Source organism: Paenibacillus sp. NPDC056579 (assembly GCF_042793215.1).
In the GTDB taxonomy this organism is placed as follows: Bacteria; Bacillota; Bacilli; order Paenibacillales; family NBRC-103111; genus Paenibacillus_S.
Genome location: NZ_JBHTVD010000005.1, coordinates 403,104 through 460,774 on the forward strand (window position 1 = coordinate 403,104; position 57,671 = coordinate 460,774).

Consider the following 57,671-nt stretch of genomic DNA (forward strand, 5'->3'; position numbering starts at 1 on the left):
TGCCGAGGAGCGAAACTCTCGGCTGTAAGCAGGAAATACCACGTTACAGGGTGGAAGTAACGCGCAGGAGCACGCTGTAACGCGGTTTTTCCGCGTTACAGCAGAAAAGGCATGTCTCCACGCTGACCGCCCATCTCACCGCCTCGCCCCTATTCTTCGGCCCAAAGTGGACAAGCAGGCTGGAGAATGAGACAATCAGAGCAACATTCACGTAAGGGGAATACGCAATGGATCAGCATGAAGAAGCAGCAGCGCCTGCTTATGTATATACTTACGCTTGCCACGAAGACGAGCTCCCGCTATGCAGACTGGAGCATCGCCTATTGTTCGGCTGCGATCCGGGAGACGCAGGCTATGTCGTAAGCCGGCGCGAGGTGGATCCGAGCCGCAGCCCTTTCACGAAGCTGCGGCTGGCCGTGCTGTACGACACGGACAGCCTGGAGCAGATGGCGCAGTCGGTCGAGACGCTGTCGCTAGGGTCGGCGACCTTCAAGGTCGTCTACGTCGAAACCGGCGGAACGGTCGACTATGACAGGCAGCGAGCCGTCGAACGCTTGCTCGGCTCTCATATTCGCGGCAAAGCGGAGATGCGCCAGCCGCAGCGGACGTTCGGCATCGCCCATATCGAGGGGCGATGGCTGTTTGGGGAATGCAGCCGCAACGAGGCGGTGTGGCTGCGCCATAACGAGAAGCCGCAGCAGTACTCTACGGCTTTGAGCACCCGCGTTGCCCGGGCCGTTGCGAATATCGCCGTTCCCGAGCCCGCGGGAACACGGGCGATCGATCCGTGCTGCGGCATCGGAACGGTCGTGCTGGAGGCCCTATCGATGGGGATCGACATCGTAGGCAACGACATCAATCCGCTCGCCGTTCGCGGAGCAAGGGTGAACTTGGCTCATTACGGCCATCCCAATGTCGTGTCGTTGGGAGATATTCGCCGGATCGAGGGGCACTACGACGTGGCTATCGTCGATTTGCCGTATAATTTATGCTCGGTCCTAACGACCGGAGAGCAGTTGGAGATGCTGGCCAGCGCGCGCAGGCTGGCCGGTAGAGCGGTCATCATCGCAACCGATATGATAGATGAGGCGATTGAACAGGCCGGGTTTGTCATTGCCGATCGCTGCGAAGTCAGGAAAGGGAGATTTGTTCGACATATTTTCGTTTGTGCTTGACAACATGAACGAGCCACAAAGCCGCCCGGAGCATTTCTTCCGGAGCGGCTTATTTTGCATGGAGATAAGCTTGCCAAAGCATGTCTACCAATCGCTGCTCATATACTTGTACCAGCCCCAATATAAAAAGTCATATTGATATTAAGCGATTTGCCGCTTAGGTTGGGTAAGTATGCGTTGGGAAAGGGGAGATCATTATGGCAAGCTTGCTCCGTTGGTACAATGTACTGTCGTTTGCGGCTGTTTTGGTAGTGAATGCGCTCGCTCAAATCAAGCCTCTTAAAGGATTGACGACCGGAGAAATATCCGCCCTGTTTCCGGTCCAAATAACCCCCGCGCCGTATGCTTTCTCGATTTGGGGGCTCATCTATGCTCTGCTGATCGGATTTGTCATCGTCCAACTTCTGCCCGCCAAGTCAGAGAAGAATGAAGTTCGAGCCATAGGACCGTGGTTCGTGGCAAGCTGCTTTTTTAACATCAGCTGGCTGTTATTGTGGCAAAGTCTGTCTATTGCTTCTTCCATGTTTTCCATGCTCGGCCTGCTGATAGCGCTGATAGGGATTTACTCGAATACGCGGCACGCCGGTTGGTCGTCGGACGCGGCAGTCCGCTGGCTTGTTCAGGTGCCGTTCAGTCTGTACATTGGCTGGATTTCCGTTGCTGCCCTGGTAAACCTCGCGGTAGTGTTATATGCAAACGATTGGAACGGATTCGGTCTGCCCGAAACGTTGTGGACCGTGATTCTCATCTTAGCAGCCTCTTTAGTCAGCTTATGGATAGGCTATCGTTACCGCGACCCATTCTATATGCTGGTGACCGTTTGGGCACTCGTGGCGATAGGGATAGCCAATCCGGGGACGCCTCCGATAGTATTCATCTCTTGGGGGGCTGCCGGAATGCTGTTTCTGTATGCGCTGCTTCTGCTGTATTCAGGAGAACTGCTCCGGCTGCAGCGTCAATCCAACCCAACATAGCAGAGGCGACTATCGTTTCCTTGCCTCGCTCCATCCTCGCTTTCGAAAAGACGCTCCAATATAAAAATCCGCTCATTAAGCTCAGAAATATCGTTGAATCTCCAAAAAGCAACAACAAGCTGACCGCGCAGCGAAACCCTTCGCCTGCCGGTCATTTTTTTACTACGCCCGAATTTATTAAGAATCCGAAGCCGTCAGATGCTGGATTCGAATTAGTAATACAATCCGCCATGCTTTCGAATCGAGTTGCTAAAGCAAAATTTTCAAGATCAATCAGGCTGTAATACGCCGATAGACCTGTTTTTCTCACTTTTCTTGGTTGCCCTGCAAGGAAAGGCGTTGTAAATTAGTGGAATAGACCGAATTAGCTGCTGTTCATTAATCAGGTTTGGAGTGGTTATCATGCCGGACTGGTCGTACCAAACGATATTTCGCCCCTTGCTGTTCAGTCTGCCGTCCGAAATAGCCAGAGATTTTACGCTGAATGCGATGGGTTCTTTAAGCAAAATACCGGGCGGCAGCTTTGTTATCCGCACGCTCGGACATATGGAGGCTTCGCCGCTGCTGGAAAGCGAGCTGGCAGGCATACGTCTGCGTTATCCCGTCGGGTTGTCCGGCAGCCTCGATCCGAACGGAGTCGCCCACCGGGCCATAGCCCAGTTCGGAATCGGTTTTATTGAGATCGGCCCGGTTACCGTTGAGGAGATCGAACGCAGAGGGCAGATTGTAAGAGATGCAGCGAACGAAGAAATTCTGTACCCCGATGCTTACGCCAATCCGGGACTGGATGCTACCGTTCAGCGGATGAAGCGCAAGCAGGGGCACAGGCTGCCGCTTATGCTGCGAATTCGAAGCATGCCTGACAGCACTTCCGAAGAAGCGCTTCTGGAGCAAAAGCGTATGCTGGAGGCGTTGGAGCCATATGCAGCGGGATTTTATATTGACGTGCTGGAGGAGCGATGGGGGCTCGACGAGACGGTTCAGCTCCTGGAAGCCGTCGTTCAGACGGCGAAGGAGATGAAATCCGGTGAGGGCGGCGGCGCCAAGCCGTTATTTTTATATATTCCGCTCGATTACCCTTTGCCCAAGCTCGAGCGTTTGCTGGATCGGCTGCGAATGGAAGCGTGGGCCGGCATGGTGGCGGGGGAAGCCATCCGTACCGAGGAGGGATCGGCGATAGGGCGCTCCGGCAAGCAAGCGAGCGCCGACAAGCTGCGCTTGATCCGCGGGATGTGCGGACCCGAAGTGAAGCTGATCGCTTGCGGCGGTATCCACGAGCCTCGGGATGCGCTGGATTTGCTGCAAGCCGGCGCTTCCTATGTCCAGCTGCACAGCGGACTGGTATATTCCGGCCCGGGGCTCCCCAAACGAATCAATGAAGCCATCGTATACGAGCTGATCCGCAATGAGGCTGCACCTGCTCCCAAATCGTTTTGGACTCATTGGGGCTGGATGTGCTTGCTTGGCATCGGCATGATGATCGGAGGGATTATTGCCTGGCTGATCGCTGCGACTACCGTAGTGCTGCCTTACGACACACAGTTTCTCGGAATGGCAAAGGCATCCCTCTCACAGGCTAATCCGTTATTGCTCGGCTTCATGTCTCACGACAGGGTGACATTGGCGGGCACGATGATCTCGATCGGCATCCTGTATTTTCAGTTTGCGTATCACGGCCTTCGCCACGGGCTGCATTGGGCGAAGAGCGCACTCCTGATGTCGTGTATCGTAGGCTTCAGCAGCTTTTTTCTGTATTTGGGCTACGGGTATTTCGATCCGCTGCATGCATTGGCTGCCGCTATCCTTCTCCCGATGTTTATTTTGTCGATGAGAGGAAACGAGGATTTGCCACCGAGGGATCGGCCGAATACAGCCAACGACCGGCACTGGCGCCGCGCCCAATGGGGGCAGCTCATGATGGTCATGCTCGGATTTTCGCTGGCTGTCGGGGGTCTGGTCATAGCCTTTGTAGGTGTGACCCGCGTGTTCGTTCCGCAGGATTTGCAATATTTGTGCGCGACCCCTCAAATGCTGGCGGACATCAACGACCGGTTGATTCCGCTAATAGCGCATGACCGCGCCGGGTTCGGCGGAGCGCTGTTTTCCAATGCTGTCGCCTTGCTGGCAGCCGCCCTATGGGGAATTAACAAAGGTCAGCGCTGGCTGTGGTGGACGTTCCTGATCGGAGGCTTTCCCGGCTTCCTGGCAGGCTTCAGCATTCATTGGGCGATCGGCTACACAAGCTTCATCCATCTGCTCCCCGCTTATTTCGCTTTCGGCTTCTATGCTGCCGGACTCCTTCTTCTGTATCCCTATATGATGGCTAAAGAGGAGGTGCAAGGGGGCTCTGTCGACAAAGAATGAGCCTTGCCCCTGCCCCTGCCGACCAGGCTGTTGATAAAATCGATATTCCCGAAAAATGCTAAAAGGGGATAGGTGAGCGATCTCCTGGAGGAGCGTAAGCAACCGCCTTTGTTCTCGGGAAATCACCGCTAAAAACTAGATTATAAAGTTTCCCGAGAACAACAGCGGCCGGAGGGAGATACCCCACAGGGGTACCCGTGCCGCTTTTAAGTTCTAAGGGTTTCTCAACAAGCTCATCCGCTGTCTAACGACGGTCGGATTTTTTTTACCACAAAAGAACTTTTAGATTCCGAGGCCATCGGATGCAAAATTCTATTTGGCGATAAAACCTGCCATACTTACGAAGCGGGTTTTGCTAAAGCAAAACTTTGAGGTCGCTCATCTTTGAAATGCATCGGTATAGGTTTTCTCATGAGAACAGGGAGCTCCCGTTAAAGACTTTTTAATGAGCTGCAGACTCAGAGTAATTGGACGCTGAATCATAAAAAGGAAATTCATTACATAACGTGGAAAATAGTGAAGGAACATCATTTTGCCAAATAAGACGTGAGGTATCCTATGGTAGATATTACGGAAACGTATGTAGATTCGTTGGCCTTAAACAGCGCCGCCATCAAAAACGGCCGTGATCTGGTGAAAAAAAACAGCTTTCCCAAGCTGTGCTTGTCAGACGACCGAACGTTGGTCTTCGGCGAGTGCAAAGGAAGCGGGAAGGAGCCTTACCGGTGTTCTGCGGATTATATAAAGCCGGAAAGCCCGGTGTTCCGCTGCTCCTGCCCGAGCCGCCAATTTCCGTGCAAGCATATTTTGGGCCTGTTGTATGCGTACGCCGCAGGGGCTCCGTTTCAGACGGAGGATGTCCCTGAAGAGATTGCGGACAAGCGGGAGAAAGTGCAAAAGCGGGAAGACAAGAAGCAGGAGAGTCTCGCGGAGGGCCAGACGGAGCCGGCTGCCAAGCGGAAAACGAACAAGTCCGCCCTGGTCAAAAAAATCGCCGCCCAGCTGGACGGGCTGCAGCTGCTGAACAAGCTGGTCCGCGATATCGTCCAGACGGGCTTGGCCGGCGTCGATGCGAAGGCGCTCCGTACATTGGAGGAGCAGGCGAAGCAGCTGGGAAATTATTACTTGCCCGGGGCACAGGCCTCTTTCCGTGAACTTCTGCAGCTTCTCGGACAGGGAAATCAACGGGAACAGGACTATACGGAAGCGATGGACCGGCTGACGTATTTGCACATGCTTGCCAAAAAAAGCACCGAGTATTTGACGGCCCGCAAGGAGAACCCGGATTTGCCGATGGCAACGGACAGCGCTATCGAAGAGCTGCTCGGCCATGCATGGCAGCTGGCGGAGCTCAAGGAAGCCGGTCTAGTGCTGGCTGATGCGGAGCTGCTGCAGCTTGGCTTTCATTCTTACACGGACGAAGTGCGCGGAGAGTATGTAGATGAGGGCTGGTGGATTCATCTGCAGACGGGAGCCATCTATTCGTCCCGCCATTACCGGCCGTTCCGGGCGGCGAAGCATATCAAGGAAGAGGATTCTATGGCTGCCGTCGTGCAAGCGAAGGAGTGCTTTGTATATCCGGGAGATGTGAACCCGCGGATCCGTTGGGAGTCGGTGTCATTCCGTGAGCCGCAGCGTGGAGATTGGGACATCGCACGCTCGCATTCGCATCGATCTTATGCCGAGGCCGTGAAAATGGTCAAGAACCAGATCAAAAATCCTTTGAGCGATAAGCATCCGGTTGTTTTGCTGCATGCTGCACGCCTGTTCCGGGCAGGGGATACGTATGCGATAGCGGACGAAGCGGGCAAAACGATCGCGCTCAGCGACCTAGAGCATATCGGGCACCCGGGAACACAGCTGCTTCCCCTGCTTAAGGATGAGCATAGGGAAGGTCAAGCGGTACTGGTCATGTTCGGGCACGATCTGGACACGGGCCGATTGCATGCGCAGCCGCTCGGAATAGTTACAGATAATAACGGGCTTGTCCGTTTGATCTAGGTAAAGGAGAGACGCTTCATGAGTATACAGGTTTTGAACGAATTACATAGCGAGGTGCGGCGTTTGTTCATTGCCGGCAGCACGCTGGCCCAAGGTGACAGCAGACTTAAGAAGCTGCTGCCGCAGCTGCAAAAGCTTGGGGAGAGCGCTCCCGTGTTCCGCAAAGTCGCCCAATCGGTTGAGCAGCTCGTAGAGTCCGGCGGAGATGAGGCTTCCGTGAAGCTGCTCGAGCTTGGGACGCTGCTTCACTCCATCCTTTATACGCAGGGTCAAACCGATGCAAGCGGGGCGCCGGAGCCGCTCGAAGCCGCCAACACCAATTGTTATACAGGGGTTTCCTACCGTAAGCTGACAGCCGCCATCGATGCGTTGACGCAAAAAGGTCCCGGACGCCTGGAGATCATACGCCAGTCGTACGAAGAGGGTGTTTTTAAGGACATTAGAACGATGATCCCTGCGGTAGTTGCGCTGGATGAAACCTATCCGGAAATTGCCGATTATATGATGGAAACCGTGATCCCCTCTCTAGGAGAGCAAGTGCTGACGATTCTGAAGAGCCAGTTCCAGCCGGGCGGAGGGAAAGGCGCAGTCAGACGGCTGCAGCAAATTCACCGGATTGCGGGGATGAAGGAGAGGGAGCTTTACTTGAGCTGTTTAACCGAAGGTTCCCTTGAGGTTCGGGCTGCAGCTATTGAATTGCTTGGCGCGTATGACGAATGCGAGCCGATCCTTTTGGAGCAGTCGCTCGACAAAAAGAAGGAAATCCGGATTGCGGCTTACAATGCGTTGGCTGAACTGGCAAGCGCGAAGGCGGTGGAGCGGCTCTTTCAAGCTTTTACCGGCAAAGACCGCGACAATGTAATTGATCCGATCCGGTGCTGCAAGGCTGAATCGTTGACCGGGCTCGTGCTGGATTTTGCGGACGGGAAGTTCCGGGACTTCGTAGACCGGGCTGCCACGGAAGAGACGGTGCCATCGCTGGATGCAGCCGCCCAATGTCTGGACGGAAAGCGGGCTTTGGAAGTGTCCGCATTTTGGATGAAGCTGTTGTCCACTCCTTTGTTCATCGTTAAGGAGACCGACAGCCTTCAGCATTATGCGGCCCGTCAGCTTTTGGAGATGGAGCAGCCGGAGACGGACGAATTTCTGTTATCGTTGTACGATCAATGGAACCGGAAATTCATTTCGTACAGCTTTCATGCCGCCGTTCGTATGCTTCCTCCGGAAGCCGTGTATGACCGGTTCGCAATCCAATTTCAGAACAAGCAGCAGTCATCGGCCCGCGAGCTGATCCATACAATGACGGAATTGACGGAACCGCGCAGAGGTTACTGGAATCCGGCTGTTGTGCCTGAGGAAGAGCACGGAGCGGAGGGTCAGACGGCACAGGAAATCGTATGGGATGAGCGGTGGGTCCATCTGTTCGTTGGGATTAACGAAGAGGAGCTCGTATGCCGGTTGGCCCAACACGAAGAAGACAGTGTCATAAAGTATCTGGTGAAAAAATGGGAAGTGGCGCCACAGCAGATGAAACCGCGGACGGTTTCGATTTTGCGGACGCTGCATCGTCTCAGTTACGAGCAGGCACCTGAACTGATTATGCAATCCTTTGAGAAAGCGGCTTTAAAACATATGTATTATTTGGATCGGGAGCAGCAATATCTTCTGGCTGTGCTTCCGGGCTTCTACTCGGAACGGGTGGAGCAATTGGCCGAACGAATGGCTTATGACAGCGTGAAGCGGCAAGTGCAGGACATTGCAGACTTGCTGAAGAGCAAAGGGAATAACGGCACGATAGAGGACAACAAAGGAGCGGGATGGATCGAATGGATCAAAAGCAGAATGTATTGAGGCTTCCGGCAGAGCGCCTATACCGGGAGGAACTGGAAGCATTGCAGCAAAAAGATAAAGACTCGAGGCCTTCGGGATGGATGCTTTCTCCGCGGGCGGTTCTAACCTTCATTACCGGTGGAAAAGCGGGCAAGGTTGACATTACGCCGAAATATATCGGCAATCGCCGGATCGTAGAGATCGCGATAGCGACATTGCTGACGGATCGTGCGCTGCTGTTAATCGGGGAGCCTGGCACGGCGAAATCGTGGCTGTCGGAAAATTTGACCGCCGCCATTCACGGCGATTCGGGGAAGACCATCCAGGGCACGGCCGGTACCAGCGAAGAGCAGATTCGCTACTCCTGGAATTATGCGATGCTGCTGGCTCATGGCCCGAACGACGACGCTTTGATCAAAAGCCCGATTTACCGGGCTATGGAGTGCGGAGGCATCGCCCGATTTGAGGAAATATCCCGGTGCGCTTCAGAGGTGCAGGATGCGCTTATCTCCATTTTGTCGGAGAAAACCATCTCAATTCCGGAGCTCGGAAAAGAGCTGTCGGCTGCCAAGGGCTTCTCGATTATCGCCACGGCTAACACCAGGGACAGAGGGGTTAACGACATGTCAGCGGCTTTGAAGCGGCGCTTTAATATATTGGTGCTGCCTTCTCCTTCGGATTTGGAGACCGAGGTGGAGATTGTCCGCAAGCGGGTGCAGGAAATCGCGGCAAGCTACGAGTTGAAAGCGTCGGCGCCGGAAGAAGAAGCCGTCCGCAAGGTGGTCGCGATCTTTCGCGAGCTGAGAAACGGCATGACGCTCGACAGCAAGGAAAAGGTGAAGCCGCCGAGCGGTGTCATTTCGACGGCCGAGGCGATTTCACTTCTGACGAACAGCATGGCTCTGGCCGCCAGCTTCGGAACCGGACAGGTGCGGGACGAGGATATTGCAGCAGGTTTGCAGGGTGCGATCGTAAAGGATGAAGAGAAGGACCGGATCGTATGGAAGCAGTATTTGGATAATGTCATGAAGAAGCGGGGATCGGAATGGCGAAGCCTATACAACGCATGCAGAGAGATGAACGATTGAGCGGCGGAAGCGGTCAGGTTCACATCTTTGGCATCCGCCATTTGTCGCCGGCGGGTGCGTTCGAGCTGAGAAGCTATTTGGACGAGATACGGCCTGACATCGTATTGGTAGAAGGGCCGTCCGACGCTACGGAATGGATCGGTCAGCTGACTTCGCGGGGCGTGGTGCCTCCCGTAGCTCTCTTGGCTTATACCGAGGAGCTGCCCGTCCAGACGCTGGTGTTTCCTCTAGCATCGTATTCGCCGGAATATCAGGCGTTCGTGTGGGCGGCCGAGCATGGCGCGCGCGCAGCCTTTATCGATCTGCCTTCGGACGCGGCCGTTATGCTGCACGGATTGCGGACTGCCGAAAGCAAGGACGGCGAGCAGCCTCTCGAGGACAAGGCAGCACGAGCGGACGGGCGGCGGGCCTATTACGGGAAGCAGCGCCTGATTTACGATAAGCTCGCGGAGCTCTCCGGCGAGCCCGATTACGAAGCGTATTGGGAGAGGCATTTCGAACACAATACGTATCCGGGGGCGTATCGAGAGGCGATTAAGGAGTATTCGCTTCAGCAGCGGACGATGCTGGAGCAGGAGGAGTGGGCGTTCGATCCGCAGGAGGCCGCATATAACGCGATTCGCGAAGCTTACATGAGGCGGAGCATCGCCCAAGCGATCGCATCGGGCTGCCCGCCGGAGCGTATCGTTGTCGTGACCGGGGCGCATCACGTTTCCGCCCTGGATCTGTCGCTTCCCGCCATGTCGGATCAAGAGCTGAGGGGGCTGCCGAGACGTTCCACCAAGCTGACTCTGATGCCTTACTCGTATTATAAGCTGTCCTCGCACTCCGGCTACGGGGCCGGGAATGCCGCACCCGCTTATTTCGAGCTGCTGTGGCAATGTCTTCATCAAGGAGACTTGACGAAGCTGCCGTCGCTTTACTTATCTGCCGTTGCGGCTCACATGCGCAAGGAAGGAACGTTCCGTTCGACCGCATCGGTCATTGAAGGAGTTAGGCTTGCCGAGTCGCTTGCCTCGCTGCATGGAGGGAGCCTGCCGACGAATAAAGATTTGCGCGATGCGGCGATCGTTTGCCTCGGCTTCGGCGAGCTGTCCGCCGTAGCGGAGGCGCTGGCCAGAACCGATATAGGCACCGCTATCGGATCGCTTCCTGAAGGCGTCAGCCAGACGCCGATACAAGACGATTTGAACCGCCAGCTCAAACGGTTGAAGCTGGACAAATACAAGACGGCGGTGGCGGCCGATCTGGAGCTGGATTTGCGGGAAAACCGCAGGGTGAAGTCGGCGGAAGCGGCATTTCTGGATTTGCACCGCTCCACCTTCCTGCACCGGCTTGAGCTGCTCGAAATCGGCTTTGCCCGCAAAAAGAGGATCTGGCAGGATGCGGCAACCTGGGCGGAGCATTGGGTGCTGCAGTGGAGCCCGGAAGCGGAAATTCAAGCGGTGGAAACCGTAATGAAGGGCGAAACGATCGAGCTTGCGGCAGCCTTCGCGATCAAGGAGCTGCTGGAGCATTGCGCGGACATCCGCGAGGCATCGCGGATCATAAGGCTGGCCTGCGAATGCGGGCTGCCCGAGGCGATGGAGCAGGCACGCCAAGAGCTGCAGCGGCTGTCGGTAGAAGCCGGCAGCACCGCGCATCTGGCTGATGCGGCAGGCGAGCTGTCCGTGCTTATGCGCTACGGCGATTTGCGCAAAGCGGACACGTCCGCGCTGCTGCCTCTTCTGCAGCAGCTGTTTCTTCGCGCAGCGCTGCTGCTCGTCGACGCTGCTGCCTGCAGCGATGAAGCTGCAGGCGAGCTTGTGGCCGCAATGAGCAAGCTCAACTCCATTGCCCAGGATCACTTCGAGCAGGTCGACGACGAGCTGTGGCTGCGCCAGCTTCAAGCGCTGGCCTCGCGCGACGACCGCAATGCGAAGCTGTCCGGCTTTGCCTTCGCCTTGTTAATGGAACGCAATCAGGTTGCAAATGATCAGATAGCCCGGGAAGTGTCGCGCAGACTGTCCCCCGGCATTCCGGCGGAGCTCGGAGCAGGCTGGTTCGAGGGAATGTCCATGCGCAACCGGTACGCGCTGCTGTCGCGGGCCGCTTTGTGGGAGCAGCTCGACCTGTATATCCGCTCGCTGGAGGATGCCGATTTCCACCGTTCGCTGGTCTTTTTGCGCAGAGCGTTCGGTTCGTTCCAGGCCGGTGAAAAGGCGCTTGTCGCCGAGACGCTGGGAGACACGTGGGGAATCGGAGGCCAGGAGGCCGGGGAGCTGCTGCAGCAGCCGTTAAGCGAAGAAGAAAGAGGGAAATTGGATGAACTTAACGACTTTGATTTTGGAGACTTGTAGGCGATGACGACAGCAGAGCAGCAGGAACTAAACGAACGCCGTCAAAAGTTGAAACGATGGAGGCTCATCTTGGGGGAGGCGGCGGAAGAAAAGCTGAACGGCTTTTCTCCGGAAGGAGCGGGCGCCTTGCTCGACGAGGAAGCGAGAATCATGGACGAGGCGCTGGCTGCCATATACGACGAAACCGGTAACGGAGCTGCTTCTGCATCGGCCGATCCCGGAGCTTCTAAGGCGGCGCGAAAAGCCGGACTTGGCGCTTCATCCCCCAAGCTTGCCAAATGGCTGGGAGATATCCGCACCTTTTTTCCTCCGGATGTCGTATCGGTTATTCAGGCCGACGCCATTGAGCGCAAAGGCTTGAAACAGCTGCTGTTCGAGCCGGAGATGCTGGAGCAGGTGAAGCCGGATATTCACATGGTGGCGACTCTGATGGCGCTGCGAGGCAAAATTCCCGAGAAAACGAAGGAAACCGCAAGGCAGCTGGTTAAGGCGGTCGTAGACGAGATCATGAAGCGAATGGAAAACGATATCCGCAAGGCGGTGACCGGGGCTTTGAACCGTAGACAGCATTCCCCGCTGCCGTCGTTATCCGGCATGGACTGGAAACGGACGATTGCCAAAAATCTCAAGCATTACGATACAGAGAACAGGCGCCTTATTCCCGAACGGTTTTACTTTTTTGACCGGGCCCGGCGCAGCAAGGAATGGACGGTCATCCTCGATATCGATCAAAGCGGCTCCATGGCGGATTCCGTTATTTACGCTTCGGTTATCGGCTCGGTGCTGGCCAGTCTTCCCGCGCTGGAGACGAGAGTGGTCGTGTTCGATACGGAAGTGGTCGATTTAAGCGAGCAGTGCGCACAGGACCCGGTCGATATGCTGTTCGGCATTCAGCTTGGAGGCGGCACGGATATTAACAAATCGGTCGCCTATTGCGAACCGTTCATTACAGAGCCGCAGAAGACGCTGTTCATCCTTATTTCCGACCTGTACGAAGGCGGCAATGTATCGGCTTTCCTCCGGCGGATGGACGAAATGAAAGCCTCCGGCGTAAAGGCGATGTGCTTGCTGGCGCTGTCGGACCGCGGCGTCCCGTCCTACGATGAGGCCAACGCGAAGAAGCTCGCCCAAATGGGAATCCCTTGCTTCGGCTGCTCGCCCGACCGGCTTCCCGAGTTAATTGAGGGCGCGTTGAAGGGAATGGACCTTGCAACATTATCGGAGAAAGTAGGCACAGCTAAAGGTCATCTGTAGGATTTCAATAGAAAAAATTAATATAATCAATAAATATTTTTTATTTATTCATTGACAAAGATTACCTGGCACGTATATCATAACCATATCTTGAATGTGAAAAGGAGGCTGATGAAGATGATCCGACTTAACCGCACGAGATTGACACAACTGCATACCCATATGGAATCTTCCATTGGCCTCTACGGGCCTGGTGCAACATGATCTTATGCGGATTCCGGCTTGTTCGGTCAGCAGTATCGTGATGGTGACGTTATCGTCAGTGGATCGCGATCGCTATCGTGAACGTGTACATGAACACGCCGGGATCCTTTTACAGACAGCAATGCATACAAAAAACCGTGGGCTATTGTGGAGCGCCAGCGGTTTTTTTGTGTTTTTCATCAAGTGTTTCGGAAGTTTTTCAGCAAAGTAATGATTGGATAGAGAGGATACGAAGGAATATGGAAAAAGAACTAATGAAAGATCAAGGATCCGCAGCCGAAGCGTATTATCGCAAGGTGCAGCTTCCGGCCGGCGATTTGCATGTCTATGCGAGCGGAGAGCTGTTCGCCGGGCTGGACTATAAAGTGTTCGAGATGGCCAATAACAATTTGCAAATACCGGATTCGAAGTATATGAGCTATACCCCGGATGTCCACGTAGGAGTTGGAACCTGCATCGGCACGACAGCGATTTGGAGCGCAGACAGCGGATACGTCTCTCCGTCGATTGTAGGGAGCGATATCGGGTGCGGAATGAGGGTGCATTTGACGAACCTGCACAAGGACGATTTGCGTGAGGTGAAGCTTCGGCGCAAGCTGGTCAAGGCGATCGAACGCCACTTGCCGGTTGAGGAGCATGCCCGGGGGCATTTCTCGGATATCCGGCTGGAGCATATTATCCGCAAAGGGCTGTACGGCCTGCCCAAAAAATACGTGCCGGACGGCTACACGCCCCGTAAGGCAACCTCGCTGACCCGTGTGGAATGCGGTAAGTTCGGCTTCGACGAGCAATACCTGGACCGTTTGCCGGAAATGGTATGGCACCGCTCGCACCGGCAGCTGGGGACGCTTGGCAACGGGAATCATTTTGCCGAGATCCAAGCTATTGAAATCGATGAAGAGCATCGGGATATCGCCGAGCAATGGGGTTTGACCGACGGCCAGGTGGTCGTCATGATTCATTCCGGATCGCGTGCGTGGGGCGGAGCCGTCAACCAGTATTGCAGCAGCGAAATGGTCAAAACGATGAGCCGCACCGGGCTCGGCACGGCCGATCCGAAGCTGTTGTTCGCACCGCTTGATAGCGACTGCGCGCAAACTTACGTGAATTTGATGTACTCTGCGTTGAACTATGCGGTTGTGAATCGTCACCTGATCGCTTACGGGATAAGGGAGGCCGGCAAGGAAGTGTTCGGATCGAAGTTTGAGATGACCACGCTGTATGATTTGATGCACAATTATGCATGGGCGGAAAAGCATGACGGCCAATCGCTGTTCGTCCATCGCAAAGGCGCGACCCGAGCACTGCCGGCGGGACACCCGGATAATCCCGACATGTATGCCGGGACAGGACATCCCGCGCTGATCCCGGGTTCTATGGGCACCTCCTCCTACATTATGGTCGGCAAGCCGGGCGGTAAAAACAACTACTACTCCATCTGTCACGGAGCCGGCCGTATTCGTTCGCGCAGCGCCACCAAGCGTTTGGTTACGTTGGATCAGTTCGAAGCTTCGCTGAGAATCGGCACGGAGGAAGAGGTCGTCGTCAATCAGCGGATGCTCGAATCTCTCATTGATGAGTCGCCTCAGGCGTATAAAGATGTCGATCAAATTATCGAGAGCGTCGTTGGAGCCGGATTGGCGGGTGTCGTGGCGAAATGCAAGCCTTTGGCTGCGGTAAAAGGAGTTTAACACTAGGTGAATAATAGGAATGAGAATATGTTTTTGAATACGAATACGGGTATGGAATCAAATACGAATAGGGATAGGAATGTGAAAATGAATTGGAATAGGAATATGAAAATGAATTGGAATAGGAACGTGGCAGTGAATGAGGAAATGAGAGGTACGGCGGTCAACCCGGGCAGTATCAGCAAATTAGACGGCGGGTGGAAAGCGGCCCTTACCGATACGCAGGCTCGGCAGGTTTATCCTATGATCCGCTTAAAGGAAAGCGCGTCTAATGAATGGCAGCAATACTTTGATGCCGCTCTTGTTATAGAATGCATCCAAAATACGCTGATGGAGGCTTACGGGACGGAATTTCAAATGTATGTCCAGGAGGATTACGGCAATGAGCTGTGGGAAAGGCTCGAAGAGGACATCCGATCCGGCAGCAGTGAGGTTGAGCATACAGCGACCATTTACGATCGAGTGGAGTCCAAATCGTTTGCTTACGACGGCGACCTGCCGGAGGAAGCGGGCTACCGGATTTATCCATCCGTTCGCAACAATTTGTTCGTGTACCCTGCTTATCGCGTTGCTTTGGCGAGAGTGCCCGTGTTTCGGATGAACGGCATCTTTAACGAGGATTATATATTCGCTGCGGATGACTCGTGCATGGACCGGTTTCTGCAGTATATTTTGAGAAGCCAAAGGGAGAACGACAGGCGGCATGTTTCGGTTTTTACCGATAACCGCAATGGACTGGAGCGGCACCGCGAGCCCGTCACGCGCACTGTCAGCAGAGATGAGGTCATAATGAACGAAGCGCTGAAGGAGGAGATTTACCGGTCGATTGACGAGTTCTTTTCGCGGGACCGGCATTTTTTCGAGACGTACCGGATTCCTTACAAGCGCGGCATTTTGTTGTACGGCAAGCCAGGTAACGGGAAGACGACTTTGGTCAAATCGATCGCGGGGAGCGTCGATGCGCCTGTCGCCTATTGGCAAATTACCGAGCATACGTGCAGCTATACGATTCAGGAAGCATTTGAAGCTGCCGTGAAAATGTCTCCTATGGTGCTGGTCATTGAGGATATCGACTCCATGCCGGAGCAGGCGAGATCGTTTTTCTTGAATACCTTGGATGGCGCTACGTCCAAAGAAGGCGTGTTCCTGATCGGGACGACGAACTATCCCGACAAAATCGATCCGGCGTTGATGAACCGGGCGGGACGCTTCGATCGCGCCTACGAAATCAAGCTGCCGGATTTGGCGCTGCGTCGCAAGTATTTGCGGCTAAAACAACTGCCGCTTGTCGTGGGGGAAGAAGCGGCAGCCGCGGCAGCCGAGCTGACGGAAGGCTTCACGTTTGCGCAGCTGAACGAGCTGTACGTGTCCGCTGCGATGCAGAAGCATTACGATACCGAGGTGCACCTGGAGCAGCTGGTGCGATCGATGAAGTCCGAGCTGAACAAAGGGCGGACGCAGCAATGGCACTCGGAACCGTCCGAGTCGAGAGTAGGGTTTGTGGTTGGGTAAAGTGAGTCCCTGATGTGATGCGGGTTTACCGTGTCACATCGGGTTTTTATGGATCGGGTATCGGCTAGAGATTCTCATTAAATGTGGAGATTTGGATGAATGTGAAGGAATAGGGAGATGTCCAGTCTTGTGGTTATTGACTCACTCAGCGGCTTAATTGATTACATCATCGAAAATGAATTGGAACAGGATGATATTAAGCGCATTGTAGCGGCACCTGAGGATGATTTTCTGGTTATGCACTTCGGTTTAGCTTTGTTAATAAGACATAACTTTGTGTTAACAGACAATGATAAGGTTCCGCATTTAATCGAACAATACTATGACTATAAAGACTATAAAAATAAGGATAAAGATAGACTTCATGGTGGCATTATTTTGTTGCATCCAGATGATATTTCTTACGATATCAGCGTCCTTATACGAAAAAAGCTGCTTCACGGCTAGAAAGTGTAGTAAGTGTATTTTAAAGAGAAAAAGCCTCGATGTGTTGTGGATTTTCAGAGCACATTGGGGCTTTTTTACGTGTTGTGATGCACTTGCGGGTGGGGTTGCTGTAACGCGGAAAAACCGCGTTACAAGGCAAGCTGCCTGCGCGAAGAGGCACTGTAACGCTGAAAATCTGCGTTACAGAAATCCCGCGTCGCGTCAGAGTCTTGCTCGAGCAGCTGTAACGCGGAAAAACCGCGTTACAAGGCAAGCCGCCGGCGCAAAGCGTCTCTGTAACGCTGAAAATCCGTCCCGCGCCACGGCCTGCCGTCTATTCCAGCCGGAAGCCGCGGCCTTCCAAGAACGGCCGAATATGCCCGCGTCCCGGCTTGGCATATTTGTCTGCAATTCCTTTGGACCAGGTAGTAAGCGTCTTGCCATTCGTTCGCTCTTTATAGTACTCATGCATTGTGTCATCGTACTGCTGAGTGCCTTGCGTTACCTTCTCTTTGTCATACGCATCGGAGTGGTACACGGCATGACGGGGTAGACGCGGACGGGAGGAAGGCTCCTGATCGGGGACCCCGACGCACATGCCGAATACCGGATAAGTCAGCTGCGGCAGCTGGAGCAGAACGCTGACATCTTGCGGGTTGTTGCGGATACCGCCGATGTAACAAATCCCGTATCCCAGCGATTCGGCTGCGACGGCAGCATTTTGTGCGGCTAATGTCGCATCGACGGTGGCAACGAGAAAGCTTTCCGTGTTTTGGTGGAACGTTTCTCCGTGGAGTTCGGTAGCTTCCTTAAGGCGGTGAAGATCGGCGCAAAATACAAGAAATAGGCCGCATTGCTCGATATAGGCCTGATTGCCTGCAAGTCGTGCCAGCTCTTGCTTCTTTGCCGGATCGGTAAGGCCGATAATGGTATAAGCTTGTACATTGCTGGATGTCGATGCCATTTGTGAGGATTCGATAATGGCGTCAATGTGCTCTTCCGGCAGAGCGATAGGTTGATATTTGCGGATGGAGCGATGCTTGCGGAGAACCTCGATAGTTGGATTCATGACTATTCATCCTCTCTTTAATTATGTAAAAAAGCCCCCATGCTGGTAAGTTAGGGGGTCTCCGACGGTTCGGTTGATTCCATTATTCTACCACATAGAAATGCTAATCACACCTGCACGGCAGGCGTGTACATGTCTATTGGCGATAAACCTTACAACTAAAGCGCGGTCGCGCTTCCTCGGCTCACATCGATAATAGGTTTATCACCACTCAGCATGCTAATCACACCTGCATGGCAGGTGTGTACATGTCTATTGGCGATAAACCTTACAACTGAAACGCGGTCGCACTACACCGATATAGGTTTATCACCACTCAGCGACGCCAAACATATCCCCGCGGCCTTCATTTTTCGAACCGTCGTTTCCTCACCTAAACCCCAAATATTGTATACCAAACAAATTTCAGTATCAGATGTTGACAATGATAATGAGAACCATTATCATTAGAGCATGAAGTGAGAATAATTATCAATTATGAGCGAATACATAAGGAGGAGCACTTTTAATGCCACTCGTCATTTGCCTGCTGCTGCCAGCGTTGTTTATCTCTGTAGTGCTTGCCGGCTGCTATCTCTGGGGAATGCGCGATTACTATTCGTTTATGAAGCTAAAGCCCTGGAAGCGCAAAGAAATTTAAGATAGAAATCAAATTCGGATTGATCCATATAACCATAACTAAAACTAAGGGATACCGAAAGGAGACAAGCCTATGGCTTCAATATTAGTAGTAGGTGCAGATCATTTGGGAAATATGCCGGAGCAGCTTGCTCATATCGGTTTTGATGAAGTAATGCATATGTCGGGACGCAAATGCCAGATGGTCCGCAAGGGCATACCGGATAAGGTGGATGCGGTTCTCGTATTAACGGACTACATTAATCATAATTTGACGAAGGTGATCAAACAGCAAGCGAAGGAACAGGAGCTGCCGATTTATTATGCCAAAAGATCCTGGTGCTCGGTTCAAAAAGCCCTCTGTTCATGCGAGCACGTATGTGAAATGATGAAAAACAAGCAATAGCCAGCCGAGTCTCGTTCATAGTTCAAGGTCAGGCACTGGCTGTTCCTGCTCTTCTTCCTCGATAGTAAAAAAAGCCCAAGCAGAACTGCTTCTGCATGGACTTGAATCAATCTATCCCGCTTATGGAATAACAGGCTTCGGCGCGGTCAGGTTAGCGCGCGAGCTGTTCTTGGAAGCGCCTAGCGTTTTGTCGGCCGCTTCAGCGTAAGCTTTATCCTTGTATACGACAGCCGCTTCGCGTAAATAAGAGGCGAAGCCGGATTCGTTCTCCGCTTTGATCTGTTGACGTTCCCACGGTTTACCGTTAAAGTACGGTACCAAATATTCATAGGCCTGATGGACGCTTTTGCCGTCCGCCGTTTTATAATTCCAACCATCGAACCCGACCTTGCTGCCGTACAGAGCCAGCATGGAGAACGCCTCCAGGTTGAACACAGGATAGTGGAAGGAACGGGTTCTGCTCATTTCCAGCGGCATACTGCCGTCTTTTTCAATTTGCGCAGCGATCCGCTTCGGCAACTGCTCTTTGATGTAGGACGCCGCGGCATCCTTTTCCCCGATAAATAGAGTCAATCCGGCGAATATCGCGTCGTACCATGTGCCGTGATTGTTTTTGGCCGCCTTTTCCTCCAAAGCGAGCTTGTTTTCCTTCAACCATTTGACATACTGCGCGACCCAGCTCTTGTAAGCTTTCATGTCATTATCTGACCAAACGGGAGAACCGTCCAGCAAAGCCGCTGCATTGGAAGTCGTCAAAAAATGCCTGGAATCGAGCACGCCTTCTTTACGCCCGTCGGTTCGTCCGGGAACGCTTTGCCCGAAATTCATATTCGGGTTCATTTTCGTGTCCGCATCCAGAAACCAAGTCCGCAGCAGCCTGGCCGCTCTCTCGCCATAGGGCTCGTGTCCGGTCACATAATAGGCCAAGGCCAGCGTCTCTACGGCGGAGGCCATATTGCCGAAGCTTGTAGCGTCATACTTGTCGGTCGAGCGCTCGGGATTCGTTTGGCCGTCCTTTTGGATATAGGGCTTGCCGTCCGGCTTGTTGGGATCCGGCCACCAATAAGGCGCCATACTCATATAATCGTGCTTGTCTCCGCTTGGCGGCGTGCTTTTTTTGTTGACCACGGAGAAAGGTCCGACCTTTAAGGCGGCATCGGCTTCTTTGCGAAGCTGTGCCACCGCGTTCGCGAGCTCCCCGGCATTGCCGGAGCTCACTTTATTTCGGACCTCCTGCAGCACGCTTGCGTTCATAATCAAGGTGTCCGGCTGCCGGCTATCCTTCTGGACCGTCCCCTTCGTACTTGCTGCAGGTGCTGGTGCAGGCGTGCCGGCCGCCGTCGCAGGCGAGGGCTGAGGAGGGGCTGTCGTGCTTGCGCTTTGCTGCGGCGAGCAGCCTGAGAGTGCCGTTGTGGTCAGGGTAATCCCTGACATAATGGTGATAAGCAGCTTGCGCCTCATGAGGCACGCTCCATTCCTTCTGGTTTTCCTCGAAGTACTCCGATAGAAGTTTTTTCTCATCCATTATAAGAAAACGGCCGGGAAAAGGAATATCGGAAATCCACATTTATTTGCGGTATGTTCAGGTGAACTTTGGAAAAGGAAGCAACTAGACGAAAAGAGTTCATATTGAGTAGAAAAATAACTATGTATGCGGTTAAAACGCCATGTTTAGGATTTGTCAAAAAACATTACATGATATTATTATTTCTCTCATAAACGTTAGTTATGTGTTATATAAACTAACACAAAGCTAAACTACCTACATGGGAGGAACCTACATATGACACTCAAATCCAGCTCCGCAATGCTTAAAATGTTCTTGGCTTCAGGAATGCTGTTCACCGCCCTGCTATCACCGGTCGCTTTGCCGCCGACGTCAACAGCCATAGCGGCGGAAGCGGAAGCTTCCGTTCCTGCTAAGCTTCCAAAAGTAAAAGTAATCGGAACCGGGGGGACGATTTCCGGGCAATCGGTGGATGAAACCAGCTTTCAGAACTACAAGGCCGGTACGCTGTTGATTCAGGATATGGTCAACGCTTTGCCGAACAAGGACAAAATCGCTGAAGTGACGACGGAGCAATTCGGTAACTCGGGCTCCTCGGCTTACAGCATGCAGGATTTGTTCAATCTTTCGCTGCAAGTCGACGAAGCGCTGAAGGAACAGGACGGGGTTGTCGTAACGACAGGAACGGATACGATGGAGGAGATCGCCTACTTCCTCGATCTGACGGTACAAAGTCCGAAGCCGGTCGTCGTAACGGGCTCCATGAGACCGTGGACGGTTATCGGCAGCGATGCGCAGGCAAATCTGTATAATGCCATTAAGCTTGCGGGAAGCGGGAAGACGAAATATTTCGGAACGGTTCTAATGCTGAACGATACGATTCACGCAGCGAGAGAAGTAACCAAATCCAACGATTACCGTACGGATACGTTCGAGTCGCCGCAAGTCGGTATGCTTGGCTATATTGATGAGAGCAACATCCGCATCTACCGCGCTCCGGCCAGAAGCTTGCGTCCTGCAGGGGAATGGGCTACGCCGTTTGACTTAACCCGTATCAAGAAAGAGGATTTGCCTAAAGTTGAGATTGCTTTCTCGTACCAAGGCGCGGGTGGTGAGGCGATCGACGGATTTGTGGCCGGCGGAGCCGAAGGGATTGTAACGGCAGGTACGGGAGCGGGCGGCATTTCCAAAGCGATGTCCGATGCCCGCAAGAAGGCGATTGATGAGAAAGGCGTGATCTTCGTAACGACCACGCGTACGGGGTCCGGCAGCATTTACTCCAGCTCCAAAGGCATCATCGCAGGGGATAACTTGAATCCTCAGCACGCCCGTATTATGCTGCTGGTCAGCCTGGCCTTCTCCAAAGACTATGATACGATCAAAGGCTGGTTTGAAACCTACGGCGCTCCGCAGGTCGATTTCACCGGCAAATAAAATAAAAAAAAGAAGATCGCTGTGACTGCTTGAGGCAGTCCAGCCGATCTTCTTTTTTTTGCTGCGTTCTTATGATACATGCCTGAAAGAGCAAGCATGAACGAAGGACAAGGGTGCTGCAGCGTCAGCCGTTATTATTGATGGAGCGTTCCGCCCGAACGAAAGCGATGAAGCGCTTGGCTTCCTCCGGTGTAAGCTTCATTCCGTCCACGGTCAATGTAAATTTTTCCATAATTTTCTCATTGGATAGCTCCAGAGAATCGACGAATTCCCGTACGTCTTCATCCAGTACGCTTTCAGGATCGTCCGTTCTGCCGATAAGATAATCGATAGAGACGTTAAATAAATTGGCGATACTTACGATCGTCTCGTAGTCCGGTTCTCTTCGATTATTCTCATAATGCGACAGCGACGCGCGGGTAATACCGAGTTTGTTAGAAAGCCCTTCCTGTGTCAGGGAATGTTTTTCTCGAAGTGCTGCAATCCGCTCCCCGTATTTCATAATTCATTTACCTCCAGTAATTACGAGCTTAATTAATATTTTTTCAAAGCCTGCCAAGGAGTAGCAAGTTTGTGAAAGGACCCTATATCCTATTGACATTGATACAATTTGTATCGTATTTTAATGATAGGTTAAATGACAAATTGTGGTTGTAAGAACGGTTACCGAATCTAAATTGGCTGCAAAATGGCGGTTAACCTTGAATGAATCGCGATTCTTCAATAGAACGTTGATGGAAGCGACCTGAAGGCAATGCCATAAGACTTGATCGCAGGTTTATAATAAACGATTTCTCATTACAAAATGTATCGTAAGTTTATTTTACCCAAAAAAACGTAGGTTGGGAAGATGCCATGTGAACGAAAAAGAAAATGCAAACCGGCAATTTCATTTGCGCCGGCTATTAGCTTCTATGGAATGCAGGATTTCTATTAGCCGGATAGGAGACAAGCCGGTACGAACCAAGTATGCGCTTGTGCAAATAACGGACTTGCAGTCGCGAAAGATTCAGTTTATGAGCTCGTTGAAGCTGCCGGCCGATCCGCGAATTACGTATACATTCGAGCTGCTGATGGATGGTATTCATATTTTATGTACGGGGAGTGATCTGCAAAGAACCGGCCAAACGGCTCCGTATCAGTACAGTATCGAGCATGATTTGGGGGCGCATGAGCGTGCGGTGTTGTTCTCAAGAATCAACCAAAGGATGGAATCTAGCTACCCCTTAATGACGAAAGCCATAGAAAGCTATTCTTCTTCCTATGTCTATGACCATTGTACCCCTTCCCATTATTTTCAAACATCTTGGGCGTAAATACTGTTGATTTAAGAGAATGGATCCAACCGATGTACGGATGAAGATGGTAAAAAGAGGAGTGCTGTTCATGATCATTAACAATCCGGATCAAGGAAAAATTCAACTGGACATTCAAAAAATCATAGTACAATTAAAGCTCGATCAAAATAACTACGCAAGCCATGGCGACGCCGCCCTCCGCTCCGCAAACATATCCGCTAAATCTTCCGATAAATAATTTGCCAATACCGTCTGTCGCCAAAATAGTCCGAATGAAGCATGACCTCCTGCTTAGTTTTGAAGCCGGGGGAGTGATACATTTAGTATCAGTTCCCCGGTATGGCCCACTGCATTTTACAAGTAATGCATCGTAACCTCGCTTCGCACAAGAAACCGCATATTGATGCCGGTTTGGCCAATGCCCTTGGAAATGTAAAAGGTGCCGTTATCGGTCGTATGAAGGCCCCGGTAAATTCCCATGGCGGGCAGCTTGCCCATATACCGGAACCGGTAAAAGAAAGGAATGGCGAATTGCTTGCCGTGCAAATGTCCGGCCATTAAGTAGTCGTATCCCTCTTGTATCGCCAGCACCACGTTAGGGTCATGCGTAATAATAATGCGCGGCTCTGCAGGACGGGTGCCCTCGAACGCTTTGGACAGATTGCTTTTGCCGCTGCAGTAATCGTCGATGCCGATAAGATGAAAGCCCGGGAGCTGCACGGATTCATTGCGCAGCAGCGTAATTCCGTAATATTGCAGCAGCTTGATCAGCCGGATCACTTTTCGCTGCTGGTAATCGTGGTTTCCCAGAACGGCGAAGGTCGGGATGCGGTGCCGTGACAGCATTCTCAGATAAGCGTCCAGCTTCGGCAAGCTCTCCTGCTGCTTTGTAAAGTCACCCGTTATGAAAATATAATCCGGCTTCTCCTTCTCGATCAGCGCGGATAACCGCGAGGGCGAGATGCGCAGCCGCTCGATATGGAGATCGCTTATTTGCAATATGTTCACCTGTAATCCGATGCGATGCTGCACTCTCTCGATTTTCAGCCACCGGGTAGGAAGGATGAAGACGGCGTAGCCTAGGCACAGCAGGACAAGCAGGGAAGCGGCGTAGATCATAACTTCTCCTCCTTTTTTAGTGTAAAAAAGGCTCTATTCTTATGAATTGCGCTACTAACCATCTTAGCATTGTGAAAGGGCTTTACGCACCATTACCAAAGATTTATTAAAGTAAACATTTCTTTATTGTTTTCGACAGAATCCACCTTTGACAAGATACATAGTGTATCATAAAGTGGTTTAAGAAGGCAAAACAAATGTTTATAGAGAGAATATTCCATTCGGAGATAGAAGGAGAGCTAGCAATGAACACCAACAACCTGAACAAGTCACCTATTCAATTGGATATACACAAAATTTTGAAGCAGCTGAACATTAACGAGCAGAGCCTTTCTCAATTCGGTCTTCCTTCCCAACAACCGCCTAGCGAAAATGCAAGCGCATCCTCCAGTCAGAAGCTGGTGTCGAGCTTCTCTTGATATAGAATCTCCCCGTCTTATTTCGTGCTTGTTGCAAAACGTTTCACGCGGGACGGCTGAACGCATCCATGGGTGCGCTCGCTCGGCTCAGGGCTTCAGCTTGCAGCATCCTGGCTGCCGCCCGATTTGTATGCAGGCACTTCTTCCGCAGCAGTACGGCTTCCTTTTCCCTATCGTCCTAAGTAACCTGATTTAATAGAAACAGAACCTGGAAGAACAAACAGCGTAGGCTTGGAGGCGGAATGCCCGAACCGAGTCCTCGCTTATTCGGCGTTTTTGTAGGGCTACTTGACCTAGAGCCTTTTTTTGATTATTATTGATACGAAATGTATCACAATTCGACTATCGTATCTGATTACATATAGGACTGAAGTGGAGCTTGGCCAAAAAATGCTTTTGGAGACAATAAGCAAGCAGGGGGGATAAGGATGAAAGTACTAGTCACTGGCGGGGCCGGCTTCATTGGGTCCCACACCGTCGAGTACGCGAAGAAAGCGGGACTGGAAGTTATCGTAGTCGACAATTTCAGTACGGGCAAAGAGCAGTACCTGGATAAAAGCTGCAAGCTGTATAGAGTGGACGTGGCGAGCAAGGAGCTGCGGGATATTTTTGAACTGGAGAAGCCGGACTACTGTATTCACTTGGCTGAGAAAACCGATTTCGATGAAACGATGATGGTCAGGGGGCTTAGCCCTAATCTTCGCGGACTGATCTATTTGCTTGACCTCTGCAAGGAATTCAATATCAAGAAGCTGGTTTACGGTTCTTCTGCTGAAATATACGGAAACACGGAGCTTGTACCTGCGGACGAAACAGCCGCCTGCGTTCCGATGTCGGGAATAGGAATGTCCAAGCTCGCTCCTGAAGAATATATTCGGATGTACGGCGCATTATATGGCCTCAACTATACCATATTGCGTTATGCGAACGTTTACGGCTACCGCCAAAAGCGTTTCGGCTGCGGAGGCGTCATCTCGGCGTTTATGGAAACGTACGTGAACGGGGAAAGGCCGGTCATTTACGGCAAAGGGCTGCAGAGCCGGGATTTCGTATACGTAACCGATGTGGCGGAAGCCAATGTCCGGGCGATCAGCAGGGGGGACGGCGAAACGTATAATATAGGTACGGGACGATCGACCCAGATTGTGGAGCTGTTCGAACTGATGAATGAGCTTGTCAATCAGAAATTAAAGCCCCTATTTGCTCAAGCCCGGCCCGCTGACAGTACCAACGTATGCGTTACCATACAAAAGGCTGAGAAAGAGCTGGGATGGAAGCCGCAGATTCAGCTCAAGGAAGGATTGGCCCAGGTGCTTGGCGACTTTATTTATAACCGGTTCATGGATAAGCTGAACGGCGTGCAGGAGGTCGTGCCCGATATGGTGACGGCAAGCGCCCTGATCCGAAGAATGGGAGTAAAAAAGGCGGCTCGGCGGTTGAAAACGGTAACCTCGTAACAACTGAACGGCCTTTTGATAAGCGCCTATACATAATCAAAGCCTTGTCTTGGATGGACAAGGCTTTTTGCATAAATAAAGATTTGTTTATAATCACGGTTTCGACAAAATGATTGGCGCTTTAAGCGGAACGCCCCCCAGCATGTGACATTATTTTTTGAGAAGTTCCTATATAATATTGAGATATGAACGCTTATGAGACGAGATGGAGAGTGGGTTTACGATGGTAGAGCAAAAGAAGTGCATCGAAATTGACTTAATCCTGGATCAGCTCCAAATTCCCAGAGAAAAATTCGCTGCATGGAGCTCCCTTCAGCAAGCTGCTATTTCACCGGTCGAAGAGGCCTATAAAGAGGAGCAGCCTTCACTGTTTCCGATGTTTCAATGGGAGCTTGGAAAAATGGAGTATTCGAAGTAAAGTATCGATTCTAAAAAAGCGCTTTTATTTGGAAGTACGCTCATACCGGATGAATGCAATAAATCTTCGGGATTCCTCCGGCGTCAGCTCCCTGCCGTCAATGGTAAGGACAAACCTCTCCATAAGAGCTTCATCCGATAATTCCAGGTGACTGATAAATTCTTGTACATCGTTATCTATGGGATGGCTGCTGTCGTCGCTTCGGCCCATTAAAAAGTCGATGGTCACTTGAAAAAAATCGGCGAACTTCTGAATGGTTTCGTAATCCGGCTCCCTGCGGTTGTTCTCGTAATGGGAAAGTGCGGATCGGGTGATGCCTACCTTGCCGGCGAGATCTTCCTGCGTCAAGCGTTGGTCGTTGCGCAGTTTAGCAATTCTATGCCCGTATTTCATATGTAATTTCCACCTTCGCTGGTTCGGTTTGTAAGTACCTATTGGTTGGTATACTGTTCGTGAGAAAAGCTGTTCTTTGCTAGGGTTGCGGCAAAAATTAAGAACTTCGACCCAAAAGTCGAAGGAAAGCAGTACAGGGGATTGATGGTTGCCGGACCGTTATAGACAAATCTTTGTTCAGGGTGATATGATTGCTCTGGACAATCAAATACGGATACGAATGAGGTGCGGATAAGGGGAACTTTATCTGCTTAAAAGGGAAGACCGGTGCAATACCGGCACGGACCCGCCACTGTAAGGAGCGCCAATTTTGGCCAGGCAGCCGATAGCTATACCACTGGAACATACGTTCCGGGAAGGGGATCGGCGCTTTTGCTCTAAGTCAGGAGACCTGCCTATTCGAACAACACTGTTAACCTACGCGGATTTAGGGAGGTGTTAGAGATCGGCTTACCTGTTCTTGGAGATGGCACTGTTGTGCCATTTAATTTCATTGTAGGTCCGGGCTGTCAAAGCATTTCTAACACATTCTGTTGGGGATGCTTTTTTTGTTGCTCCAAAAACGTATGAAGGACGACGGACGGAGCGATTGGAAGCGAAGCTAGAGGGAAGGCAACGGGATATATATCCGTAATATATAGGGAAGGACGTGTGCAGCATGGCGGGAAAACTGCTGATCATCGGCTTCGGGCCGGGAAGCTTCGAGCATATAACGAAACGCGCGCGCGAAGCGATCGAGGAAAGTGAGGTTATTATCGGCTATAACACTTACGTGGATTTGATCCGTGGACTGTTGACCGATCAGGAGATTGTACGGACCGGGATGACGGAGGAGGTCAGCAGAGCGCAGGAAGCCGTAAGACAGGCGGAAGCGGGGAAAAAGGTCGCCGTCATCTCCAGCGGGGATGCCGGCGTGTACGGGATGGCCGGTCTAGTGTATGAAGTGCTCATGGAGAAGGGCTGGCGGCGGGAAGGCGGCGTCGAAGTCGAGATTATCCCGGGCATTTCGGCGATCAACTCTTCGGCATCGCTGCTGGGAGCTCCGGTAATGCACGATGCGTGCACGATCAGCTTAAGCGACCATCTGACCCCTTGGGAGCTAATAGCGAGACGGGTCGAGGCGGCGGCGCAGGCGGATTTCGTCATCGCCCTGTACAATCCGCGAAGCGGCAGAAGGACAAGGCAAATCGTCGAGACGCAGCGGATTCTATTGAAGTACCGTTCGGCCGAGACGCCGGTCGGTATCGTGAAGAGCGCTTATCGCGACAGGCAGCATGTGGTTCTGACGAACCTGCGCGATATGCTTGACCACGATATCGGCATGCTGACGACGGTCATTATCGGAAATGCATCGACGACGGTCTACGACGGCTTGATGATTACTCCGCGCGGGTACCAGCGCAAATATACGCTGGGAGCGGAGGTACAGCCGCTTAAGCCTCACCAGCGGCTGCAGGAGGCGGCAGAGCCTTGGGCGCTGCGCCAGTGGGAAGCCGGCGACGATGAGGACGATTGGGACGAAGAGGAGCCGGACGGTTTCGCGCCGAGCGCAGTGCGTGAAGCAGACCATGGTGGAGCGGCGGCAGCGGCGAGCGCGGTGCGCGAGGCAGAGCGAGGCGGAGCGGCGATTGCGGCGAGCGCGGTGCGTGAAGCAGAGCGAGGCGGAGCGGTGATAGCGGCGAGCGCGGTGCGTGAGGCAGAGCGAGGGGGAGCGGCGATAGCGCCGAGCGCGGTGCGTGAAGCAGAGCGAGGCGGAGCGGTGATAGCGACAAGCGCGGTGCGAGAGGCAGAGCGAGGCGGAGCGGCGAGCCCGCTGTCGCTGGCGATGGAGGCGCTGCGGCTGTCGGACCGCAGCCGTGGCGTAGAGACGGCGGACAGCTATAGCGCGCCGCCGGCCGGGGTGCTGTTCCGCCAGCAGTCGATCTTTGAGCTGGCGGTTAGTCCCGGCGTAGCCGAGAAGAAATTTACGGCACGGCAGATGCTGGCCTTGGCCGATGTCGTAGGCGACAACGGGACGATGGAATATACGCCTCATCATCAAATGATTGTTCGCGTTCCTACGGACAATCCGGACGAAATTACTTCGAAGCTCCGGCAGGAGGGCTTTCTTTTGTCGCCGATTGGCGATGTGGCGCAGGTGAAGGCTTGCGATTTTTGCAACGGTGAAAAGGGCGACGCCATTCCATACGCCGAGGAGCTGAACAAGCGGCTTGGCGGCATGAAGGTGCCGAAGGAGCTGCGGATCGGCTTGAACGGCTGCGGCATGGCATGCTACGGAGCCGTTCAGGAGGATATCGGCATCGTGTATCGCAAGGAGAAGTTCGACTTGTTCCTGGGCGGTAAAACGATTGGGCGCAACGCCCATTCGGGCCAGCCGGTAGCCGAAGGGATCGAGCCTGAACGGCTTATTGAAACTATAGAGAACATTGTGGCGCGTTACATAACCAATGGACATCCGAACGAGAGGTTCCATAAGTTTTTCAAACGGGTGAAGGAAATCGAAGGCTACAGGCATCAGGATATGCCTGCTTTTACAATAGAAAATGCGGTTTGCGGTGATTAAAGAAAAGCGATTGTTCATGGGAGGTTATATAGATGAATGCAGTATTGTTTGTAGGCCACGGCAGTAAGGATGCAGAGGGCAACGAGGAGGTCCGCGAGTTTGTCCGTACGATTGCGGCCGAGCTGGAGCAGCCGTTGGTGGAGACCTGTTTTCTCGAATTCGAATCGCCTACCATTGCGCAGGGCATCGAAAGCTGTGTGAGGAAAGGGGCGACGGAGGTTGCTGTTGTTCCTATTACGTTATTTTCCGCAGGACATGCCAAAATTCATATTCCGGCCGCCATTGACGAGGCCAAGGAGAAATATCCTTCGGTTCGTTTCAAATACGGCAGACCGATCGGAGTTCACGAGCAGGTGCTGGACATTCTCGCCTCTAGGCTGGAAACGGCCGGAGCAGCCAACGGACTGGAGCCGACGACAGGTACTGAGCTGGAGCCGGAACTCGAGCATACCGCCGTCCTTGTCGTCGGACGGGGCAGCAGCGATGCCGACGCGAACAGCGATTTGTTCAAGATTTCGCGTCTATTCTGGGAAAAGATGAAGGTGAAGTGGGTCGAGACGGCCTTTATCGGCGTTACCGCCCCGCTTGTGGATGAGGGAATCGAGCGGTGCTTGAAGCTGGGCGCGCGCAGAGTCGTAATATTGCCCTATTTCCTGTTTACGGGCGTACTGATCAAACGGATGGAGCAAATGCTCGAGCAATTCAAGGAAAAATATCCTGAGCATCAATTTGTGCTGGCCGATTATTTCGGGTTTCATCCGAATTTGCGCCACATCCTGCGCGAACGAGCGCTGGAGGCCGTGCAGGGCGAAACGAAAATGAACTGCGATATGTGCCAATACCGGTTGGCTGCGATGGAGCATATCGACCATCACCACCACCATGACCACGACCACCATCATGGACATGATCACCACCATCACGACCACGACCATCATCACCATGATCACGATCATCATCATGGACATGATGATCACGACCATGACCACAATCACCATCATGATCATGATCACCACCACCATGACCATGATCATCATCACGGACATGATCATGACCACGGGCACCACGATCATGGCCATGACGATCATAAGCATGAGCGCGTGGCGGTGCCTACGGACGATAAAGCAGCGACGTCATCTTAATCGGGGGAGGAACGACTATGATTCTCTTAATGGCTGGAACGAGCGACGCGCGCGAGCTGGCGCTGCACATACGTCAGGCGGGATATCCTCTCCTGACGACGGTAGTAACGGACAGCGCCGCCAAATCGATGGACGAGGCGGGTCTGCCCGTATTGACCGGGCGTCTGACCGCAGACGAGCTGGTTGAGTTGGTTCGCGAGCGAGGCATTCGAACGATTGTGGACGCCACGCATCCATTTGCGGAGGAAGCGTCTAAGAATGCGATTGCGGCCGCTCAGGAGGCGGAAGTGCCGTATATCCGCTTCGAGCGGGACCGGATCGCCATCGAGACGCATCCGCTCGTTACCTTTGCGGATGACTACGAGCAGGCGGCGGATATTGCCGCCGAGCGCAAAGGAGTGATCATGCTGACTACGGGCAGCAAGACGCTTCATATTTTTGCCCGCAAGCTGTTGGGGCTCGCGGATACGACCTTGGTGGCGCGGATGCTGCCCCGCAAGGACAACATGGAGAAGTGCGAGGAGCTAGGTCTGGAGCAGAAGCATATCGTGGCGATGCAGGGTCCTTTTTCCAAGGAGCTGAACAAGGCTTTATATCAGCATTACCATGTCACGCTGATGATCACGAAGGAAAGCGGCAAGGTCGGAGCGGTGGACGAGAAGCTGGAATCGGCGCTGGAGATGGGAATCGAGACGATAGTCATCGGCAGGCCGAGCATTGAATATGGAACGTATTTCGGTGATTTTGCAGGCGTAATCGGCAAATTAAACGAACTTTTGCAGGAGGCGTAAACAATGGATTTCAAAACGGATTTCAAACCGCTGACGGTTCAGCCGCAAGAGATTGAGGAACAAAGCTTTCGTATGATCACTGAGGAGCTAGGAGAGCATCCTTTTACCGAAGAGCAGTATTCGGTCGTGCAGAGGGTTATTCACGCATCGGCGGATTTTGAATTGGGACGCAGCATGCTGTTCCATAAGGACGCAATCAGAGCAGGAATCGAAGCGATTCGCGCCGGCAAAACGATCGTAGCCGACGTGCAAATGGTGCAGGTCGGGATCAGCAAACCGCGGATCGCCAAGTTCGGCGGCGACGTGAGAGTGTACATCTCCGACCCTGACGTAATGGAAGAGGCGAAGCGCTTGAATACGACGCGCGCGATCATCTCGATCCGCAAGGCGATCCGTGAAGCGGACGGCGGTATTTTCGCGATCGGCAACGCACCGACGGCACTGTTGGAGCTGATCCGCCTTGTGAAGGAGGGCGAAGCGAAGCCGGGTCTGGTGATCGGCGTTCCGGTAGGCTTCGTGTCGGCGGCAGAGTCTAAAGAGGAGCTGGCGAAGCTCGATATCCCGTTCATTACGAACATCGGGCGCAAAGGCGGCAGTCCTGTGGCGGTAGCTTCGGTGAACGCGTTATCGCTTATGGCGGAGCGTCTCGGGTAAGGAGACCGGACCATGGCGATGGACAAGAGCAGCGGTAAGGAAGACAAGCCGCTAAGGCACGGCTACACGACGGGATCCTGTGCAACCGCAACGGCCAAGGCGGCGCTCACGGCGCTGATTATGCAGGAAGCGCAGATGGAGGCAACGATCAAGCTGCCGATCGGCGAAGTCGTCACGTTCGCGATCGTACGGTGTGATTTTACGGCGGAGCGGGCGGAGGCGGAGACGATCAAGGACGGAGGCGACGATCCGGACGCGACCCACGGGGCGAGAATTATCGCCGAGGTGTCGTGGCGGACGGAGCCCGGGATCGAGCTCGACGGCGGCGTCGGCGTCGGCAGGGTAACCAAGCCCGGCCTCCCGGTTCCGGTGGGCGAGGCGGCGATCAACCCGGTTCCGCGCAAAATGATCCGGGAAGCGGTCGATTCCGTGTTGAATCAGTACGAGATTCAGCGCGGGGTCAAAGTCGTTATTTCCGTGCCGGACGGAGAGGAAATAGCGAAGAAGACGCTGAACGGACGGCTCGGCATTGTCGGCGGCATATCTATTTTGGGCACTAGGGGCACGGTGGTGCCCTTTTCCACTGCCGCCTATAAGGCGAGCGTCGCGCAAGCGATCCGGGTTGCCGTCCAATGCGGCTGCAAGCATATTGTGTTGTCGACCGGCGGCCGGACGGAGAAATACGGAATAGACATGTACCCGGAGCTGCCGGAGGAAGCTTTTGTCGAGATGGGAGATTTCATCGGCTTTGCATTGACGCAGTGCAAGAAGCAAGGGGTCACAAGAGTAACCTTAATAGGGATGATGGGAAAGTTTTCCAAAGTGGCTCAAGGCGTCATGATGGTGCATTCCAAAAGCGCTCCGGTGGATTTCGGCTTTCTGTCGCGAGTGGCGGAGGAGGCCGGTGCGACACAGGAGCAGGCTGCAGCCATACTGGATGCCAATACGGCGGCGCTGGTCGGCGATTGGATGGCGGAATGGGGCTACGGCGGATTTTTCGAGCGTCTGAGCGCCTACTGCTGCGATGCCGGATGGAAGGAAGTCCAGGGCGGCATGGATATCGAGACCGTCATCATTTCGATGAAGGGAAATTTACTGGGCAGCGCGCGAATCGGTCGGGAGTAGGGCGAATTTAGTTCCGGTAGCAGCACGATTTGTACGCTGAACGGTAACGGGGGGAGAACAAAGTGAATCAGCAGCTGACACAAACGCAAAAGCGGATGGACAGGCCGAAGGTCATTGGAATCGGCGATAACGGCCGTCAGAGCTTGCTTCCGCAATATGCGAAATGGATAACGGAGAGCGACGTGCTGGTCGGGGGTGAAAGACAGCTCCAATGGTTTCCGGATTACCCCGGAGAGACGATAGCGATCAAAGGCGGATTGTCAGAGCTCGCGGCCCGGTTGCAGACGGAGGCGGAGCTGGGGCGCAAGGTCGTAGTTCTCGCTTCCGGGGATCCGCTGTTTTATGGGATCGGAGGCTATTTGTCCTCCAGGCTGGACGTAGAAATTTACCCGAATATGAGCTCGGTGCAGCTGGCTTTTGCCCGGATGGGCCAGAGCTGGCAGGATGCCTATATTACAAGCGTTCACGGACGCAGCATGAAAGGATTAGCGCAGCGGATCGACGGGAAAGTGAAAGTGGCGCTGCTGACCGATGAGATGAATAGTCCGCGGGCGATTGCCGATTATTTGCTGTCGTTCGGTATGACCGAATACCGCGCCTTCGTTGCGGAGCATTTGGACGGGCCTCAGGAGCGATGCGGCTGGTACGAGCTGCAGGAGCTGGCCGCGAACGATTTTGCCCCATTAAACGTAGTCATTCTTACGGCGTCCAAGGAAGCGGTAAAGGAGAAGCAGCGGTCGCTCGGGATCGAGGACGACCAGTTCATCCAACGCAAGCCGGACAAAGGCCTGATTACGAAAAAAGAAATCCGCGTCCTAAGCCTGGCGCAGCTCGGCCTGCAGCAGGACAGCATCGTATGGGACATCGGCACGTGCACGGGGTCCGTCGCTATCGAAGCGGCGCGAATCGCGCGATATGGCGAAGTATACGCGATCGAGAAGAACGAGGCGGATTTGCAAAATTGCCTGGACAATATGCGCCGCTTCCGCACCGATCTGACGGCCGTTCAAGGACGCGCTCCGCAAGGGCTGGAGTCATTCCCGGACCCGGATGCCGTGTTCATCGGAGGAAGCGGCGGCGAGATGAGAGAGCTGCTGCACGTTTGCTGCACAAGACTTCGTCCGGGCGGACGCATCGTGCTGAACGCGGCGACGATCGAGAACTTGTACGAGGCTAACAAGGCTTTTGCCGATGAAGGCATGGCGACGAGCATTACGCTGGCGCAAATTGCGCGCAGCAAGCCGATTCTGGACTTAACGAGATTCGAGGGACTGAATCCGATTTATATCATTACGGCCAAGCATAAAGAGCCCGGCGGGGCGGAGGCGAAGGAGGCGAACGCGAATGAGTAAGCTAGGTACATTATATGGATTGGGAGTCGGTCCGGGAGACCCCGAGCTGATAACGGTCAAGGCGTTCCGGATTTTGAAGGAGTCGCCGGTCATAGCCTATCCGCGCAAGAAGATGGGCGCCAAAAGCTATGCCCTTACGATAACCGAGCTGTATGTGAATACGGAAGAAAAAACGATGATCGGCCTGACGTTCCCGATGACAAGAGACCGCGAAGCGCTGGAAATGCAGTGGAGCAAGACGGTAAGCACCGTATACGAGCATCTGGAGCAGGGGAAGGATGTCGCCTTCGTAACCGAAGGAGATCCGATGATCTACAGCACCTTCATTCACCTGATGAGGCTGATGATGGAGCGCCATCCGGAGGTGGAAATCCGCTCGATTCCAGGCATTTCCTCCATCAACGCATCGGCGTCCCGTCTTGGGATTCCGCTTGCGGACGGCGATGAGCAGATCGCCATCGTGCCGGCGACGGACGACTATGACACGATGCGCACGGCTATTGAAAATCATGACTGCATCGTATTTATCAAAGTTGCCAAGGTCATCGATCTGATGATTATGGTGCTGCGCGACCTGGGGCTTGTCGACAAAGCGGCTGTACTGACCAAAGTGACGTCCTCGGAGGAAATGATTTGGCGCGACATTACTGAGCTGCAAGGAAAAGGACTCGAATATTTAACGTTAATGGTGGTGAGAAAATAATGAAAATATATATTGTTGGCGCCGGTCCGGGCGATCCGGATTTGATTACGGTAAAAGGGCTCCGCATCCTTCAGGAGGCGGATGTCGTGCTGTATACCGACTCCTTGGTTAACGAGGAGCTGATTGCCAAGGCCAAACCGGATGCCGAAGTGCTGAAAAGCGCGGGCATGGACCTGGACGAAATGGTGGCCGTTATGGCGGACCGGGTGAAGCAGGGGAAAATGGTGGCGCGCGTCCATACGGGCGACCCTGCCGTATTTGGAGCCATTATGGAGCAAATAGCGCTGCTGAAAAAAGAAGGCATCGGCTACGAAATCATTCCCGGCGTGAGCTCGGTGTTTGCTTCGGCCGCGGCTCTTGGGGCGGAGCTGACCATTCCGGAGCTGACCCAGACGCTCATCCTGACCCGGGCGGAGGGCAGAACGCCGGTTCCTGAGCTGGAGAAGCTGAAGGATCTGGCGGCGCATCACTGCACCATTGCGCTCTTCTTAAGCGCGACGCTGACGAGGAAGGTCGTCGAGGAGCTGAGAAGCGCAGGCTGGAGCGAAGATACGCCGGTGGCGGTCGTACAGCGCGCGACGTGGCCGGATCAGCTTATTGTCCGCACTACGCTTGCTAACCTTGAGCAGGATATGCGCAGCAACGGCATCCGTTCCCATGCGATGATTTTGGCGGGCTGGGCGCTGGACCCGACGATTCACGACAAGGACGAGTATCGCTCGAAGCTGTACGATAAAGAATTCACCCACCGGTTCCGCAGAGGGGTGAAGCCATGATCACCTTGCGCGAGGGCGAAATTCCCGCCATTCGGCAGCACGGCGATTATGCAATTGTGGCCATTACGAAGCATGGCGTAGAGATGGCGCGCAAGCTGCACGGCTCGTTCAGCCATTCGGATCTGTACTATATGTCCAAATTCGAGCGCGGCGACGAGGAAGCCCGTGGCATCCAAATGTTCGAAGGCAGCGTCAGACTGCTGTTTCCGGCTTTATTTCCCGCATATAAGGGACTTATCATCATTATTTCGCTGGGTGCGGTCATACGGATGATCGCGCCGCTGCTGGAGGATAAAAAGAAAGACCCCGGCGTCGTAGTGATCGACGACCGCGGGGAGCATGTAATCAGCGTGCTGTCCGGCCATCTGGGCGGGGCGAACGAGCTGACGCGCGAGGTAGCCGCGGCAATGGGCGCGCGGCCCGTTATTACTACGGCGTCGGACGTGCAGGGCACGATCGCCGTCGATTTGTTCGGCCGCCGCTTCGGCTGGGAGTGGGAGTCCGACGAGCTGCTGACGCCTATCAGCGCGTCCGTCGTGAACGAGGAGCAGGTGGCGGTCGTGCAGGAGTCCGGCGAGCCGGGCTGGTGGCTGTACGATACGCCGCTGCCGGCGAACATCCGTACTTACGGCTCGGTGGCCGATGCGCTGGCTGCGAAGCCGCAGGCGGCGCTTGTTGTTACACACCGCATCCTCCGTCCGGAGGAGGAGGCGATTCTCGCCAACGGCGTGCTGTACCGCCCGAAGGCGATTGCCCTTGGAATCGGCTGCAACCGCGGCACGGCAGCCGAGGAGATCGAGGCGGTGATCGCGGAGACGCTCGCCGAGCTGCAATTCTCGGTGCGCAGCGTCAAGGCGGTGTGCACCATCGATTTGAAGAAGGACGAGGAGGGGCTCCTCGCCGTCGTGCAAAAGCATGGCTGGGCGTTCGTCACCTATACGCCCGCGGAGCTGAACACGGTGGCCATAGAGGACCCGTCGGACACTGTGTTCAAGTTCACCGGCGCTTACGCGGTCAGCGAGCCGGCGGCCAAGCTCTACTCCGGCGCGCAGCAGCTCGCGCTCGTGAAGAAAAAATCCGGGAACGTGACGATATCCGTAGCCGTCATCCCGTTCCCGCTGGAAGGAAGCGGTGCTGCCGATGCCGCACGCTGAGCGCAAAATCGTCATCGCCGGAACCGGCAGCGGCGTAGGCAAAACGACAATGACCATCGGGCTGATGGCCGCCCTGCAGCGGCTTGGCCGCACGGTGCAGGGGTTCAAGTGCGGCCCCGATTACATTGACCCCACGTACCATACGGCGGTTACGGGCCGTATATCCCGCAATCTCGACAGCTATATGCTGTCTCACGATACGGTCAAGGACATTTACGCGCGCGCGACCCGCAGCGCGGATATAGCCGTTATCGAAGGCGTTATGGGCTTCTATGACGGCAAAAACCCGAAAACCAACGAAGGCAGCACAGCCGAAATCAGCATGCTGCTGGAGGCGCCTGTGCTTCTCGTGGTGAACTGCCAGAGCATGGCGCGCAGCGCCGCTGCGATCGTCAAGGGGTTCCAGCTGCTGGAGCCCCGAGTCAACATCGTAGGCGTCATCGCCAACAAGGTCGGCAGCGAGGGCCATTACAAGCTCGTCCGCGAGGCGATCGAGCAGGAATGCGCTATCCCCGTTGTCGGCTATATGAAACGGGAAGATCATATCGAGATGCCGGAGCGTCATCTCGGTCTTGTACCGTCCATCGAGCGGGGCGAGCTGCAGCCGTTCTTCGACAAGCTGGCCGAGCTGGTGGCGGCTACGGTCGATGTGGAGCGGATCTGGGAGCTGGCCCAGTCTCCGGCCGTGCCGGTCACGGAAGAGACTGCAGCGCGCTCGATCTTCCGCAAGCAGGCTCCGGAAGGCGACGCCTGCGTACGTATCGCCGTGGCGAAGGATGCGGCGTTCAACTTCTACTATCAGGAGAACTTCGAGCTGTTGGAGGCGTACGGAGCGGAATGCGTCTTCTTCTCGCCATTGGCCGGAGAGAAGCTGCCTGAGGGAATGCACGGCCTTTATTTGGGCGGCGGCTTCCCTGAGGAGTTCGCCGAGCTTCTTGCGGCGGACGAAGCTGTGAAACAATCGATACGCCGCGCTGTAGAGCACGGCATGCCGACGCTGGCGGAATGCGGAGGCTTCATGTATTTGACCGAAGCGATCGAGGACACGGCCGGCGGCCGGTATCCGATGCTCGGCTTGATTCCGGGCGGCGTCAAAATGCAGAAAAAGCTGGCCGCCTTAGGTTATCGCGACATTACCGGCGCGGAAGGGAACTTCCTGCTCGGACCCGGCGACAAAGCCAAGGGGCACGAGTTTCATTATTCGACATTCCAGCCTGCGGAGAACGCGCTTATTCGCAGCGCATACGAAACCAAAGGCATGCGGGGAATGAAACAGGAGGGTTACTTAAATGAAAGTGGCACGCTTGTAGCAGGCTATACCCATATTCATTTCGCCTCCGAGCCGGAGATCGCACAAAAATGGGTGGAGCTGTGCGTGGACTATAAACGGAGAGGAGACATGTGAGGATGTCTGTCATCAAACTGTTGGAGCAGCGGAGAGCTGTACGCAATGTAAAGCCTGTAGAGGTCGAAGACGAAAAAATCCACACCTTATTGTCGGCGGCTACTTTGGCGCCGAACGATAGGCTGCGTGAGCCATGGCACTTTTATGTCATTCGAGGGGAAGCGAAGCAGCGCTACGAAGCGCTTGCTCTGGCTTACCTGGAGGAAAGGTTCCCGACCAAGCCGAATCTGGTTCAGGAATCACTGAAGGTGCTGACAGCGACGCCGCTCGTCATCGTCGTCACGGCGGATATCATACCGGGAGATGAAGCCTCATCCAAAGATAATGAGTACGCAGCAGCCTGCGCTATTCATTCGATGTGGCTGACCGCAGCCGAGCTTGGGCTTGGCCTGGTGTGGCGCACACGGGGGATCGGTCTCGTTCACGATGAGCGGATGCACCGATTCATCGGGGCGCCGGAGAACAAAAAAGTGATCGGAACGGTGTTCGTCGGCTATCCGGTTGATGAATCTGTACCGGCGACGGCAAGAACGCCGCATTCCGACAAAACAACCTGGATTTAAAAGCGGCACAGCCGTTTCGATAGAAGGGGTTACTCAATTACAGACGTTTCATCAGCGGCATCCGGCTGCTTGGTGGAACGTCTTTTTGCCTTTTGTCACCCGATTTTTGGAATTGATATGGAATTGGAGTAGGATTTTGCACCATAGAATCCAAATTCTGCTATTTATATCACATAATCATGTTATATATTTTGAAAATAATGTGTTTGTTTGGTGAATTTTGCTGAGAGGTACAATGAAATTTTTCAAATAAGAGAATAAATATGCCGACAAAACCCTGTATATAAGCCGAATATAGCTAATCTAACATTAATGATATAAATACTAACTAAATTATGTTAGGTTTATTGACAAATGTGCGGGTTATCCATTAAAATACGTTCATAACCTAAAAACAGACAGAAAAGAAGGGAGGTCTTTTGACATGCGGCTGCTGCTTCTGAAGCATTTTGACTTTGATGATCCGTTTTGTATTGCTTCATGGGCGGCGGAGAAGGGATATGACATCACCGTGATGTCTCCTCCTGACGGGTTTCGGGCGCCTTCTCTTGATACCTTCGAGCTGCTCGTCATTTTGGGCGGACCGATGAGCGCTTATCACGATGCGGAGCACCCATGGCTGACGGAAGAGAAGTCCTTCATCCGGCAGGCCGTTGAGGAAGGGAAGAAGGTTCTCGGCATTTGTCTCGGAGCCCAGATGCTGTCGGAAGCATTGGGAGGAAGAGTGTACCGCAGCGAACATAAGGAAATCGGCTGGCATCCGGTGAAGCGGCTTAGAATCGAGCACCCTTTGTTCTCAGGGGTTCCGGAGCAATTTTACTCCTTTCACTGGCACGGCGATTGCTTCGATATACCGGAAGGTGCGGTATCCCTTGCTTACTCGGACGCATGTCGGGTCCAGGCATTTGCTTACGGGGAGCAGGTGCTGGGGCTGCAGTTCCATCTGGAGACGACCGCGTCGTGCATGACCACCATGTTAGATCGGTGGCACGATGAACTGGCGGATACTCCTTTTATCCAAAAGGCAGAGCAAATGGTAGGCCAAGCGTATCGAACAGAGCATTCATTTACGATCTTGAAGCAAATACTTAGCAACTATTAAATCCAAATAGACAAGCGGGGTTGGCGAAATGGAAATAGGCGTAAACGGAATATGGACAATGCTGGCGGCAATTTTGGTACTTTTCATGCAATGCGGATTTATTATGCTGGAGGCAGGTTCCACCCGGATGAAAAATGCCGGACACGTGGCCGGTAAAACGATTTTTACCGTAGGGATCGTTTCTCTTGTTTTTTGGGCGGTAGGATATGCGCTCATTTTCGGTTCTCAAGGCGGATCCCTGATAGGCTGGGGAGATTACTTCGGCTTCAATATGATGGAAGTTAAAGAAGGAAGCAGCGTGGCTCCGACAGTAATGTTTATCTTCCAGCTCTCTTTTGCAGCCATCTCGATGTCTGTAGCATGGGGCGGCTTTGCAGAAAGAGCCAAGCTGTCGGCGTACTTGATCTTCGCGGTATTTTTCTCCGCTATCGTGTATCCGGTTATCGCTCACTGGATTTGGGGCGGCGGCTGGCTGGCCGAGCACGGCAAGCAGGACTTTGCAGGCTCTACGGTCGTTCACCTTACAGGGGCAATGGCTGCTCTTGCAGCAACGCTGTTGTTGAAGCCGCGGATCGGCAAGTACAACAAGAACGGTACGCCTAACGATATTCCGGGTCATAACCAAGTGTTCACGACTTTGGGAGTTATGATTTTGTGGATCGGATGGTTCGGCTTCAATGCAGGCAGCACGATTACGGCAGGTGACGGAAGCTTCTTCGGCTTCATCGCAGTTAATACGCAATTGGGTGCTGCCGCTGCAGCGGTTGCCGCTCTGATCGTTTCCTGGATGGTTACAGGGAAAGGCGATGTAGTAACGATGCTGAACGGCGCATTGGCAGGTTTGGTTGCCATCACCGCATCGTGCGCATTCGTAGAGCCTTGGGCGGCTATTGTAATCGGTCTTGTTGCCGGAGTCATCGTATTCGCGAGCATGAGATTTTTCGAAAAGCTGCGCATCGACGATCCGATTTACGCTCTTTCCGCGCATGGTGTAGCGGGCGTGTGGGGCACATTGTCCAACGGATTTTTCGCAACGCCGGAGCTGGTTGAAAAAGTAGGCGTAGGTAAACCGGGTTTGCTGTACGGCGGCGGCTTCGAGCAATTGGGTGTGCAAGCGCTGGGGATCGTTGATTGCGGCGCATTCGCCTTCATCGTTTCTTACATCATTCTATATGTAATGAAAGCGACCATCGGTATTCGCGTAACGGAAGAAGAGGAAATGATCGGTTTGGACTTTAGCGAGCACGGTTCCTACGGGTATCCTGAGCAGCTGAAGAGTCCTGCAGCTCCTCAACCGGGTGTGCTGGTCAAAAATTAAATCGGGCAAAACGGCGGCTTCCTGTCGATAGACAGTGAATCCGTCTTTTTTTGCTGTATTTATATAGTTGAAGCTTCCTGCAAAAGTATCTGATCAGCTTCGACACTAAAGCTCCACTTTGTGGAGATTGTTTTTCACCTATATAAATCTTCTGCCGATGCACGTGAGGCTGTCTGCGATCATGTCCGCCCCGATGTATCGGGTACAATAAAAAGAGCCCTCGCTGCCGGATTGCCGGAGTCAGGGCTCTTAATGTTTGGATATGGCTTGAGATACCTCTGCTTGATAAGGCGTTGCACCAGTTCACGGTCCTCCTTCTTATAGAAGCTGCGGACGCTCAAATGACCGTACCGGTAATGAACGGGGACATAGACATAATCCTCACCGATGAGACGGACAAATACATATTGGTGATGGCCGGACTTCATAAACCAGTGCGGTTTGGTCACAATACATTGAAGATGGCTACCGTATTTTGCAAAATCGCCCTCGTGTCCGGATTCTTTAATGTGCTTTTGCAGGTCATCCGCCTCGTAAATCTTTAATGAATTGGACGGAATGCGGAGTGTTCTTGCGATTCCCTTTTGAATAGTACCGACGAATTTACCTTTACCTGCTGTTCTCATTCTTTTCAGCCTCCCGATGATTGTTGTAAAGGTCAGTAGAAGCAGAAACGCCTGTTTTTTAACACAAACCGCGTAGAGCTTCCGCCGGAACCATTCCCTGTGATAAGGAACGCCGGTCCAGTCGCTTGTTATGGATTTGAAGCCGGTACATGGGCACAAAAAAAGCCGATGAACGCAAAGCGTTCGATCGGCTCAGACTGTTGATAAACCTGATTTTCCGGAAATTGCTATATTGGGGTAGGCGGGAAACTCTGGAAAAGCGTAAAGCGACGCCTCTGTATTGCAAAAACGCGATAGATTAAAGATTGTCTTAAAACGACAGCGGCTGGAGTGAGGTACCTCACCGCTATATCCAGGAGGAGCGATAATGTCCCTTTGTTTTTTGAAATCTACGCTGGAATGGAGGGGGACAGCTTCTGCAGATAGTTTTTTTGCCGGCAGTGCTCCCCAACGGACAAGTGAGTAAAGCAGCCGGCCCAATCACAATGTTCTGGAAAAAAGTCTATCGTCGGGATACCGCTGTACTTTAATGAACGAATCCAATTCGTTAGTATGACCGTCCGCTGGAAAGCGTTGCCCATGTTGGTACGGACCGTAGATCCGTTATTTGACCCCAAATGGCTCGTTTTGCATGGCGATCGGACTACAGATCCCTTATTTCACGAAAGTACTCCTTTTTTTCGGGCAAAATTAGCCAATAACGGACTCACGGTCCGATCGCTCTCCGAAATCAGCGTTATTTCAGGAAATAACGGATCTCCTGTCCGATCTTCTCAAGCCGGGACGGAAGGGTATACGCCACTGGGACTATACAATCAAAAGTCCATTTCCTTTGATCCTCAACAGGCTCAGCAGACGAATGCAAGGCGTTCGAACGAGTATTCCAATTCCGCGGGCCGTGTAGTGTTGAAACACGAGCATTCAGCGCTAATCTGCCTTTCACTTTTTTAAGTGTCTTGAGGGTTATGTCTTGCCTCTTGCCAGAACAGACCCTATATATATTTGTTCTTCAAAAATTGCCTGTAACTAATAAAAGCATGAGGATCATTCCAATGACCTTCATTTTATATGGGGGCTGAGAGTCAACGGGCAACCTTCCTACTGGAAAGTGAAAGGGCTGGGAAGGTTACCCTCTCGTTTCGTGGAGTTTTATTAACTTGTGTGAACCGCTGTATGCGGGCCTCCGTATGTCGAATGCTCCGCAGGCAGGCGGCATTTCATCGGAAAATTGTATATTCAGGAATCATCTTGGGAGGCTTATTTTGTCTAGGAAACACGTGTATTGTAGTTTTTACTTATTTTTGTTTTCATTTTTGTTTATTTTTGAATTTGTAGTATTCAAAGAAAAACAAATATGTTAAGATGAAAACAAAGCAAAATAAACATTTACCCCGGAGGTATTCTAACTATGGTACAAAGTTTGTGGGAAGCATCCAAGGCAGCAGAACAGACAACAGGTCTCGACCAACTGGTTTACCGCTCTAATCTTATCGGTACGGATCGCCGCGTATGTAACTACGGCGGAGGAAACACCTCCAGCAAAACCGTAGTCCAGGATTTCCGCGGACGCGACATCGAAGTAATGTTCGTAAAAGGCAGCGGTTCCGACTTGGCAACGATGAAGGCATCCAATTTTACCGGCTTGCGCATGGACGACATTCGTCCTTTGTACGAGAGAGACGATATGTCCGATGAAGACATGGTCGCTTACTTGGCGAACTGCATGATCGACGCCAAGCACCCTCGCGCTTCTATCGAAACGCTGCTTCACGCATTCCTTCCTTTCAAACATGTGGATCATACTCACCCGGATTCCATCATCAGCCTTTGCTGCGCGGATAACGGCAAAGAGATCGCTCGTGAAATTTTTGGCGACCGTTTCGTTTGGGTTCCTTATATCCGCCCAGGCTTCAAGCTGTCCAAGATGATCGCCGAAGGCGTAAGAAACAACCCTAACGCAGAGCTTGTCCTGATGGAAAAGCACGGTCTCGTAACTTGGGGAGAAACTTCCGAGGAGGCCTATGCTCAAACGATCAAAATCATTACCGAAGCGGAAAGCTTTATCGAATCCCGCGTTAACGAAAGTAAAGTATTCGGCGGTGTGAAGCACGGCGCATTGACTGCGGAAGAGCGCAGAAGCATCGCTGCGCAAGTTATGCCTGCGATCCGCGGAGCTGTCAGCGATTCGAAGAAAATGATTCTTTCGTTCGATGATGCTGAAGATGTGCTTCAATTCGTAGGGGGACAAGATTCCGCCAAGCTTTCGCAAGTCGGAGCGGCTTGCCCGGATCACCTGGTTCACACGAAGGTGGTTCCATTGTTCATTGACTGGACTCCGAATACCAATGATGTAGACGGACTGAAAGCGAAGCTTGAAGAAGGCATCGCTGCATATAAAGAAGAGTACAAGGCTTACTTCGAACGCAACAAAAATGAAGGAGACGTTATGTTCGAAGCGGCGCCGCGCGTTATTCTCATTCCAGGCGTAGGGATGATCAATACGGGCAAAAGCTGGTTCATGTCCCAAGTCAGCGGAGCACTGTACCACCGTGCGATTGCTGTTATGAGAGGCGCAACGGCTCTTGGACAATTCGTATCTCTTAGCGAAAACGAATCTTACAACGTTGAGTACTGGCCGCTTGAGCTTTACAAGCTGTCCCTGGCTCCGGCTGAAGCGGAATTCTCCCGCAAAATTGCTTTCATCACCGGCGGAGCGGGCGGTATCGGCAGCGAAACGGCACGTCGCCTGGTTTCCGAAGGCGCGCACGTCGTCCTGGCGGATCTTAACCTCGAAGGCGCTCAGAAGGTAGCCTCCGAAATCAATGAGAAATATGGCGATAACCGCGCTCTTGCAGTTAAGATGGACGTAACAAACGAAGAAATGATCAAAGCCGCTTATTTGGAAACGGCCCTTACTTACGGCGGCGTAGACATTATCGTCAACAACGCGGGTCTGGCTACTTCTAGCCCATTCGACCAAACGTCGTTGAAGGAATGGAACCTGAACATGAACGTGCTTGGAACAGGATATTTCCTGGTTGCCCGCGAAGCGTTCATTATCATGAAGGAGCAGGCTATCGGCGGCAACATGGTATTCGTCGGTTCCAAGAACTCGGTTTATGCCGGTAAGAACGCTACGGCTTATAGCGCGGTAAAAGCTCTGGAAGCTCATCTTGCGCGTTGTATCGCTGCAGAAGGCGGAGAATTCGGTATCCGCGTCAACACGATCCTGCCTGATGCCATCCTGCAAGGCTCGGCGATCTGGAACGGCAGCTGGCGCAACGAGCGTGCCGCGGCATACGGCATCGAACCGGATCAGCTGGAAGAGTACTACCGTAAACGTACTACCTTGCTTGTCAATATTTATCCGCGCGACATTGCGGAAGGCATCGCCTTCTTCGCATCTTCCAAATCGGATAAAACGACAGGCTGCATGCTGACCATTGACGGCGGCGTACCTGCTGCATTCACCCGCTAATCGGCTGACATCAACTGAATTCCAAAATCAGTGTCCTATAAAAGGAGGATTTATCTCATGCCAACGGCTACAGGGGAAAAGGTGTGGATTATTCCTGACGGTTATATTCCGGAGCTCAGCTCCGGAAAGTTAACCAGCCATGAATCGATTTGCGTATTGAATACGGCATCGGAGGATGCCCATTTGAACATCACGATTTTCTTTGAAGACCGCGAACCGTTGGAGGATATTGCCGAGGTCGTTCAAGGACGCCGAACGAAGCATATCCGCACCAGCTCTTTGGCCAAAGACGGGAAGGCTATTCCTGTCGGTGTACCGTACGCTATCGAAGTCAAGAGCGATATCCCGATTATTGTGCAGTACAGCCGTTTGGACGCGACCCAGGCTGAGAATGCTCTTATGTCCGTCATCGCTTATCCTATCAAATAATAAAGGTTAAGGAGTTGTATCAATGGATAAAAACGTTCAAGCCAATTATGAATTGGCTAAAGAGCTGTATGCAGCCCATGGCATCGATGTAGATAAAGTGCTCGAGCAGCTGGAGCAAGTGAAAGTCTCCATGCATTGCTGGCAAGGCGACGACGTTAAAGGATTTTTGAACCGCGATCAGGACTTGACCGGCGGCATTTCCGTAACCGGGAATTATCCGGGTGCGGCACGCACGCCTGACGAGCTTCGTGCGGATTTGGAGAAAGCGTTCTCGCTGATTCCAGGCAAGCACAAAGTGAATTTGCACGCCATCTATGCCGATACGGACGAGAGAGTGGAGCTGGACCAGCTGCAGCCGAAGCATTTCGAGAAATGGGTGAAATGGGCTCAAGAGCAAGGCTTGGGACTCGATTTCAATCCGACCTGCTTCTCCCATGAGAAGTCCAGCGACGGCTTTACGCTAAGCCATGCGAACCCTGAAATCCGCCAATTTTGGATCGATCATTGCAAAGCCTCCAGAAAAATCGGCGCTTACTTCGGCGAGCAGCTCGGTCAAACGTGCGTGACGAACGTGTGGGTTCCGGACGGCTTCAAGGACGTTCCTGCCGATCGCATGGCCCCAAGACAGCGTTTGAAATCCGCATTGGACGAAGTGTTCGCGGAAGAGCTTAACCCGGCCCATAACCTGGATGCGGTAGAAAGCAAGCTGTTCGGACTCGGTTCCGAGGCTTATGTTGTCGGATCCCACGAGTTTTACATGGGCTACGGCATTCAAAACAACAAGCTGATCTGTCTGGATGCAGGGCATTTCCATCCGACAGAGGTGATTTCGAATAAATTGTCCTCCCTTGCCCTGTTCACGGATGGCATCCTGTTGCACGTCAGCCGTCCTATGAGATGGGACAGCGATCACGTCGTCACTTTGGATGACGAATTGATCGATATCGGCCGGGAATTGGTTCGCGGCGGATTGCTTGACAAAACACATATCGGGCTGGACTTCTTCGATGCCAGCATTAACCGGGTAGCCGCTTGGGTAATCGGTACCCGCAATACGATCAAAGCGCTGCTGCGCGCGATGCTTGATCCGGTGGAAGCCTTGCGTAAAGCCGAGCTTGCAGGGGATTACACTACGCGTCTCGCTTTGACGGAGGAGTTCAAATCTTATCCTTTCGGCGCAGTGTGGGACTACTACTGTGCGTCCAAAGGCGTTCCGGTTCGCGAAGAGTGGCTTGCCGAAGTGAAAGCTTACGAGCAGGAAGTATTGCTTAAGCGTGAAGGTTAATTAACGAAGTAAGGGTGATAACCTTGGGAAACATTATTGCTTTTGATCTCGGGGCGAGCAGCGGAAGAGCGATGCTGGGCCGCCTGGTAGACGGCAAGATCGAAATCACGGAGCTTCACCGGTTTTCCAATGATCCTGTGCAGGTGGGCAACCGCCTGCATTGGGATATTTTACGTCTGTATCATGAGATCAAGCAGGGGCTGCTCATCGCCAAAAACAAGGGAATCGAAGTGGCCAGCATCGGGATCGATTCCTGGGCGGTTGATTTCGGCTTTATTGGACCGAATGGCGAACTGATCGGCAATCCGTATCATTACCGGGACCGCCACACGGAAGATATGATGGAGAAGCTGTTCGCGGAGCTCCCTGCAGGGGAGATTTTCGCAAGAACAGGTATTCAGTTTCTTCAGTTCAATACGATTTTCCAGCTTTACGCGCTCAAACAGGCGAATTCGCCTTGGCTTCAGGAAGGGAACCGGCTGCTGATGATTCCCGATCTGCTGCGGTATTTCCTGACCGGGCAGATGCATAACGAGTTTTCCAATGCTACGACGACTCAGCTGTTCAACCCGGTCGAAGGAAATTGGGATCGTGAGCTGCTACATAAGCTTGGTTTCCCTGAATCTTGGTTTGGCGAGGTGCTGCAGCCGGGGAGTCCGGCAGGAGTGCTGCAAGAATCGGTATGCGAGGAGCTGGGAATCCCATCGATTCCCGTCTATGCCGTTGCTGAGCACGATACAGGCTCGGCGGTAGCCGCGGTACCGGCCCTCGACCGCTCCTTCGCTTACTTAAGCTGCGGAACCTGGTCGCTGATGGGAACCGAGGTTCAGGAGCCGGTCATCAACGACATGGCCCAGAAGCTCAATTTCACCAATGAAGGCGGCGTCGAGGGGACGTATCGTCTGCTCAAAAACATTATGGGCTTGTGGATTCTGCAGGAGAGCCGCCGCGTGTGGGAGAAAGCCGGGAAATCGTACTCGTTCCCGGAATTGGTGAAGCTGGCTGAAGCGGCCAAGCCGTTCGGCGCATTCATCGATCCGGATCACCCTATGTTCCTGGCGCCGGGAGACATGCCTGCACGGATTGCTCAGTACTGCCAGGAAACAGGGCAGCAGGCGCCGGAGTCGGACGGGGAAATCGTCCGCTGCATTTTGGAGAGTCTGGCGTTGAAATACCGGTTTGTGCTGGAAATGACCGAGCGGTTATCGAATCAGCAATTTAACGGCCTGCATATGGTCGGCGGAGGCATTAACAACACGCTTCTGTGCCAATGGTCGGCTAATGCAATCGGTAAGCCTGTATGGGCCGGACCGTCGGAAGGCAGCGCGATCGGAAATATGGCCGTGCAGTGGATTGCCCAAGGGGTATTCAGCGATATTTGGGAAGCGCGGCGCGTTATCCGGGATTCCTTCCCTGTGATCGAATATAGGCCTGAGGCACAAGAGCAGTGGAGTCAGGCGTATGACCGTTTCGTGAAGCTGACGGGGATTTCAGAATAATACGGGCAGTAAAGAGAGGTTGTCTATGCTGGTTGCGGTGCGTTACGAGAAGATTGTAAGTTTGGTGAATCAAAGAGGTTCTGTACGGGTTTCCGAGCTTAGCGAGATTTTTCAGGTTACGGAGGAGACCATCCGCCGCGATCTGGATCGCTTGGAGCAAGCCGGCCGCTTGACCCGTTCGCATGGCGGAGCAGTAAGCATCAAGGACGAACAGCAGACGGAGACTCCCTATTCCGAACGGGAAATCGCCAACGCCGAGGAAAAGAAGAGAATAGCTCAGGCAGCGATCCAACGGATCAGCCCGAACGATCAAATTCTTCTTGACGCCAGCTCGACGGCCTGGTATATGGCTGCAGAAGTGCCCGATCTTCCTCTAACTGTTCTTACCAATTCGATCAAGGTCGCAACGGAACTCAGCAGCAAGGAGAGGATCGAGGTGATCTCGACGGGCGGCAGGCTGTCACAGCGTTCGTTGTCGTTTGTCGGGCCCTTGGCGGAGCGCTCCCTGGACACCTATCACGTGGATAAAGTGTTTCTGTCCTGCAAGGGCGTCCGACTGGACCGCGGCATCAGCGAGTCCAATGAGCTGCAGGCGCGCATCAAAGAGCGGATGATCGGTATCGCCGATGAAGTGATTTTGCTGGTCGATTCCAGCAAATTCGGGGTCCAATCGTTCACGCATGTGGCAGGCTTGTCGGAAGTGGATACCATCATCACGGACCGCCGTATCGATAAGGGGACCGTGCAACAACTTCAAGAGCGCGGCATTACCGTAATCGCGGTGTGACCCTGTTCCGGAATTAGCAGCCTTCGGCTGCAAATGACGGCTGACGCCGAGTCAGCTGTATTATAAGAAACGAGCCCAAGCGGCTGGTCAGAGATAATGTCCTGATCAGCCGTTTTCTAATGCTTAAATCCATTCCAAGCACAGCTGGAAATTCTGTTACCTTTTTGAAATGGAGTGTACTATACTAGTCTTTATAGCTTTAGTAGTTCAAAAGGAGGGCACCATGGAATGAGTCACGCATCGATAACTTCGGTAACTTTCGACGGAGTTCCGGCTATGGAATTGAGTGCGGGCGGGTACCGGGCCGTCATAGCGCACGGAGTCGGCAGCAATGTAGTGGAGCTGAGCCGGCCTGCGGAAGGGCTGAATTTCTTACGAACGCCTGATAACGGGGAGACATTAAGGCAAAAAAGCCAACGGTACGGCATACCGCCGTTATTTCCGCCGAACCGGATCCTGGACGGAAAGTTTTCTACTCCGTACCGCCAGTACGATCTTCCGCTGAACAGCTCCGACGGGCTGCATTTCATGCATGGTATTTTGCACAAGCGTCCATGGAAGGTAAAATCCGAGAGAATCTTGGATAACGTGGCCGCCGAGCTGGTGCTGCTGATGGAAATGGGGCGGGAAGGCGAAATGTACCCGTACTTTCCGCATGAATTTACATACGAGCTGACCTATACCTTATCCGAGCGGGGGCTGGAGCAGCAGGTCCGGATTACGAACCTCAGCAGCGATCCGATGCCTCTTGGCGTAGGGTTCCATACAGCCCTGCGCGTCCCGTTCGCCGACGGAGGCAGGGAAGAGGACTACCGTCTCGCCATATCCGTAGGCAAGGAGTGGGATTTGACGCCTCTGTTCGTCTCGACGGGCAAGCAGCTGCCGCTGGACGAAACGGACAAGCCATTGCGCGGTGAAGGGATTGCTCCTACGGGAGCGCCGTATGCGAAGCATTTTACGAGCAGTCCGATGGAGCGCAGCGGGAAGCCGTTCCACGGTTCGGTGCTGACGGATACGAAACGGAACATCAGCCTCGTCTATGAGACGGATCCGAAATACGGGCATTGGACGGTATGGAACGATGACGGCAAGAGCGGGTTTATTTGTCCTGAGCCGCAGACATGGACGAACAATGCGCCGAATGTGCCTCTCCCGGATGAAATGACCGGGTTCCAGCTGCTGGAGCCGGGCCGCTCCTGGTCGGCATGGACTCGAATGTACGCCGAGATCGGTTAACTGGTTTTCAAGAAGCTTGAGCTTGGGGAAGCATTGCATTGGGAGCTTAGAAGAAACAGTTGTAGTTACTTCTATTATTTGGAGGGGATTAGGTTGTCACTGCAGATCGGATTCGTCGGTACCGGAGGATTTACCAAGTTTCACTGCAATTTGTTGGCCAAAATGGTAGGCGTGAAGGTCAAGGCTTTTTGCGGTACGAGTCTGGAAAAAGCGGAGAGCCTCGCAGCCGGCTGGGATGGCGCCAAAGGCTACGACAATATTCACCGCATGCTGGATGAGAACGCTCTGGATGCGGTCTACATTTGTGTCCCGCCAATGGCTCACGGGGAAGTGGAAAATGCGCTCATCGAACGCGGTATTCCGTTTTTCGTAGAAAAGCCGGTAGGACTCGATCTGGAGCAGCCTTCGTCCATTCTGGAGCGAATCCAGGCGAAGAAGCTTATTACGTCGGTCGGCTACCATTTCCGCTACATGGATTCGACGGAGCGGGCTCTTGCCGCTCTAAGCGACCGTACCATCGGCATGGGTCTCGGCTATTGGATGGGCGGCATGCCGCGCGTAGCCTGGTGGCGCAAGCAGGACGGCTCCGGAGGACAATTCATCGAGCAGACAACGCATATCGTCGATCTGATGCGTTATTTGATGGGCGAGGCGGTCGAAGTCTACGCCGCTTACGGCAGCCGCGTCATGCACTTGGTGGAGGAAGGCGTAACGACGCCGGATGTAGGGACGGTCACGATCAAATTGGCGAGCGGTGCGGTGGCTACCCTCTCGAACACCTGCATTTTGCCGGGCGGAGGAAAAATCGGACTGCATTTGTATACAGACAAAGGCATTATGGAGCTGAATAACGAAGGATTGAAAGATTCCGGTAAAGGGACGGTTTTTGAATACAAAAACCAGAGCAATCCTTACGTTAAAGCACATGAAGCATTCCTGCATGCCGTAAGGTCGGGGGATACGTCGGGCATCCTGTCGTCGTACGAGGATGCGGTCAAGACGCAGGCGATTGCCGTTGCAGCGCTGCGTTCCGCTACGGACGGAGTGCCTGTCCGTCTGGTTTAATAGGAAGAAACGGAGTCTTCTCTGCTATATGGCAGGGAGGCTCCGTTTTTGTTTGTGCGACTGCTCTATTCATAAAACGCGGAAGCATACTGTACCACACCATGAATGCCTTTCAGACTGTTGTCTTCCAGCTCCAAGGCCATAAATAATTCATCCGGAACTTCGAAAGGCGCCGTGATGTCCCATCGGGATGCAGGCTGAAAGCCGAATTTCGGATAATAGTGCTCATGCCCCATGACAATAACGGCCGGATAGCCTAAATTCTTCGCGCGCTGTAAAGACTCGCGGACGAGCTGTGCCCCTATTCCTTGCTTTTGGTAAGAGGGCAGTACGGACACGGGAGCGAGCGCAAGAGCCTCGAACGACTGCTGATCATTGACGATCATGATTTTGGATAGCAAAATATGTCCCGCGATGCGGCCATCCTCTTCGAAAACGAGCGAAAGCTCGGGAATAAATGCCTCCGAATGTCTCAATTTTCGAACAAGCTCATGCTCCTTCTGATCGCTGAACGCCAATCCGGCAAAAGCTTCCTTAATCACTTGCTCCGTGACGCGGTAATCATTCACTTCTTCCATGCGGATCGTCATGCTATTCCTCGCTTTTTTATGTACGTTTTGATACCAGAATAGCATACATACCGGTCGCCAAACCAATGGCGGATAGAAGTAAGCGCACTCATTTTGAAACTTTTGTAAACGTTGATTTTATGCGTGCAATGGGCGTGGAACTGTGCTACGATACTTGAGTTTACCTAGGATTTCAAGGCACGGTACTAGATGAAGAAGGTGACATCATGGCGGCAGTTCACACGACCGACGGACCGGTAGAACGGTCCAAACAGTTCAATTTATTTTTTCTGACATGGCCTATTTTTCTCGAAGTATTTCTCTTTATGCTGATGGGGATTGCGGATACGTTCATGCTGAGCGCCATATCCGATAATGCCGTATCTGGGGTGGGAGCGGCGAACCAGTACCTGGTCATTGCGATCCTGATTCTCGAGGTTATTGGCAACGGAGCGTCTATCGTAGTCGCTCAGTATATCGGGTCGCGCAAATTAATAGAAGCGGCCAAAATTTCCGCCCATGCGGTCACGCTGAACCTGCTGGTCGGTTTGGTCATCAGCGTTACGTTTGTTTTCTTCGGCGATCGCATGCTGGAGCGGCTGAATCTGACCGGCGACATTCTCGTTTTTGCCCAAAGCTATTTAATGATCGTGGGCGGCGGTATTTTTCTGCAGGCGATCATCAATTCGCTCGCGGCCATCGTCCGCGTTCACGGCTTTACGAAAGCGGCGATGCTTGTATCGCTAGGCATGAACGTGATCCATATCGCGGGGAACTACGCTCTGATCTTCGGCCATTTCGGGCTGCCGGAGATGGGGGTGCAGGGGGCGGCCATCTCTTCCGTCGGAAGCCGGGCGATTGCGGTGCTTATCTTCTTATGGCTGCTGTACCGGGTGACGGAGGTTCGCATCGAGCTGAAATATTACCTTACGCTGTCGAAAGAGTATGTCGCCAAAATATTGAAGATCGGCATCCCTTCAGCGATGGAGCAGGTGATGTACCATACTTGCCAGACGATCTTTTTGTTTTATGCGACTTATCTCGGCGCGGAGGCGCTGGCGGCGAGACAGTATGCTGCGAACATTTCGATGTTCATATATTTGTTCGCCATTGCGATCGGGATGGGGACGTCCATTATTGTCGGCAGACTCGTCGGGGGCAACCGGCAGGACGAAGCGTACCAGCGCGTATGGAAAAGCTTGCGCTGGGCGATCGGAGCTACGCTCGTCATGGTCGCTGTCATCATCCTGCTGCGCAAGCAGCTGATGGGCCTGTTCACGGTGGACCCGGAAATTATCCGGCTCGGCGCCAACGTGCTGCTGCTAAGCATCGTATTGGAGACGGGAAGGACGTTCAACATCGTGCTGATCAACTCGCTGCGCGCGGCCGGCGATGCGAAGTATCCGCTCTGGATCGGCATGTTCTCGATGGTTGCAATGAGCCTGCCGCTGGGCTATTGGTTCGTATTCAAGCTCGATTTGGGCTTGGCGGGCATTTGGCTGGCCATCGCCGCGGATGAGTGGCTGCGGGCTGTCATTATGTATTTCCGCTGGAAGAGCCGAGCGTGGGAGAAGCACAGCCTGGTGAAGCAGGATTACAAGGAGCAGTCGATTGGCGCTTAAGGGCGACGTGACGGCGGCGGGCATAAAATTGGGCTTGTAGCCGTGCCTATTAGGTGGAATTGAGCGGAAAAGGCTGGATGTACGATCCGTATGAGGAGCTCGTCCCGCACGCCTCCGTTCCGGATATGTGTGTTGGTAGTGCGAGGCGATAGGGCGGAATACGACCCGATGCAAAAAAAGGCTTCCCTTACTTACGGGAGCCTTTTTTTGCATGGCGCCGCATAGCGGCGCCATCTAAAACTTTTTATGATTCGCCCTTTGCTGGGGCTTGCATGCTGGTCAGGCTGCTTGGCTCCGGTTTATCGGAACGGTACAGCAGCGAGCAGACGATGGCAATCGCAGCAACAACCGTCATTCCCCAGAAAATATGCGCGTACGCTTGAGAGAGCGGGATATTTTTTTGCATCACAAGCGAAGTGCCTGTAACGGCCACGCTAAATGCGCCGCTGAAAAACTGCATCAGCTGGAACAGCCCCATTCCGGCGCCGATCTGCTCTTTGGGCACGATCCGCGAGATTTCGTTCGAGACGCTTGTAGTCAGCGCCGAGAAGCTGACGCTAAGCAGCAGGTAGCTTGCCACAATCGCGTAGATCGAGTGCACGGCCATCAACGCGAACATCAGAGTAGCGCAAATGAGCAGCCACGGGGCGTAGCGGAACAGGATCCGGTTGCCGTGACGGTCGATGAACCGGCCGATCCGGTTGGCGGCGAGCATGGAGGCCACTGCTCCTGGAAAAAGCACGAGACCCGATTGGCCAGGCGATAGATCGAACAGGTGGACCAGCACCTGCGGAAGCAGGAACAGGGAGACGAAGCTGCTCATGTAAGCCATGATGCCAAGAGCGTTCAAATTCATGTACTGCTTGTTGCGAAACAGCGCCGGCTGCACGAAAGGCTGATCGGTGCGATGGATGCGCAGCCAGAACAAGAGGAGTGCGGCAATCCCGGCGATCAGCATAATCCAGGAGCGGCTCGTCAAAAATAACAGCATTCCTGTCGTACCTATACCGATCATGACGGCGCCGAACAGGTCGAATGTACCTTTCCGCGCTTGCTCACTAGGCAGGTACCGATAAAATACAGGGACCAGAAGCAGTGTAATGCCCGTAACGAGGAACAGATCGTTCCAGCCGAGATATTGAGTAATCGTGCCTCCGATAACAGGACCGAGGCCAAGACCTAACGAGCTGGCGGACATGACGGTCGCCATCGCTTTTCCGCGTCTGGACAAAGGAACGTAGCGTGTCAGAAGCACAATCCCCAATGCCGGAACCGATGCGGCTCCGGAAGCTTGAATGAGCCGGGCGATCAAGAGCGGAACGAAATGATGACTGAAAAAGCCGAGCAAGGAAGCCAGCCCAAGAGAAAGCAAGCCGATCGTAAACAGCTTGCGTATCGGCACAAAGTCCGATAACCTTGAATACGTAATGGATGAGATGGCGAATACGATGGAGTAGCCGGTGACGATCCAGGAAGAAGCTACCGCGGTCAAACCGAAATCCAGTGTAATCTGGGGCAACGCCAAATTGAACATCATTGTGTTCATGACGACAAGGACGACCGTGAGACTAAGCAGCGGAATGATCAGACGTTCTTTGAAGCTGCTGCCGGAAGAGGTATCCGCCGAGGCGGATCCGTCGGTGATTGTAGTTTCGTTATTCATATTCATAAGGCCTCCTATAATGGAAATGTCCGTATCTTTCTTTGGGCTTCATAGTTCAAAGTTCGATTGTTATAGAACAATAGAAATATAGCACGGAATGTGATATGATTCAACTATCAAATAAAAATTTTACAAAAACGGGAGGATCAACGTTGAAAATATTACATCATCCCGATGTGCAAGACATCCATCTAAGCTCCGTTTTGTATGCGTTAAGCGACCCGATCCGTCTAAGCGTCGTATCCCAGATCGCCAAGCAAGGGGCGCAGCCGTGCAGCTACTTCGGGCTTCCCATTGCCAAATCGACGGCATCTCATCATTTGCGCACACTGCGTGAAGCTGGAGTTGTCCGTGTTCGAGTTCAAGGAACGCAGCATATCGTCGATCTTCGGTCGGAGGATCTGGAAGCGCGTTTTCCGGGCTTGCTGGCTTCCATCCTGCATGCCGCGGCGTTATCTGATCCCCTATCCGATAGCAGCAAGTAAGCGGTTACCAAATTAAGGGAATCGCGACAATCACTTGTTTGTCATGGCTGATGACGAGCTTCGTACTATAACTTAAGATCCTGCAAATACAAAACCTCCGTTTCCGCTAGTCCAGCGAAATCGGAGGTTTTTCTGTGTCCAGTACGGTCTTGTTTCCTAAGTACGGTTACAGTGGAGAGACTTTCAAACTGCCCGTTTAACATTTATTCGAACATTTCTATAAACCGGCTCAGAGCGGAAGTAATAAGCGTATCTTTACGCCGAATGAATACGGTTTGAACCATGCCGTTAGGATAAGGCAGCGGATGCGTCTTCAAAGCTCCCGCTGCGATGTGCCTGCGCACTACCGAAACGGGCAGCAGACTGATGCCGAGGCCGGCGGTGATGCAGCCGAGAATCGCTTCGAGGGAGCCGAACTCCATCATTTTATCGGGGAAGACGCCTTCCTGATGCAGCCAGCTTTGGAGTCTGGCACGGTAGGAGCAGCCCTGCCGGAAGACGAGAAGTGTGCGGTTTTGCAGATCCTTCACGGAGGATATAGACGGATGGGAAGGATCCGTGACTAGAGCCAATTCCTCCTCCAAGGCTGTTTGCTGCACCAGCTCGGGATGCTCTACGGGACCCGCTACGAAGGCGCCGTCTAGCTCGTAATGAAGGACGGCCTGAATATGCTGTTCGGTGGGGCCCGTTGTCAGAGTCAAGTCTACACCAGGGTAGGCTTGATGATAGCGGACCAAATATTCCGGCAGCCGAACCGCTGCGGTAGTTTCCATAGAACCGATGCGTAAAGGGCCGCCGGGAGAATCATCGTCTTTCATCGCTTTCGACGACTCGTCAATGAGCTGAAAAATCCGTTCGGCATAGTCCAGCAGCGTGTGCCCTTTGGAAGTAAGAGTAATGCCGCGGTTGTGGCGGTAAAATAAGACGGTATCGAAATGGCTTTCCAGCTGCTGTATTTTGGTCGTAACATTGGATTGCGCGTAGTTGAGCTCTTGCGCGGCGCGGGTAATGCTTCCGGTTTGCGAGACGGTCTGGAACACTTTTAATGCGTGCAAATCCATTAGGGATTCCTCCTTACAAGGCTTCGGCAGTCATTAGCCATCTGAAATCGAGATGGAGTTTATCTTTATTATGTATTATATCAGATGGGTGGATGTGAGATATGATAATGATGCTCCAATAACGGAGCTGAATCGGTCATTCCGTTTTTAGCGGGTCTTGGGTAAAGGGGGGATACGCGATGTCAAGGCATCCGTTAGTTCAAGTTACCGGAGGGATATGCG

Annotated in this window: 51 protein-coding genes and 1 riboswitch (1 of these 52 only partly in view); of the genes, 42 read left to right on the plus strand and 9 right to left on the minus strand. The window is 53.2% G+C overall.

The window, feature by feature from the left end:
- Positions 1-227: 227 nt before the first annotated feature.
- From ACFQ88_RS21505 to ACFQ88_RS21555, 11 genes are all read left to right on the plus strand, one after another.
- On the plus strand, positions 228-1,175 hold the full coding sequence (locus ACFQ88_RS21505) for a TRM11 family SAM-dependent methyltransferase (RefSeq protein WP_379456535.1): 948 nt from the start codon (positions 228-230) through the stop codon (positions 1,173-1,175).
- A 197-nt stretch (positions 1,176-1,372) separates the two neighbouring features.
- Positions 1,373-2,149 carry a hypothetical protein gene (locus ACFQ88_RS21510; protein WP_379456537.1) on the plus strand — a complete coding sequence of 259 codons (777 nt, stop codon included), beginning with the start codon at positions 1,373-1,375 and terminating at the stop codon, positions 2,147-2,149.
- Positions 2,150-2,551: 402 nt separating this feature from the next.
- Positions 2,552-4,513 (plus strand): dihydroorotate dehydrogenase, encoded by a 1,962-nt coding sequence (locus tag ACFQ88_RS21515; protein ID WP_379456539.1) that lies wholly within the window; start codon positions 2,552-2,554, stop codon positions 4,511-4,513.
- A 558-nt stretch (positions 4,514-5,071) separates the two neighbouring features.
- Positions 5,072-6,514: an SWIM zinc finger family protein gene (locus tag ACFQ88_RS21520; RefSeq protein ID WP_379456541.1), complete on the plus strand. Its 1,443-nt coding sequence runs from the start codon at positions 5,072-5,074 to the stop codon at positions 6,512-6,514.
- Positions 6,515-6,532: 18 nt separating this feature from the next.
- Positions 6,533-8,365, plus strand: a complete 1,833-nt coding sequence (locus tag ACFQ88_RS21525; RefSeq protein WP_379456543.1) for a HEAT repeat domain-containing protein — start codon at positions 6,533-6,535, stop codon at positions 8,363-8,365.
- Positions 8,341-9,432, plus strand: coding sequence for an AAA family ATPase (locus ACFQ88_RS21530; protein ID WP_379456545.1), 1,092 nt, complete (start codon positions 8,341-8,343; stop codon positions 9,430-9,432). The genes ACFQ88_RS21525 and ACFQ88_RS21530 overlap by 25 nt, the downstream gene beginning before the upstream one ends.
- A complete protein-coding gene (locus ACFQ88_RS21535) occupies positions 9,390-11,771 on the plus strand; it encodes a DUF5682 family protein (protein WP_379456547.1) in 2,382 nt (793 codons plus the stop codon). Before ACFQ88_RS21530 ends, ACFQ88_RS21535 begins: the two co-directional genes overlap by 43 nt.
- A gap of 3 nt (positions 11,772-11,774) precedes the next feature.
- Positions 11,775-13,025 (plus strand): VWA domain-containing protein, encoded by a 1,251-nt coding sequence (locus tag ACFQ88_RS21540; protein ID WP_379456549.1) that lies wholly within the window; start codon positions 11,775-11,777, stop codon positions 13,023-13,025.
- 443 nt (positions 13,026-13,468) lie between these two features.
- The gene (locus ACFQ88_RS21545; protein ID WP_379456551.1) at positions 13,469-14,920 is read left to right on the plus strand and encodes an RtcB family protein; all 1,452 of its coding nucleotides are present in this window, start codon (positions 13,469-13,471) and stop codon (positions 14,918-14,920) included.
- Positions 14,921-15,031: 111 nt separating this feature from the next.
- A complete protein-coding gene (locus ACFQ88_RS21550) occupies positions 15,032-16,432 on the plus strand; it encodes an AAA family ATPase (protein WP_379456553.1) in 1,401 nt (466 codons plus the stop codon).
- Between the two features lie 117 nt (positions 16,433-16,549).
- A complete protein-coding gene (locus ACFQ88_RS21555) occupies positions 16,550-16,879 on the plus strand; it encodes a hypothetical protein (RefSeq protein ID WP_379456555.1) in 330 nt (109 codons plus the stop codon).
- A gap of 313 nt (positions 16,880-17,192) precedes the next feature.
- Here ACFQ88_RS21555 and nfsA read toward each other — a convergent pair whose 3' ends face one another.
- Entirely contained in the window at positions 17,193-17,927 is a 735-nt protein-coding gene (gene nfsA / locus ACFQ88_RS21560; RefSeq protein ID WP_379456557.1) for an oxygen-insensitive NADPH nitroreductase, read from the minus strand.
- Positions 17,928-18,435: 508 nt separating this feature from the next.
- Between nfsA and ACFQ88_RS21565 the strand changes: the two genes are divergently transcribed.
- Positions 18,436-18,567 carry a hypothetical protein gene (locus ACFQ88_RS21565; RefSeq protein WP_275590452.1) on the plus strand — a complete coding sequence of 44 codons (132 nt, stop codon included), beginning with the start codon at positions 18,436-18,438 and terminating at the stop codon, positions 18,565-18,567.
- 72 nt (positions 18,568-18,639) lie between these two features.
- Entirely contained in the window at positions 18,640-18,951 is a 312-nt protein-coding gene (locus ACFQ88_RS21570; RefSeq protein WP_239632091.1) for a DUF2325 domain-containing protein, read from the plus strand.
- Between the two features lie 120 nt (positions 18,952-19,071).
- Here ACFQ88_RS21570 and ACFQ88_RS21575 read toward each other — a convergent pair whose 3' ends face one another.
- Positions 19,072-20,412 (minus strand): alginate lyase family protein, encoded by a 1,341-nt coding sequence (locus tag ACFQ88_RS21575; RefSeq protein ID WP_379456560.1) that lies wholly within the window; start codon positions 20,410-20,412, stop codon positions 19,072-19,074.
- Positions 20,413-20,734: 322 nt separating this feature from the next.
- On the opposite strand from ACFQ88_RS21575, the gene ACFQ88_RS21580 reads away from it, so the two are divergent.
- Positions 20,735-21,892, plus strand: coding sequence for an asparaginase (locus tag ACFQ88_RS21580; protein WP_239632095.1), 1,158 nt, complete (start codon positions 20,735-20,737; stop codon positions 21,890-21,892).
- Positions 21,893-22,016: 124 nt separating this feature from the next.
- On the opposite strand, the gene ACFQ88_RS21585 is transcribed toward ACFQ88_RS21580, so the two are convergent.
- Positions 22,017-22,394, minus strand: coding sequence for a helix-turn-helix domain-containing protein (locus ACFQ88_RS21585; protein WP_239632097.1), 378 nt, complete (start codon positions 22,392-22,394; stop codon positions 22,017-22,019).
- A 355-nt stretch (positions 22,395-22,749) separates the two neighbouring features.
- On the opposite strand from ACFQ88_RS21585, the gene ACFQ88_RS21590 reads away from it, so the two are divergent.
- A complete protein-coding gene (locus tag ACFQ88_RS21590) occupies positions 22,750-23,208 on the plus strand; it encodes a hypothetical protein (protein WP_379456563.1) in 459 nt (152 codons plus the stop codon).
- 70 nt (positions 23,209-23,278) lie between these two features.
- Entirely contained in the window at positions 23,279-23,428 is a 150-nt protein-coding gene (locus ACFQ88_RS21595) for a hypothetical protein (protein ID WP_239632101.1), read from the plus strand.
- Positions 23,429-23,544: 116 nt separating this feature from the next.
- On the opposite strand, the gene ACFQ88_RS21600 is transcribed toward ACFQ88_RS21595, so the two are convergent.
- Complete coding sequence (locus tag ACFQ88_RS21600; protein WP_379456565.1) at positions 23,545-24,309, minus strand: metallophosphoesterase; 765 nt, start codon at positions 24,307-24,309, stop codon at positions 23,545-23,547.
- 245 nt (positions 24,310-24,554) lie between these two features.
- On the opposite strand from ACFQ88_RS21600, the gene ACFQ88_RS21605 reads away from it, so the two are divergent.
- The 3 genes from ACFQ88_RS21605 (at position 24,555) to ACFQ88_RS21615 (ending at position 26,603) form a co-directional block, all read left to right on the plus strand.
- Positions 24,555-24,728 carry a hypothetical protein gene (locus tag ACFQ88_RS21605; RefSeq protein ID WP_379456567.1) on the plus strand — a complete coding sequence of 58 codons (174 nt, stop codon included), beginning with the start codon at positions 24,555-24,557 and terminating at the stop codon, positions 24,726-24,728.
- Positions 24,729-25,156: 428 nt separating this feature from the next.
- Complete coding sequence (locus ACFQ88_RS21610) at positions 25,157-26,185, plus strand: NAD-dependent epimerase/dehydratase family protein (RefSeq protein ID WP_379456569.1); 1,029 nt, start codon at positions 25,157-25,159, stop codon at positions 26,183-26,185.
- Positions 26,186-26,408: 223 nt separating this feature from the next.
- On the plus strand, positions 26,409-26,603 hold the full coding sequence (locus ACFQ88_RS21615) for a hypothetical protein (protein ID WP_239632109.1): 195 nt from the start codon (positions 26,409-26,411) through the stop codon (positions 26,601-26,603).
- Positions 26,604-26,627: 24 nt separating this feature from the next.
- On the opposite strand, the gene ACFQ88_RS21620 is transcribed toward ACFQ88_RS21615, so the two are convergent.
- Positions 26,628-26,996, minus strand: coding sequence for a helix-turn-helix domain-containing protein (locus ACFQ88_RS21620; RefSeq protein ID WP_239632111.1), 369 nt, complete (start codon positions 26,994-26,996; stop codon positions 26,628-26,630).
- A 206-nt stretch (positions 26,997-27,202) separates the two neighbouring features.
- Positions 27,203-27,408, plus strand: a riboswitch (cobalamin riboswitch).
- A 246-nt stretch (positions 27,409-27,654) separates the two neighbouring features.
- Here ACFQ88_RS21620 and cobJ point away from each other — a divergent pair.
- From cobJ to ACFQ88_RS21685, 13 genes are all read left to right on the plus strand, one after another.
- Complete coding sequence (gene cobJ, locus ACFQ88_RS21625; protein ID WP_379456572.1) at positions 27,655-29,559, plus strand: precorrin-3B C(17)-methyltransferase; 1,905 nt, start codon at positions 27,655-27,657, stop codon at positions 29,557-29,559.
- A gap of 32 nt (positions 29,560-29,591) precedes the next feature.
- Positions 29,592-30,701, plus strand: coding sequence for a sirohydrochlorin chelatase (locus tag ACFQ88_RS21630; RefSeq protein ID WP_379456574.1), 1,110 nt, complete (start codon positions 29,592-29,594; stop codon positions 30,699-30,701).
- A gap of 17 nt (positions 30,702-30,718) precedes the next feature.
- Complete coding sequence (gene cobK, locus ACFQ88_RS21635) at positions 30,719-31,492, plus strand: precorrin-6A reductase (protein ID WP_379456576.1); 774 nt, start codon at positions 30,719-30,721, stop codon at positions 31,490-31,492.
- Positions 31,493-31,495: 3 nt separating this feature from the next.
- Positions 31,496-32,146, plus strand: coding sequence for a precorrin-8X methylmutase (locus ACFQ88_RS21640; protein ID WP_379456578.1), 651 nt, complete (start codon positions 31,496-31,498; stop codon positions 32,144-32,146).
- An 18-nt stretch (positions 32,147-32,164) separates the two neighbouring features.
- Positions 32,165-33,271, plus strand: a complete 1,107-nt coding sequence (locus tag ACFQ88_RS21645) for a cobalt-precorrin-5B (C(1))-methyltransferase (RefSeq protein ID WP_379456842.1) — start codon at positions 32,165-32,167, stop codon at positions 33,269-33,271.
- A gap of 95 nt (positions 33,272-33,366) precedes the next feature.
- Positions 33,367-34,623 carry a precorrin-6y C5,15-methyltransferase (decarboxylating) subunit CbiE gene (cbiE, locus tag ACFQ88_RS21650; RefSeq protein WP_379456844.1) on the plus strand — a complete coding sequence of 419 codons (1,257 nt, stop codon included), beginning with the start codon at positions 33,367-33,369 and terminating at the stop codon, positions 34,621-34,623.
- The gene (cobI, locus tag ACFQ88_RS21655) at positions 34,616-35,326 is read left to right on the plus strand and encodes a precorrin-2 C(20)-methyltransferase (RefSeq protein WP_379456580.1); all 711 of its coding nucleotides are present in this window, start codon (positions 34,616-34,618) and stop codon (positions 35,324-35,326) included. The genes cbiE and cobI overlap by 8 nt, the downstream gene beginning before the upstream one ends.
- Positions 35,326-36,102, plus strand: a complete 777-nt coding sequence (gene cobM / locus ACFQ88_RS21660) for a precorrin-4 C(11)-methyltransferase (protein WP_239632129.1) — start codon at positions 35,326-35,328, stop codon at positions 36,100-36,102. Before cobI ends, cobM begins: the two co-directional genes overlap by 1 nt.
- Entirely contained in the window at positions 36,099-37,256 is a 1,158-nt protein-coding gene (locus ACFQ88_RS21665; RefSeq protein ID WP_379456582.1) for a cobalt-precorrin 5A hydrolase, read from the plus strand. The genes cobM and ACFQ88_RS21665 overlap by 4 nt, the downstream gene beginning before the upstream one ends.
- Positions 37,243-38,661, plus strand: coding sequence for a cobyrinic acid a,c-diamide synthase CobB (locus ACFQ88_RS21670; protein WP_379456584.1), 1,419 nt, complete (start codon positions 37,243-37,245; stop codon positions 38,659-38,661). The genes ACFQ88_RS21665 and ACFQ88_RS21670 overlap by 14 nt, the downstream gene beginning before the upstream one ends.
- A gap of 2 nt (positions 38,662-38,663) precedes the next feature.
- A complete protein-coding gene (locus tag ACFQ88_RS21675; protein WP_379456586.1) occupies positions 38,664-39,224 on the plus strand; it encodes a nitroreductase family protein in 561 nt (186 codons plus the stop codon).
- Positions 39,225-39,648: 424 nt separating this feature from the next.
- Positions 39,649-40,326, plus strand: a complete 678-nt coding sequence (locus ACFQ88_RS21680) for a type 1 glutamine amidotransferase (RefSeq protein ID WP_239632135.1) — start codon at positions 39,649-39,651, stop codon at positions 40,324-40,326.
- 28 nt (positions 40,327-40,354) lie between these two features.
- Positions 40,355-41,644: an ammonium transporter gene (locus ACFQ88_RS21685; protein ID WP_379456588.1), complete on the plus strand. Its 1,290-nt coding sequence runs from the start codon at positions 40,355-40,357 to the stop codon at positions 41,642-41,644.
- 179 nt (positions 41,645-41,823) lie between these two features.
- Here the strand turns inward: ACFQ88_RS21685 and ACFQ88_RS21690 are convergent, their stop codons facing one another.
- Positions 41,824-42,270 (minus strand): PBECR3 domain-containing polyvalent protein, encoded by a 447-nt coding sequence (locus ACFQ88_RS21690; protein ID WP_379456590.1) that lies wholly within the window; start codon positions 42,268-42,270, stop codon positions 41,824-41,826.
- Positions 42,271-43,678: 1,408 nt separating this feature from the next.
- On the opposite strand from ACFQ88_RS21690, the gene ACFQ88_RS21695 reads away from it, so the two are divergent.
- The 7 genes from ACFQ88_RS21695 to ACFQ88_RS21725 all read left to right on the plus strand — a co-directional run bounded on the left by ACFQ88_RS21695 (position 43,679) and on the right by ACFQ88_RS21725 (position 52,049).
- Positions 43,679-45,748 (plus strand): bifunctional aldolase/short-chain dehydrogenase, encoded by a 2,070-nt coding sequence (locus ACFQ88_RS21695; RefSeq protein WP_379456592.1) that lies wholly within the window; start codon positions 43,679-43,681, stop codon positions 45,746-45,748.
- Between the two features lie 57 nt (positions 45,749-45,805).
- Positions 45,806-46,177, plus strand: coding sequence for a sensory rhodopsin transducer (locus tag ACFQ88_RS21700; protein ID WP_379456594.1), 372 nt, complete (start codon positions 45,806-45,808; stop codon positions 46,175-46,177).
- 22 nt (positions 46,178-46,199) lie between these two features.
- Positions 46,200-47,462 (plus strand): L-rhamnose isomerase, encoded by a 1,263-nt coding sequence (rhaA, locus tag ACFQ88_RS21705; RefSeq protein WP_239632146.1) that lies wholly within the window; start codon positions 46,200-46,202, stop codon positions 47,460-47,462.
- Between the two features lie 23 nt (positions 47,463-47,485).
- The gene (locus ACFQ88_RS21710; protein WP_379456597.1) at positions 47,486-48,961 is read left to right on the plus strand and encodes a rhamnulokinase; all 1,476 of its coding nucleotides are present in this window, start codon (positions 47,486-47,488) and stop codon (positions 48,959-48,961) included.
- A 25-nt stretch (positions 48,962-48,986) separates the two neighbouring features.
- Entirely contained in the window at positions 48,987-49,748 is a 762-nt protein-coding gene (locus ACFQ88_RS21715) for a DeoR/GlpR family DNA-binding transcription regulator (RefSeq protein ID WP_239632148.1), read from the plus strand.
- A gap of 228 nt (positions 49,749-49,976) precedes the next feature.
- Positions 49,977-50,984 (plus strand): aldose 1-epimerase, encoded by a 1,008-nt coding sequence (locus ACFQ88_RS21720; protein ID WP_379456628.1) that lies wholly within the window; start codon positions 49,977-49,979, stop codon positions 50,982-50,984.
- Positions 50,985-51,077: 93 nt separating this feature from the next.
- A complete protein-coding gene (locus ACFQ88_RS21725) occupies positions 51,078-52,049 on the plus strand; it encodes a Gfo/Idh/MocA family protein (RefSeq protein ID WP_239632152.1) in 972 nt (323 codons plus the stop codon).
- Between the two features lie 65 nt (positions 52,050-52,114).
- Here ACFQ88_RS21725 and ACFQ88_RS21730 read toward each other — a convergent pair whose 3' ends face one another.
- Positions 52,115-52,639 (minus strand): GNAT family N-acetyltransferase, encoded by a 525-nt coding sequence (locus ACFQ88_RS21730; protein WP_379456631.1) that lies wholly within the window; start codon positions 52,637-52,639, stop codon positions 52,115-52,117.
- 206 nt (positions 52,640-52,845) lie between these two features.
- On the opposite strand from ACFQ88_RS21730, the gene ACFQ88_RS21735 reads away from it, so the two are divergent.
- A complete protein-coding gene (locus ACFQ88_RS21735; RefSeq protein WP_239632156.1) occupies positions 52,846-54,240 on the plus strand; it encodes an MATE family efflux transporter in 1,395 nt (464 codons plus the stop codon).
- A gap of 244 nt (positions 54,241-54,484) precedes the next feature.
- On the opposite strand, the gene ACFQ88_RS21740 is transcribed toward ACFQ88_RS21735, so the two are convergent.
- Positions 54,485-55,903: an MFS transporter gene (locus ACFQ88_RS21740; protein WP_379456633.1), complete on the minus strand. Its 1,419-nt coding sequence runs from the start codon at positions 55,901-55,903 to the stop codon at positions 54,485-54,487.
- Between the two features lie 152 nt (positions 55,904-56,055).
- Between ACFQ88_RS21740 and ACFQ88_RS21745 the strand changes: the two genes are divergently transcribed.
- Entirely contained in the window at positions 56,056-56,388 is a 333-nt protein-coding gene (locus ACFQ88_RS21745; RefSeq protein WP_379456635.1) for an ArsR/SmtB family transcription factor, read from the plus strand.
- A gap of 203 nt (positions 56,389-56,591) precedes the next feature.
- On the opposite strand, the gene ACFQ88_RS21750 is transcribed toward ACFQ88_RS21745, so the two are convergent.
- Positions 56,592-57,449, minus strand: a complete 858-nt coding sequence (locus ACFQ88_RS21750; protein WP_239632163.1) for a LysR family transcriptional regulator — start codon at positions 57,447-57,449, stop codon at positions 56,592-56,594.
- Positions 57,450-57,628: 179 nt separating this feature from the next.
- On the opposite strand from ACFQ88_RS21750, the gene ACFQ88_RS21755 reads away from it, so the two are divergent.
- Positions 57,629-57,671 carry the 5' end (the start) of a YbfB/YjiJ family MFS transporter gene (locus ACFQ88_RS21755; protein ID WP_379456638.1) on the plus strand. The gene runs 1,142 nt beyond the window's last position, so 43 of the gene's 1,185 nt are visible here — the first part of the coding sequence; it begins with the start codon at positions 57,629-57,631; its stop codon lies off the right edge, out of view.

Excerpts from the sequence above, each read along its gene's own strand:
- ACFQ88_RS21525 (WP_379456543.1), top strand. The coding sequence starts at position 6,533 with ATGAGTATACAGGTTTTGAACGAATTACATAGCGAGGTGCGGCGTTTG.
- ACFQ88_RS21685 (WP_379456588.1), top strand. The coding sequence starts at position 40,355 with ATGGAAATAGGCGTAAACGGAATATGGACAATGCTGGCGGCAATTTTG.
- ACFQ88_RS21595 (WP_239632101.1), top strand. The coding sequence starts at position 23,279 with ATGATCATTAACAATCCGGATCAAGGAAAAATTCAACTGGACATTCAA.
- ACFQ88_RS21530 (WP_379456545.1), top strand. The coding sequence starts at position 8,341 with ATGGATCAAAAGCAGAATGTATTGAGGCTTCCGGCAGAGCGCCTATAC.
- ACFQ88_RS21645 (WP_379456842.1), top strand. The coding sequence starts at position 32,165 with ATGGACAAGAGCAGCGGTAAGGAAGACAAGCCGCTAAGGCACGGCTAC.
- cobM (WP_239632129.1), top strand. The coding sequence starts at position 35,326 with ATGAAAATATATATTGTTGGCGCCGGTCCGGGCGATCCGGATTTGATT.
- ACFQ88_RS21515 (WP_379456539.1), top strand. The coding sequence starts at position 2,552 with ATGCCGGACTGGTCGTACCAAACGATATTTCGCCCCTTGCTGTTCAGT.
- ACFQ88_RS21535 (WP_379456547.1), top strand. The coding sequence starts at position 9,390 with ATGGCGAAGCCTATACAACGCATGCAGAGAGATGAACGATTGAGCGGC.
- ACFQ88_RS21550 (WP_379456553.1), top strand. The coding sequence starts at position 15,032 with ATGAATTGGAATAGGAACGTGGCAGTGAATGAGGAAATGAGAGGTACG.
- cbiE (WP_379456844.1), top strand. The coding sequence starts at position 33,367 with ATGGACAGGCCGAAGGTCATTGGAATCGGCGATAACGGCCGTCAGAGC.
- ACFQ88_RS21600 (WP_379456565.1), bottom strand. The coding sequence starts at position 24,309 with ATGATCTACGCCGCTTCCCTGCTTGTCCTGCTGTGCCTAGGCTACGCC.
- ACFQ88_RS21735 (WP_239632156.1), top strand. The coding sequence starts at position 52,846 with ATGGCGGCAGTTCACACGACCGACGGACCGGTAGAACGGTCCAAACAG.
- cobJ (WP_379456572.1), top strand. The coding sequence starts at position 27,655 with ATGGCGGGAAAACTGCTGATCATCGGCTTCGGGCCGGGAAGCTTCGAG.
- ACFQ88_RS21670 (WP_379456584.1), top strand. The coding sequence starts at position 37,243 with ATGCCGCACGCTGAGCGCAAAATCGTCATCGCCGGAACCGGCAGCGGC.
- ACFQ88_RS21740 (WP_379456633.1), bottom strand. The coding sequence starts at position 55,903 with ATGAATAACGAAACTACAATCACCGACGGATCCGCCTCGGCGGATACC.
- ACFQ88_RS21615 (WP_239632109.1), top strand. The coding sequence starts at position 26,409 with ATGGTAGAGCAAAAGAAGTGCATCGAAATTGACTTAATCCTGGATCAG.
- ACFQ88_RS21505 (WP_379456535.1), top strand. The coding sequence starts at position 228 with ATGGATCAGCATGAAGAAGCAGCAGCGCCTGCTTATGTATATACTTAC.
- ACFQ88_RS21610 (WP_379456569.1), top strand. The coding sequence starts at position 25,157 with ATGAAAGTACTAGTCACTGGCGGGGCCGGCTTCATTGGGTCCCACACC.
- ACFQ88_RS21620 (WP_239632111.1), bottom strand. The coding sequence starts at position 26,996 with ATGAAATACGGGCATAGAATTGCTAAACTGCGCAACGACCAACGCTTG.
- ACFQ88_RS21555 (WP_379456555.1), top strand. The coding sequence starts at position 16,550 with ATGTCCAGTCTTGTGGTTATTGACTCACTCAGCGGCTTAATTGATTAC.
- ACFQ88_RS21545 (WP_379456551.1), top strand. The coding sequence starts at position 13,469 with ATGGAAAAAGAACTAATGAAAGATCAAGGATCCGCAGCCGAAGCGTAT.
- ACFQ88_RS21700 (WP_379456594.1), top strand. The coding sequence starts at position 45,806 with ATGCCAACGGCTACAGGGGAAAAGGTGTGGATTATTCCTGACGGTTAT.
- ACFQ88_RS21640 (WP_379456578.1), top strand. The coding sequence starts at position 31,496 with ATGGATTTCAAAACGGATTTCAAACCGCTGACGGTTCAGCCGCAAGAG.
- ACFQ88_RS21565 (WP_275590452.1), top strand. The coding sequence starts at position 18,436 with ATGCCACTCGTCATTTGCCTGCTGCTGCCAGCGTTGTTTATCTCTGTA.
- ACFQ88_RS21680 (WP_239632135.1), top strand. The coding sequence starts at position 39,649 with ATGCGGCTGCTGCTTCTGAAGCATTTTGACTTTGATGATCCGTTTTGT.
- ACFQ88_RS21580 (WP_239632095.1), top strand. The coding sequence starts at position 20,735 with ATGACACTCAAATCCAGCTCCGCAATGCTTAAAATGTTCTTGGCTTCA.
- ACFQ88_RS21750 (WP_239632163.1), bottom strand. The coding sequence starts at position 57,449 with ATGGATTTGCACGCATTAAAAGTGTTCCAGACCGTCTCGCAAACCGGA.
- nfsA (WP_379456557.1), bottom strand. The coding sequence starts at position 17,927 with ATGAATCCAACTATCGAGGTTCTCCGCAAGCATCGCTCCATCCGCAAA.
- ACFQ88_RS21585 (WP_239632097.1), bottom strand. The coding sequence starts at position 22,394 with ATGAAATACGGGGAGCGGATTGCAGCACTTCGAGAAAAACATTCCCTG.
- ACFQ88_RS21540 (WP_379456549.1), top strand. The coding sequence starts at position 11,775 with ATGACGACAGCAGAGCAGCAGGAACTAAACGAACGCCGTCAAAAGTTG.
- ACFQ88_RS21575 (WP_379456560.1), bottom strand. The coding sequence starts at position 20,412 with ATGAGGCGCAAGCTGCTTATCACCATTATGTCAGGGATTACCCTGACC.
- ACFQ88_RS21695 (WP_379456592.1), top strand. The coding sequence starts at position 43,679 with ATGGTACAAAGTTTGTGGGAAGCATCCAAGGCAGCAGAACAGACAACA.
- ACFQ88_RS21690 (WP_379456590.1), bottom strand. The coding sequence starts at position 42,270 with ATGAGAACAGCAGGTAAAGGTAAATTCGTCGGTACTATTCAAAAGGGA.
- cobK (WP_379456576.1), top strand. The coding sequence starts at position 30,719 with ATGATTCTCTTAATGGCTGGAACGAGCGACGCGCGCGAGCTGGCGCTG.
- ACFQ88_RS21720 (WP_379456628.1), top strand. The coding sequence starts at position 49,977 with ATGAGTCACGCATCGATAACTTCGGTAACTTTCGACGGAGTTCCGGCT.
- ACFQ88_RS21510 (WP_379456537.1), top strand. The coding sequence starts at position 1,373 with ATGGCAAGCTTGCTCCGTTGGTACAATGTACTGTCGTTTGCGGCTGTT.
- ACFQ88_RS21675 (WP_379456586.1), top strand. The coding sequence starts at position 38,664 with ATGTCTGTCATCAAACTGTTGGAGCAGCGGAGAGCTGTACGCAATGTA.
- ACFQ88_RS21730 (WP_379456631.1), bottom strand. The coding sequence starts at position 52,639 with ATGACGATCCGCATGGAAGAAGTGAATGATTACCGCGTCACGGAGCAA.
- ACFQ88_RS21570 (WP_239632091.1), top strand. The coding sequence starts at position 18,640 with ATGGCTTCAATATTAGTAGTAGGTGCAGATCATTTGGGAAATATGCCG.
- ACFQ88_RS21605 (WP_379456567.1), top strand. The coding sequence starts at position 24,555 with ATGAACACCAACAACCTGAACAAGTCACCTATTCAATTGGATATACAC.
- ACFQ88_RS21665 (WP_379456582.1), top strand. The coding sequence starts at position 36,099 with ATGATCACCTTGCGCGAGGGCGAAATTCCCGCCATTCGGCAGCACGGC.
- ACFQ88_RS21630 (WP_379456574.1), top strand. The coding sequence starts at position 29,592 with ATGAATGCAGTATTGTTTGTAGGCCACGGCAGTAAGGATGCAGAGGGC.
- rhaA (WP_239632146.1), top strand. The coding sequence starts at position 46,200 with ATGGATAAAAACGTTCAAGCCAATTATGAATTGGCTAAAGAGCTGTAT.
- ACFQ88_RS21520 (WP_379456541.1), top strand. The coding sequence starts at position 5,072 with ATGGTAGATATTACGGAAACGTATGTAGATTCGTTGGCCTTAAACAGC.
- ACFQ88_RS21715 (WP_239632148.1), top strand. The coding sequence starts at position 48,987 with ATGCTGGTTGCGGTGCGTTACGAGAAGATTGTAAGTTTGGTGAATCAA.
- cobI (WP_379456580.1), top strand. The coding sequence starts at position 34,616 with ATGAGTAAGCTAGGTACATTATATGGATTGGGAGTCGGTCCGGGAGAC.